The organism is Nocardia macrotermitis, assembly GCF_009604405.1.
Classification (GTDB): domain Bacteria; phylum Actinomycetota; class Actinomycetes; order Mycobacteriales; family Mycobacteriaceae; genus Nocardia; species Nocardia macrotermitis.
This window is the reverse complement of sequence record NZ_WEGK01000001.1, coordinates 230,687-288,357: the sequence shown is the minus strand read 5'-3', so window position 1 is coordinate 288,357 and position 57,671 is coordinate 230,687. Positions and strand designations below refer to the sequence as shown.

37 protein-coding genes (1 of these 37 cut by a window edge) are annotated in these 57,671 nt (G+C 68.8%); 16 read left to right on the top strand and 21 right to left on the bottom strand.

The window, feature by feature from the left end; genetic code table 11:
- The 3 genes in view from NRB20_RS01235 to NRB20_RS37440 are tightly spaced (at most 48 nt apart) and all read right to left on the bottom strand, a layout consistent with a single transcriptional unit that may run on beyond the window.
- Positions 1-448, bottom strand: the 5' end (the start) of a protein-coding gene (locus NRB20_RS01235; RefSeq protein ID WP_153407310.1) for a hypothetical protein. The gene continues 1,751 nt to the left of window position 1, outside the view; the window shows 448 of its 2,199 coding nt (coding positions 1-448); it begins with the start codon at positions 446-448; the stop codon falls past the left edge of the window.
- The gene (locus tag NRB20_RS01230; protein ID WP_153407309.1) at positions 445-1,185 is read right to left on the bottom strand and encodes a hypothetical protein; all 741 of its coding nucleotides are present in this window, start codon (positions 1,183-1,185) and stop codon (positions 445-447) included. The genes NRB20_RS01235 and NRB20_RS01230 overlap by 4 nt, the downstream gene beginning before the upstream one ends.
- 48 nt (positions 1,186-1,233) lie before the next feature.
- Positions 1,234-1,926, bottom strand: a complete 693-nt coding sequence (locus NRB20_RS37440; protein WP_194289680.1) for a Crp/Fnr family transcriptional regulator — start codon at positions 1,924-1,926, stop codon at positions 1,234-1,236.
- Between the two features lie 336 nt (positions 1,927-2,262).
- On the opposite strand from NRB20_RS37440, the gene NRB20_RS37435 reads away from it, so the two are divergent.
- On the top strand, positions 2,263-2,682 hold the full coding sequence (locus NRB20_RS37435; protein WP_194289679.1) for a hypothetical protein: 420 nt from the start codon (positions 2,263-2,265) through the stop codon (positions 2,680-2,682).
- 73 nt (positions 2,683-2,755) lie between these two features.
- Here the strand turns inward: NRB20_RS37435 and NRB20_RS01220 are convergent, their stop codons facing one another.
- Together NRB20_RS01220 and NRB20_RS01215 are read right to left on the bottom strand one after the other, a co-directional pair.
- Positions 2,756-3,466, bottom strand: a complete 711-nt coding sequence (locus tag NRB20_RS01220) for a metal-dependent hydrolase (RefSeq protein ID WP_319944301.1) — start codon at positions 3,464-3,466, stop codon at positions 2,756-2,758.
- A gap of 102 nt (positions 3,467-3,568) precedes the next feature.
- Positions 3,569-5,854, bottom strand: a complete 2,286-nt coding sequence (locus NRB20_RS01215) for a serine/threonine-protein kinase (RefSeq protein ID WP_153407307.1) — start codon at positions 5,852-5,854, stop codon at positions 3,569-3,571.
- A 188-nt stretch (positions 5,855-6,042) separates the two neighbouring features.
- Here NRB20_RS01215 and NRB20_RS01210 point away from each other — a divergent pair, with 188 nt between their 5' ends.
- The gene (locus tag NRB20_RS01210) at positions 6,043-6,783 is read left to right on the top strand and encodes an SCO6745 family protein (RefSeq protein WP_319944300.1); all 741 of its coding nucleotides are present in this window, start codon (positions 6,043-6,045) and stop codon (positions 6,781-6,783) included.
- 104 nt (positions 6,784-6,887) lie between these two features.
- Here the strand turns inward: NRB20_RS01210 and NRB20_RS01205 are convergent, their stop codons facing one another.
- The 4 genes from NRB20_RS01205 to NRB20_RS01190 all read right to left on the bottom strand — a co-directional run bounded on the left by NRB20_RS01205 (position 6,888) and on the right by NRB20_RS01190 (position 11,693).
- Complete coding sequence (locus NRB20_RS01205; protein WP_319944299.1) at positions 6,888-7,862, bottom strand: LLM class F420-dependent oxidoreductase; 975 nt, start codon at positions 7,860-7,862, stop codon at positions 6,888-6,890.
- A gap of 147 nt (positions 7,863-8,009) precedes the next feature.
- The gene (locus NRB20_RS01200) at positions 8,010-8,873 is read right to left on the bottom strand and encodes an MHYT domain-containing protein (protein ID WP_319944298.1); all 864 of its coding nucleotides are present in this window, start codon (positions 8,871-8,873) and stop codon (positions 8,010-8,012) included.
- A gap of 74 nt (positions 8,874-8,947) precedes the next feature.
- Positions 8,948-10,633, bottom strand: coding sequence for a hydrogenase maturation protein (locus tag NRB20_RS01195; protein WP_319944297.1), 1,686 nt, complete (start codon positions 10,631-10,633; stop codon positions 8,948-8,950).
- A 451-nt stretch (positions 10,634-11,084) separates the two neighbouring features.
- Positions 11,085-11,693 carry a TetR/AcrR family transcriptional regulator gene (locus NRB20_RS01190; RefSeq protein WP_319944296.1) on the bottom strand — a complete coding sequence of 203 codons (609 nt, stop codon included), beginning with the start codon at positions 11,691-11,693 and terminating at the stop codon, positions 11,085-11,087.
- Positions 11,694-11,819: 126 nt separating this feature from the next.
- Here NRB20_RS01190 and NRB20_RS01185 point away from each other — a divergent pair, with 126 nt between their 5' ends.
- The 3 genes from NRB20_RS01185 (at position 11,820) to NRB20_RS01175 (ending at position 16,001) form a co-directional block, all read left to right on the top strand.
- Positions 11,820-12,599 (top strand): alpha/beta fold hydrolase, encoded by a 780-nt coding sequence (locus tag NRB20_RS01185; protein ID WP_153407304.1) that lies wholly within the window; start codon positions 11,820-11,822, stop codon positions 12,597-12,599.
- 9 nt (positions 12,600-12,608) lie between these two features.
- Positions 12,609-13,070 carry a cupin domain-containing protein gene (locus NRB20_RS01180; protein ID WP_319944295.1) on the top strand — a complete coding sequence of 154 codons (462 nt, stop codon included), beginning with the start codon at positions 12,609-12,611 and terminating at the stop codon, positions 13,068-13,070.
- Between the two features lie 672 nt (positions 13,071-13,742).
- Positions 13,743-16,001, top strand: coding sequence for a sensor histidine kinase (locus NRB20_RS01175; RefSeq protein ID WP_153407303.1), 2,259 nt, complete (start codon positions 13,743-13,745; stop codon positions 15,999-16,001).
- 189 nt (positions 16,002-16,190) lie between these two features.
- Here the strand turns inward: NRB20_RS01175 and NRB20_RS01170 are convergent, their stop codons facing one another.
- The 7 genes from NRB20_RS01170 to NRB20_RS01140 form a co-directional block, all read right to left on the bottom strand.
- Positions 16,191-16,697: a dihydrofolate reductase gene (locus NRB20_RS01170; RefSeq protein ID WP_319944294.1), complete on the bottom strand. Its 507-nt coding sequence runs from the start codon at positions 16,695-16,697 to the stop codon at positions 16,191-16,193.
- A 106-nt stretch (positions 16,698-16,803) separates the two neighbouring features.
- Positions 16,804-18,954 carry an acyltransferase family protein gene (locus NRB20_RS01165; protein ID WP_153407302.1) on the bottom strand — a complete coding sequence of 717 codons (2,151 nt, stop codon included), beginning with the start codon at positions 18,952-18,954 and terminating at the stop codon, positions 16,804-16,806.
- 196 nt (positions 18,955-19,150) lie between these two features.
- On the bottom strand, positions 19,151-20,209 hold the full coding sequence (locus tag NRB20_RS01160) for a L,D-transpeptidase (RefSeq protein WP_406603776.1): 1,059 nt from the start codon (positions 20,207-20,209) through the stop codon (positions 19,151-19,153).
- Between the two features lie 996 nt (positions 20,210-21,205).
- Entirely contained in the window at positions 21,206-21,433 is a 228-nt protein-coding gene (locus NRB20_RS01155; RefSeq protein ID WP_153407300.1) for a ferredoxin, read from the bottom strand.
- Between the two features lie 10 nt (positions 21,434-21,443).
- Positions 21,444-22,652: a cytochrome P450 gene (locus NRB20_RS01150; RefSeq protein WP_153407299.1), complete on the bottom strand. Its 1,209-nt coding sequence runs from the start codon at positions 22,650-22,652 to the stop codon at positions 21,444-21,446.
- Between the two features lie 106 nt (positions 22,653-22,758).
- Complete coding sequence (locus NRB20_RS01145) at positions 22,759-23,355, bottom strand: TetR/AcrR family transcriptional regulator (RefSeq protein ID WP_153407298.1); 597 nt, start codon at positions 23,353-23,355, stop codon at positions 22,759-22,761.
- Between the two features lie 196 nt (positions 23,356-23,551).
- The gene (locus NRB20_RS01140) at positions 23,552-25,747 is read right to left on the bottom strand and encodes an MMPL family transporter (protein ID WP_153407297.1); all 2,196 of its coding nucleotides are present in this window, start codon (positions 25,745-25,747) and stop codon (positions 23,552-23,554) included.
- Positions 25,748-26,170: 423 nt separating this feature from the next.
- Here NRB20_RS01140 and NRB20_RS01135 point away from each other — a divergent pair, with 423 nt between their 5' ends.
- The 3 genes from NRB20_RS01135 to NRB20_RS01125 all read left to right on the top strand — a co-directional run bounded on the left by NRB20_RS01135 (position 26,171) and on the right by NRB20_RS01125 (position 34,767).
- Entirely contained in the window at positions 26,171-32,563 is a 6,393-nt protein-coding gene (locus tag NRB20_RS01135) for a type I polyketide synthase (protein ID WP_319944293.1), read from the top strand.
- An 85-nt stretch (positions 32,564-32,648) separates the two neighbouring features.
- Entirely contained in the window at positions 32,649-34,046 is a 1,398-nt protein-coding gene (locus NRB20_RS01130) for a condensation domain-containing protein (protein ID WP_319944292.1), read from the top strand.
- A 13-nt stretch (positions 34,047-34,059) separates the two neighbouring features.
- Positions 34,060-34,767 carry a hypothetical protein gene (locus tag NRB20_RS01125; protein WP_319944291.1) on the top strand — a complete coding sequence of 236 codons (708 nt, stop codon included), beginning with the start codon at positions 34,060-34,062 and terminating at the stop codon, positions 34,765-34,767.
- On the opposite strand, the gene NRB20_RS01120 is transcribed toward NRB20_RS01125, so the two are convergent.
- Complete coding sequence (locus NRB20_RS01120; protein WP_319944290.1) at positions 34,706-36,124, bottom strand: lipase family protein; 1,419 nt, start codon at positions 36,122-36,124, stop codon at positions 34,706-34,708. The two genes, NRB20_RS01125 and NRB20_RS01120, sit on opposite strands and share 62 nt — an antisense overlap.
- Before the next feature lie 225 nt (positions 36,125-36,349).
- On the opposite strand from NRB20_RS01120, the gene NRB20_RS01115 reads away from it, so the two are divergent.
- Positions 36,350-37,798 (top strand): MFS transporter, encoded by a 1,449-nt coding sequence (locus tag NRB20_RS01115; RefSeq protein ID WP_227833098.1) that lies wholly within the window; start codon positions 36,350-36,352, stop codon positions 37,796-37,798.
- Here the strand turns inward: NRB20_RS01115 and NRB20_RS01110 are convergent.
- Entirely contained in the window at positions 37,776-38,831 is a 1,056-nt protein-coding gene (locus NRB20_RS01110; RefSeq protein ID WP_319944289.1) for an alpha/beta hydrolase, read from the bottom strand. The genes NRB20_RS01115 and NRB20_RS01110 overlap by 23 nt on opposite strands.
- Before the next feature lie 287 nt (positions 38,832-39,118).
- Here NRB20_RS01110 and NRB20_RS01105 point away from each other — a divergent pair, with 287 nt between their 5' ends.
- Positions 39,119-41,245 carry an AMP-binding protein gene (locus NRB20_RS01105; RefSeq protein ID WP_153407295.1) on the top strand — a complete coding sequence of 709 codons (2,127 nt, stop codon included), beginning with the start codon at positions 39,119-39,121 and terminating at the stop codon, positions 41,243-41,245.
- Between the two features lie 274 nt (positions 41,246-41,519).
- On the opposite strand, the gene NRB20_RS01100 is transcribed toward NRB20_RS01105, so the two are convergent.
- Positions 41,520-42,521, bottom strand: a complete 1,002-nt coding sequence (locus tag NRB20_RS01100; protein WP_153407294.1) for a GlxA family transcriptional regulator — start codon at positions 42,519-42,521, stop codon at positions 41,520-41,522.
- Between the two features lie 70 nt (positions 42,522-42,591).
- Between NRB20_RS01100 and NRB20_RS01095 the strand changes: the two genes are divergently transcribed.
- Positions 42,592-43,554 carry an NADP-dependent oxidoreductase gene (locus NRB20_RS01095; protein WP_153407293.1) on the top strand — a complete coding sequence of 321 codons (963 nt, stop codon included), beginning with the start codon at positions 42,592-42,594 and terminating at the stop codon, positions 43,552-43,554.
- 5 nt (positions 43,555-43,559) lie between these two features.
- Here NRB20_RS01095 and NRB20_RS01090 read toward each other — a convergent pair whose 3' ends face one another.
- Positions 43,560-44,597 carry a medium chain dehydrogenase/reductase family protein gene (locus NRB20_RS01090; protein ID WP_153407292.1) on the bottom strand — a complete coding sequence of 346 codons (1,038 nt, stop codon included), beginning with the start codon at positions 44,595-44,597 and terminating at the stop codon, positions 43,560-43,562.
- A gap of 111 nt (positions 44,598-44,708) precedes the next feature.
- The gene (locus NRB20_RS01085) at positions 44,709-45,314 is read right to left on the bottom strand and encodes a TetR/AcrR family transcriptional regulator (RefSeq protein WP_319944288.1); all 606 of its coding nucleotides are present in this window, start codon (positions 45,312-45,314) and stop codon (positions 44,709-44,711) included.
- 401 nt (positions 45,315-45,715) lie between these two features.
- On the opposite strand from NRB20_RS01085, the gene NRB20_RS01080 reads away from it, so the two are divergent.
- The 5 genes from NRB20_RS01080 to NRB20_RS01060 all read left to right on the top strand — a co-directional run bounded on the left by NRB20_RS01080 (position 45,716) and on the right by NRB20_RS01060 (position 57,086).
- Positions 45,716-46,648, top strand: a complete 933-nt coding sequence (locus NRB20_RS01080) for a LysR family transcriptional regulator (RefSeq protein WP_319944287.1) — start codon at positions 45,716-45,718, stop codon at positions 46,646-46,648.
- 87 nt (positions 46,649-46,735) lie between these two features.
- A complete protein-coding gene (locus NRB20_RS01075) occupies positions 46,736-48,406 on the top strand; it encodes an AMP-dependent synthetase/ligase (RefSeq protein WP_319944286.1) in 1,671 nt (556 codons plus the stop codon).
- A gap of 143 nt (positions 48,407-48,549) precedes the next feature.
- Entirely contained in the window at positions 48,550-49,803 is a 1,254-nt protein-coding gene (locus tag NRB20_RS01070; protein ID WP_153407291.1) for an NAD(P)/FAD-dependent oxidoreductase, read from the top strand.
- Positions 49,800-50,402, top strand: coding sequence for an SGNH/GDSL hydrolase family protein (locus NRB20_RS01065; protein ID WP_319944285.1), 603 nt, complete (start codon positions 49,800-49,802; stop codon positions 50,400-50,402). Before NRB20_RS01070 ends, NRB20_RS01065 begins: the two co-directional genes overlap by 4 nt.
- 30 nt (positions 50,403-50,432) lie before the next feature.
- Positions 50,433-57,086 (top strand): SDR family NAD(P)-dependent oxidoreductase, encoded by a 6,654-nt coding sequence (locus tag NRB20_RS01060; protein WP_319944284.1) that lies wholly within the window; start codon positions 50,433-50,435, stop codon positions 57,084-57,086.
- Positions 57,087-57,671 lie beyond the last annotated feature (585 nt).

The following is a 57,671-nucleotide window of genomic DNA, read 5'->3' as shown; positions in this document are numbered from 1 at the left end:
TGACTTGAAAGGCCTTCGGTTCCACGAAGATTCGGCGGATGCGCTCGAGCCGTTCGGCTGTGACCTCGCCGCGCGCTACGGTGCGATGGGGCGTGGAGCCCCCGTGGTTGTCGCGGCCGACCTGGGTGCCGATGGTCGCATCGCCACCGATGAAATTGGTGGCGTGGACGGTGACATGTCGCGTTCCGGTTGGGAATCCGCGCATTGCGCCGATCGCCTCGTACATACTCGCGGCCGTAGCGCGAGTCTCGTCGAGGAAGTCGTCGTCGGTGGTTTCCTCGGATTGTTGTGCCGGATCGTGCTCTTTGTTCTTCTCGTCCTTCTCAGCGGCGGATGCGCTCAGGTCGGCGTCGGTGCTTGGCTTCGGGGGAACGGCGGCGGGTGGCTCGGTGCCCTTGCGGTCGGCCCGATCATTTCCGGGCGGTGTTTCGGGATCGGCGTCGTTCATGGTTGTCCGTTGATGTTGTCGCCACCCACCTGGGTGCCGATAACCGCGTTGCCGCCGATGAAGTTCCTGGTGTAGATGGTGGCGTTGTCCGGCCTCGGGGCCGGTGTGTCGTGGCTGCCGGCGGACCTCTGTGTGGATCCTGCTGGGGTGGAATCGGATTGCGGCAGTGGAGGCTGGCGATAACCCGGTACGCGAACCCAGATTCGCTGCTTGTTGGTCTTCGAATGCATTGTGACGCTGGCATATTCGTCCGGTGTCACGGTGGCGCGGTAACTGTGCCGGACCAGGCCGCTGAAAACCGGGTCCGAAACGACCACGACCGCGTCCGCACGGGATGCGTGTTCGAGAGCGTATTTCACCCCGTCCGCCGAGTTCATCCGGAACGTCGTGGTCAACGCGTCACTGGACCAGCCCTTGTCGTCTCTTCCGACATATCCCTCGTGGACCGCGATGCGCAGCCGCAGCCAGTTCATCGGGCCTGCCGCGCTGTTGTGGTCGTGCACGCCGGTCAGCATCGCTCCGACGACCCGATCCAGGACGTCCAGGACCGGAACGTCGAGGATCAGCAGCGCGCCGTCGCCGCGATCTTCCCGAGCGACAAGGGATTCGGTGTATGAGAGGGCGTCCTCGATGATGCGGTAGAGCGTTGCGCGCATCGCCTCGCCCTGCACATTGGTCAGGGATTCGGAATTTTCGACGTCGACGACGAGAAACGATCGGAGGGTGGGTTCGGGCATTACTTCTCCTGGTTCGTACGGGGCTCGCGGATGCGGTGCTCCCCAGGTTTATCGGCGGGGATGGCGTGTGTCTGCGTCCGAATACACATTCGGCGAACCTTCGGCGATTTCGACGAGCAGTTCGGGGCGCAGCAGTTCCACGCGACGGCGGGCCGTTCTGATCGCGCCGATATCGCGTAAATGCTTGAATGCCTTGGCAACTGCTTCGCGGGAGGCGTTGGCCGCGTCGGCCAGTTCGGTCTGTGTCAGGGACAGGGCGATGATCACCCGGTCGTCCTCGGTGTGGCCGTAGCGCTGGGCGTATTCGAGGAGGCGGCGGGCCAGGCGTTCGGTGACGTTGTACGCGCCGTAGTCGAGGCGGTGCTTGTCCGCCTCGCGCAGTCGGATGACGACGGTGCGCAACAGATCGAACGTCAACGCGCCGTCGCTGATCAACAGTGCGCGAAAAGCGTTGCCCGGCACCACGGTTGCGGTGACCGGTGAGATCGCGGTGACGGTCGCCGAGCGGATCTCCGCATCGATGGCGGCGAGTTCGCCGAGCAGATCACCGGGCCCACGGATACCCAGGACGACCTGTTTACCGCTCGGCGCCGACGAACTCACCTTCACCCGCCCGGACTCGATCACCAGCACGTGATCGGATTCGTCCCCTTCGTGCAGCAGCACCGCGCCACTCGACCATCGTTGCCGCACACCGGATTCCAGCAGTGCGGTGCTGTCGAATCGCGGCAGAATATCCAAAGACAGTGTTGTTCCCCCTTGTGAGCCACCGTGTTCCACGGTTGTGCTTCGCGACAGCGTAATCGATCCGTGCGTGCCTGTCGCCGGGAGTCGTTGGCCCCGAGCAGATTGCGCGTGATCACGGTGGCGGCGGTGATGTCCGGATCGGTGGCCGGGAAGGTGGAGGACGGTGTGGCGCGGGGTGATCCGCTGCCGGAGGAAGGCTGCCGAATGTCGTTTATTCGCAGGATATGAGGGGTTAGGTGCCGTACCTACGCTTGTTTTCGGAAGGTAGAGCCGAGTTCGCGGTGAGCCTGCGGGTGGCTGTCGGACAGGGGTGAGTCGTAGGAGGCTTGGATGCGAACCATTGTCGATCATGCGAATGGGAAACCGGGTAATCGGTTGCCGACGGTAGTGAAGATTCTCGGTGTCGCTGTGGCACTGAGCGCGGCCCTGATCAGTTCCTCGGGAACTGCTTCCGCGGATTGGCGGCTGGCTCCGGTGAAGGTGGGCGGAGCGACCGTGCGCGACTGCTACCACCCGGTGCAGTCGCCCTCGACCAACTGCAAACCGGTCGGATACCTCCCCGAAGGTTCGACTGTCCATATCGTCTGCCAGCGGGTCGGGCAAGCGGTGTACGGCCGATCCGGCATGACCGAAATCTGGGACTACGTCGTGGCGGACAATGCCAACAACCATCCCAAGATGGAGGGCCTGGTCTCCGACTCGAACATCTACACCGGGGCCAACGGAATCGTCTCCGAAATCTGCCGCTGAATACCGATCCCGCCGCGTATTCGTCGTCGCGGCGGGATCTGCTTCGGCGGGGCCGGTTGTTCGGTATCAGGTGTCAGGGGTGGTGGATGATGGTGTACCAGAGGAGGGCGCAGGTGCCGAGGACGAAAAGTGGTGAGAGGATCCAGGTTTCGAGTTTGTTGCCGGTGCGGTCGACCAGGGGGATGCGGGTGCGGAGTTTGAAGGGCCAGAAGAGGCGGCAGCCGCGGTCGGTGAGGCAGTCGCCCGCGAGGTGGGCCAGGGAGCCGAGGCCGACGGCGAAGGGGAGCCAGGACGGCTTGTCGGAGATCCACTGGTCCATGGCGAACGTTCCCGCGCCGGCCAGGATGACGATGGTGCCGTAGGAGCGGATGCCGTCGCCGGGAGGGCACAGGTTCAGGGCACGGACCGCGAGGGCGAGCAGGAAGAAGACCAGCGCGAGGGTGAACCAGCGGTGCAGCCAGTGCTCACCGGCCCAGGTTCCGGCGGTGACGGCGATGACGAAGGCGAACGAGTGCGTCGCGTGCCGGTGTCCACCGGACACCTCGGAGATCACTTTGCAGGCCGCGTGCGAGACCGGGCCGAGCACATGGGAAATGGTGCCGCTGGGATGATCGGCGTCGGGCAGCAGTGCCGCGCCCGCGGTGAGGAAGGTACCCATCACCAGATCGACGGTGCCGATATGTCCGGCCTGCGCGACCGGGAAGGTCAGAATCGAAAGCGGCAGCGCGGCAGCGGCTCCGGCCCACGCGAGCGCGCCGCTGGTCGCATGTGAATGTCCTAGCACCGCCTCGAGAGTAGCCGATCTTGGTCATGGGGTGTCGAACGGCCGTGCGAGAGGGCGGCTTCCGGGGCGGCTGCCACCGAATCCGCACCGGCCCAGGGCAGGTCAGCCGCGCTGATGGGGATGCGGGTCCATGATCCGGTTCAACGCGCTGAGATCCGCGTCCAGCGCGTAGAAGGTGCGCAGGGCGATGGCGAACGCGAAAAGCCCACCGACGCACAGCCCTACGATCGGCCCGATCACCGACTGCTGCTGTTCGGGCGTCAGGAACACCAGCCCGGCGGGCACCCCGATCAACGGCACCGACGCCGCGATCCCCAGATAGACGCGGCTGCGCCGGATCAGCCGATGCAACCGCCCGGCCTCGACGGGATTGGTGTGCCCGGCGGCCACGAGACCCGGGTAGTACCAGCGCAATACGAAGAAGGTGACCGGAAAGTACGTGTACACCACCGCAACTGCCGCCGCCACCACGTGCGAGGCGATCAGATCGGTGAGCAGGCCCGCCGACACCGGCCCGTACCGGTGCAGCCGGATCAACAGCACCGCCCCGACCACCAGCCAGCCGATAACGGCCACCACCGCGATCCGGTCACCGCAGGCGAGCGTGTCGGCGCGCGCCTGCGCGAGAGTGGTCTCGTCGTACCGGCGGCCGCGGCGCAACCCGTCGGGCACCAGGAACACCTGCCGACACCAGTACAGCAGCCCCGCGATCCCCAGCGGATAGGCGATCAGCGCGGCGGCCAGCCCCAGCCGCGTCACCGCCTCGGCGGCGGCGCTGCCGAACTGCCCCTCGACCAGCCGCACGTTGTGCGCGCCCATGTACAGCCCGGCCAGCAGTTGACCGAAGATGCTGGACAGCGTGACCACCGGCATCGGCCGCATCCGCAGCCGCGCGCGCAGGCTGTTCGTCGGCGGGTCGACCAGGTCGCGGGCGGTGCGGTCCTGGCTGAGTTCGAGCTGCTGGGCCAGTTCGGCGCCGGTGGCGTAGCGGTCGGCCGGATCGGACGCCAGACAGGTCAGCAGCGCGTGCCGCAGCACCGCGGGAGTGTCGGGCGGCAGCTGATCCTGGTAGCGCCGGGCGATCGGGACACCGCGCCGGTCGATCATCGCCTGCAACGAGTGCTCGGTTTCCCCGCATCCGGGTTCGTCGTCGAAAGGGATTGCGCCGGTGAGCAATTCCCACAGCACGACCCCCAGGGCGTACAGATCGCTGCGGGTGTCCAGCTCCGCGGCCGAGGCGGTCAGGCCGGGATGGATCGCGGAGAGTTGTTCGGGGGACATGTAGGGCAGCGAGCCGCCGAAGTACGCGACCGGGCTCGCGCCGGGCAGATGGCGGCTGAAACTGATGTTGAAATCGGCGAGTTTGGGCTGGCCGTCGGCGGTGAGCAGCACGTTGGCGGGTTTGATGTCGCGATGCAGCACCCCGCGCCGGTTCGCGTAGTCCAGCGCGGCGGCCAGACGCGAGCCGAGCCACGCGACGGTCTCGGGCCAGCTGAGCTGTTCGAGTTCGGCGCGGGCGGGGGAGCGTTGCGGTTCGAGGATGCCGCCGGTGGTGGTCGCGGCGTCGACGGCCTCCAGCAGCAGGGTGCCGTTGCGTTCGGCGGGCGGGGTGCGGCGCATCATGCGCAACACCCCGAGCAGGGTGCCGCCGGGTACGTACTGCATGTACATCAGCTTGAGCCGCTGGTCGGTGATCTGGCGCTGGTCGAACACCCGCACGATGTGGTCGTGGTCGAGCTGGGCCAGCGTCTGCGGTTCGGCGCCGCGGTCGTGCGAGATCTTCACCGCGACCATCCGGCTCATCGAACGCTGGCGAGCCAGGAACACGCGCGCGAACGCGCCCTGCCCGAGCGGCAGCAACAGATCGAAATCGCCGACGGTGGCACCGGGATTGATGGTGTCCAGCGCGTCCAGGGCGGTGGGGTCGGCCAGCACCGTACTGCGCGGGTTGTCCCGATCGGGCGCGTCGCGGGCCAGCGTGCTGGGCCCGGAATCGGCTGTGATGCGGGCCATCTGGGTCGGGTAGTCGTGTTCGTACTCGGTCAGATCGACCTCGTGGTGGCGGCTGCGCGCGGTGATCTCCTCGTAGATCAGGTCCGGGGGCAGCGGCGTGTCGGCGAGTTCGGGGAATTGGGCGCGGTAGTCGGCCAGGCGCAGCGCGTCGTCGGTGCGGCGCCAGCGTTCGTGCAGGTCGACCTTGATCAGTTCGATCAGGGCCGAGCGGCGCAGGCTCGGATCCGCGGGGAGGTGGGCGGACAGGTCGGGCGGGGAGTCCGCGCCGCGCCATTCGGCCGAAAAATGCGCGACGAGGGTCGTCAACGCGGTCTGCGTTGCCGTTGCGCGGTCGGCACCGGGGTCGGGTGCGGTCGCGCCGAGGTGATGTTCCAACGTCGCTCACTTCGCATGGAGTGTTTCCCGGGCCCGGCCCCGAGGATATTCGATCCCTCGGGTCGCTTATCGGTGGTTGGTTGACACCGTTACTTTCAATTGGTATTTCCGGCCAGCGCTCTGGCATTAGCGGACAATAGTGAGATACGCTCCGGGGCAGGATGTTCGACGAGGGAAGGGGACGCGCTGTGTCCACAGCCGCCGCGGTCAAGATGCAGATTCAGACGATCGGTGCGGGGTTCATGTTCTCCCGCGAGGCCAAGGCGTTCGGCGCCGCGGTCGGGGCCACGGAATTTCTCGGGCCGTACGTCCGCGGGCGTGGCGGTGTGCTCGGTGAGGTCGATGCCGACGTGGTGACCTCGGCATTCGGCTTCTTCCCGGGCGAGGTCGTGCGCCGGGCCTGGGAGTCGCTCGAGCTGCCCGCGGAGAAGGCGGCGGCAGGTTATCTGGGCGTGTGCCAGGATTTCGGGCGTCGCAAACTGGGCGGATTCGACGGCGCCGGGCGGCTGGCCGAATTGCTGGCTCCCGTCGCGGCGGCCGCGGATCCGGCCGGGGTGGCGCTGTTCGCGGGCTGGCGGGCGCTGCCGCAGGCCGCCGACGATCCGGCGCGGGCGATGCAGTTGATCCAGGTGCTGCGCGAGTTGCGCGGCGGGCTGCATCTGATCGCGGTGCGGGCCAGCGGGCTGACGCCGCAGCAGGCGGTGCTGATCGGGGGCTCACCGAAGAACAGCGGCCCCGATCAGGCGCGGTCGTTCGGATGGCCCGAGCCGTATCAGGAGATCACCCCCGAGTTGCGGCAGCGCTGGGACGCGGCCGAGGCGCTGACCGATGAGCTGATCGCCCCGGCGTTCGCGGACCTGGATCAGGCGCAGGGCGCGGAACTGGCCGAATTGCTCACGACCGCAAACGGTTTGGTCTACAACCGCTGAATCCACTTGCGGGCGCGAGTCTTCGACGGCTCGCGCACCGTGAACAGAGATGACACTGCCGGAGGGTGACGTATCACCCTCCGGCACAGCAGATTCCGGACGCGTCAGCGCAGCGCCGGAATGACCTCGCGTTCGAACAGCTCGATCCCCGAGGTGTCGTACGCGGCCTCGGGGAAGTTCAGGATCGCGTAACCCATACCCAGATCGCGCAGCGCACCCAGCTTCTCGACGAGCTGATCGGGCGTGCCGGGGGTGATGGCCTTGTCGATCCAGGTGGTCGCCGCATCCTGACCCAGCACCGGCACCAGGCGAGTCCGCAAGGCGGTCAGGCGATCCTGGATCTCGGCCTCGTTCGCACCCGTCACCACGGTGGTGTTGGCGCTGCGCACGATGGCGTCGAAATCGGTGCCCACCTCGGCGCAATGTCCGCGCAGCAGTTCGGATTTGCGGGCGAAGTCCTCACCGCTGAAGTTGGTGTACTGCGCGTACTTCGCGGCGATCCGCAACGTCACCTTCTCGCCGCCGCCGGCGATCCAGAGCGGAATTCCGCCGTCCTGCAACGGAAGCGGACGCACGATCGCGCCGTCGACCTGATAGTGCTTACCGTCCAGGGTGGCCTCGCCGGTGGTCCACGCCTGCCGGAAGATCTGCACGCCCTCGTCCAGGCGGGCCAGGCGCTCACCGGCGCCGGGGAAGCCGTAACCGTATGCGCGCCACTCGTGTTCGTACCAGCCCGCGCCGATACCCATCTCGACGCGGCCGCCGGAGATGATGTCCACGGTGGCCGCGACCTTGGCCAGATAGGCCGGATTGCGGTAGCTCATCGCGGTACACATCTGGCCGAGCCGGATCCGCTCGGTGCTGGCCGCGAACGCCGACATCAGCGTCCACGCCTCGTGGGTCGCCTGGGTCGTCGGCGCGGGCACGGTGTGGAAGTGGTCGAACACCCACAGCGACTCCCAGTCGTCGTTGGCGTCGGCCCGGCGGGCCAGATCGCGCATCACCGTCCACTGCGCGGCGGGCTCGATACCGACCAGATCGAGCCGCCAGCCCTGGGGGATGAAGATGCCGAAGCGCACGGTCTACTCCTTCGCGTCCGTTGAGGTCCGGGATGGGCCCCGGCCGCGGCGGATGAGAACCGCGGCACCGCATTCCACCTTCGTGGGTCGCCGCCCGGTCGGCAACTTCTCGGCGTAATACCTCGGACTTCCCGGTGTGATGTGCGGTCAGTCGTCGCTGGGTGCGGTGCGCGGCCAGGACCGTCCACTGCTGGGCAACGCGGCCGGATCGGTGCTCAGCGCGCGGGACGTGGTCACCGACGGCATCGCGGCGACCGCGGCTTCGGCCTCGGCGGTGCCGCGCTCGTCCAGTTCCGCGACGCCGACCAGCACGATCAGCATCATGGTGACCAGGGTGACGGTCATGATCAGCGGCGTGAGCAGCTGCACCGGATCCACGCCGCCGCTGCTCATCACCATGCCGCCGTGGCCGGTGGGCCGCTCCGCGGACATCGAGGCCATGCCGGTGTAGTGCATGCCGCACACCGCCAGACCCATGATCATGGCCGCGCCGAACGTCGCCCCCAGTCCCTTGACGTGCAGCATGAACCACAGCGCCGCGGTCGCCGCGACGACGGCGATGAGCACCGACAGCAGCACCACCGAGACGCTGTAGTGCATGTCGACATCCGACTGCATCGCGAACATGCCCAGGTAGTGCATGCCCGCCACGCCCAGTCCCGTGATGGCCCCGCCGATCGGCAGCGCGAGCGCCTCCCGCCGCCAGCGCACCACCAGTGACAACCCGATCCACACCACCACGATCGCGACCACCGCGCTGAGCAGCGTCAACGGCAGGTCGTAGCGGATGGCCGCGCCGTGGATGGAGAAGCCGAGCATCGCGGTGAAATGCATGACCCAGATGCCCGCGCCGCCGAGCGAGATCGCCGCGGCCACCAGCCAGCCGCCGGGATGTTCGGAATCGCGGGCGTGGAAGGTGCACCGCAGTCCGAGCACCGAGCCGATGAAGGACATGACGTACGCCAGGGCCGGGGTCACCCAGCCGTAGCTGAAGTAGTCGAGTTCCAACACGTGACACTTCCAAATTTCCTGAACCCGGACCCTGCGGATCCGGTTCAACTAGTCGAGTGGGTGGAACCGAGCGTTCACCCGAGCAGGTACGCCGGTGTGACCATCGGGCTGACGTTGTAGACGAAGTTCTGCCGCAGCTGGTGATAGCTCTCGTTCGGGGAGAAGAAGTTGCGGTGCATCTCGGTCAGCTCCTCTTCCCGGTATGCGGCAAGGGGTTTCGCGGCTTCGTCGGACGCGCGGCGGTGCTTCTTGGCCAGCAGCCGCTCGGCCAGTTCGGGCGCGGCGGCCAAGGCGGCGGCCTCCTGCCGGGCCCAGGTCCAGAAGTCGTCGGCGGTGCCGGGAACCGCGTAGTCGGCCAGCCCGAGGGTCACCGCTTCGCGCGCGCCGACCGGCAGGGGAGTACTCGCGAGCCGGGCGGCTTCGGCCGCGCCGACGCGCCGGGGGAGCGAGTAGGTCCAGTACTCCGAGCCGTACAGGCCCATCAGGCGGTAGTGCGGGTTCAGCACCACCGATTCGCGGCACCACACCTCGTCGGCGGCCAGCGCGAGCATCACGCCACCGGCGGCGGCGTTACCGGTCAGGGCGGAGATGACGAGTTTGTCGGTGGTGGTCAGGATGGCCTCGACCAGATCGTCCATCGCGGTGATGTTGCGCCAGGACTCCTGCGCCGGATCGGCCGCGGCCTCGATGACATTCAGGTGGATGCCGTTGGAGAAGAAGTCCCGGGCCGGGCCCAGCACCAGCACGTCCACCGGGCGGCGCGCGGCCTGACGATAGGCGTCCAGCAGGCGGCGGCACTGCCGGGTGTCCATCGCGCCGCCGGCGAAGGCGAATTCGAGGTAGCCGACCCCGGCCTCCTCGCGATACCGCAGTTCGGACCAGGTGTCGCGATCGGCGGCCTCGGCCGGGGTGATCGGGGCCTCGGGGACGTCGCCGAGTTCGGCGGCCAGCACGTCGGCGGCGGGGCGTTTGAAAGTGGCCGGGCCGCCGGGGACGCGACGCGGGCGCAGTTGCGGAATCCAGATCGCGCCGTCGACGGTGGCGCGGCAGACCGCGCCGTCGCGGGTGGCGATGATCGCGCCGGGCACCCCGCGCAACTTGTCCTCGTGGTGGCCGCCGTGGATGAAGTACTCGCGGCCGAACAGCACGTCGACGATGCCGGGCTGGGAGTCCGCGGCGCGCAGTTTGCGCAGGATGGCCGCGGTGCTCTCGGTGGACCAGTCGATCCGGCGGTACTGCTGGGAGTGGTACGGGCGCAGCTGTCCGCGCACGTCGGGGCGGGTGTAGTCGAGGGGCTCGGGCTCGTAGTCGCCGGCGAAACGCTCAACCGCGAGCAGCACCGCGCGCACCGCGGCGTCGGCGGCCTCGTTGCGGTACAGCTCGCTCTTACCGCAGTCGGCGACCTCGAACGGGACGCTGGCCCAGATCGGTCCCGCGTCCATCTCGGCGACGGCCTGCAGGACGGTCACACCCCATTCGGTCGCGCCCCCGGAGATGGCCCAGTCCAGGGAGGACGGGCCGCGGTCGCCCATCGGGCCGGGGTGCACGATCAGCACCGGGTACCGGGTCCAGACGTCCTCGGGGATCGCGGTGGTGAGCATCGGGGCCAGGATCAGATCGGGTCGGAAGGAATCCACGCGCGCCCGCAGCAGATCGTCGCCGAGGGCCAGTTCGACCCCGATGTGATGTCGGTCCCGCAGCTCGGTGTGAACGCGCTGGGTGAGACTGTTGAATGCGCTGGCGACCAGCAGGATGCGCACGGTGCTCCTTCATCGGGATATTTCGGGAACCGGACCACGACCGCGTGGGGTTCAGTCCGAAACTAGCCAAGTGAGGGCCCGGATGCATCTTTGCGAACGCCGCTCGGCATCCGATTCGACCGGAAGCTGTCTCGATGAGTTGTGTTGGCCGACAAGGTATCCGAATGCGTGGTGACACGCATTTCGGGCAGTGGCTACTGGCAGGCAATCGGCGATGACGGGTCGGGGCGCTTCGAATCCGCACAGTGGGGCGGTGGAACGGTGTGCGGTCTCCAGGGCTGCTCGAGGGATTGGCATCCTGCCAGCAAGCGCATTTCGCCGGTGTGGCAAGCGAATTCGCATCCGGTGTCCAGAGGTATGGACACGGGCGGGTGCGCGTGGCGCCGCGCGGTGATCGTACGCCTGGGTAACCGCTGTGAACAGGGACTTTGGTCCCCGAATCGGTTGCGCGTCAAGGTAATCGGGCCGCCGTGACGATGCGGGCTGTAGATACTACGCTGGCGATCGCGTCTTCGGAAGACATTCCGTACAAATCGGTGAGTGTGAAGAATGCCTCTGCGCTCATCACCACGGCGAGGTCCTGACGCATTTGCGTCAGCGTCTCAGCGGGGAGGTTCGCCACGGGGGCGAGCGCGGCCTCGATGAGTCCGAGACGGTAACCGGGACGCAGGATTTCGGCGGGGCGCACGATCGCCGCGGCCATGGTCGCGCGCACCGCCGCGGCGTGGGTGTGCACGTGTCGCAGCAGGTATTCGGTGGCGTGCGCGACCCGGTCGGCGCGATCGGTGAGGTGTGCGACCGGGGCCATGATCTGCTCCGCGCCGGGCCACGATTCGTGCATCGCCTCGCGCAGCAGGGTGGGTAGATCCGGGAAGTAGCGGTAGGCGGTGGCCTCGGAGACGCGCGCGTTGCGGGCGACCTCGGGCATGGTCACCTCGCCGCCCGCGTCGATGAGGGTGCGCGCCGCGTCCAGGATCGCGCGCCGGGTGCGTTCCTTCTGGTTCGCGCGTCCGCCGCTGGTCGGTGTGGATGTCGCTGGGGATTCGGCCGGTCGGGTCACCGCGCTCACCTCCGTGGTCGTTCTGGTCTGTACCGAGAGCATACTCTCTTCGTGAGAGTGGACTTGCATAAAGCCGGGGGTGGGTCTACTTTGATGAGAGTCCACTCTCACGAACAAGGAGTCATCATGGCTGCGTATGACATTCAGGTTCCGGGCATCGGTTCGGTGCCCGTCACGGTGACCGAAACCGGTTCGGGCCCGGTGCATCTGCTGCTGCACGGCGGCGCGGGCCCGCAGTCGGTGCAGGAATTCGCCGAGCGCTACGCACGGGAGCAGTCGGTGCGGGTGCTGACCCCGGTGCACCCCGGCTTCGGCGGAACGCCCCGGCCCGAGGCGGTCGCGACGATGGGCGATCTGGCCGAGGTCTACATCGCCCTGCTCGACCAGCTCGGGCTGGACGAGGTGACCGTGATCGGCAATTCGATCGGCGGCTGGATCACCGCCGAGATCGCCTCGCGGGGTAGCGATCGGCTCGCCGCCGCGGTGCTGGTCTGCGCCGTCGGGCTGGAGGTGCCCGGGGTGACGCCGGTGGACTTCTTCGGGCTGCGACTCGACGAGATCGCCGACTACAGCTACCACCGGCCCGACGCCTTCCGGATCGATCCGTCCACCTTCACCCCGCAGCAGGTCGAGGCGATGGCCGGGAATCGGATCAGCTTGCAGGTGTACGGCGGTGAGCGGATGACCGATCCGACGCTGACCGAGCGGCTGGCCGCGGTGACGGTGCCGGTGCTGGTGATCAGCGGCGTCAGCGACCGGATCGCGCTGCCGGAGGTCGGCCGGGCCTTCGCCGCGGCGATCCCCGGCGCGCGCTACGAGCTGCTGCCCGAGACCGGGCATCTGCCGCAGTTGGAAACCCCCGAACAGTTGGTGAAGGTCCTGGCGGCCTTCGGAACCGGAAAGTAGGAAACGACTGTGACCGAAGTACTGATCACCGGACAGGACAACGCCGAGGTCGCACTGACCGGCCCGGTCGTGCTGCGGATCCTGGAGGACGGCAGCGCCACCGACCACCGGCTCGGCGTCGCCGAGATCGAGGTCGCCCCGCACACCCAGGGCCCGCCGCAGCATCGGCACGCCCGCCACGACGAGGGCTTCTACGTCGTCTCGGGCAAGGTCCGCTTCACCGTCGGCGCCACCGACCACGACGTCCCGGCCCGCACCCTGGTCATGGTCCCGCCCGGCGCGCCCCACACCTTCGCCAACCCCTTCGACGAACCCGCCGTCATGCTCAACACCTTCACCCCCGATCTCTACGTGCAGTACTTCCGCGACCTGCGCGCCATGATCGAAGCGGGCGAACCCATGACCCCGGAGAACGTCGTCGAGGTGATGGCCCGGTACGCCACCACCCCCGCCGAAGACCACCAGCACTGAGCTGTCGAACGAGGCCGGGTATTCGGTTGCGCCGCACATGAACTCGCCGGTGGTCGTGACCGTGAGGTGGCCGCGGGCGCATGATCCGTTGCACACCAGTCCATTCCGCTCCTGTCACGCGTAATCGGCGTACGCACGAGGATGATTCACCTACGCGGGTGGTCGACATCGTGCCCATCGGCTCACAACCCAGCGGCACACGGAACAGGGCAGCCGGGGAGTAGCTGGGCACGGGTGTGCGCGGACGGAGCAGGGTGCTCCGTCCGGGGCGGGCCACGGTGCCCGCGCGGGGGCGGTGATGGCGGCTTGATCGGTATTCGCCCGGCGGCCGGTGACACGGCCGGAGGATCGGTGCCGGGTGGATCTGCTTGCCGCCGAGGCGCTTCCGGTGTCCTTGTGTCGAGCCCTGAAAGTGGTGCGTAACAACGCATCTCGATGCGTCCGGGCACGGCGTGTCTGTACCGGCTGTTCACGCGGTTCCGAATTGGCAATCGACACGGTGACTTTCGCGGCCGCCGTCGGCAGGGCGAGGATGTCGACCGAATGGGTGGCTCGGGTGTGAGCGGTCGCGACGATGGGTGGGTGCGTCATCGGATGTGGCGTAGCTGTCGCGGGTGAGGACGCACCGTCGGGGGATGGGGCTGACGGGTTGTCGGTGCGGGGGCGGGGGTCATGGGTGATGATGGGGGCGTGGGCTGGAATCCGAGGCGGTGGGGTGCTGCTCGGGCGCTTCCGGTTCCGGGCGGGGTGGGGCGTGGGGGCAGGGCGCAGGAGCGGGCGCGGCGGGCGTTGGGGTTCGCGGCCGGGGTGGGGGCGGTGCTGTGGGTGTCGAGTCATCTGTCGGTGATTGTCGGGCAGGTGCGGATGGTGCAGATCTGGTGGACGCCCGCGGCGGTGACGGAGTTGGTGGTGACGGGGGTGGGGCTGGTCGTGGCGTCGTTGACGGTGGGGGGTCGGGCGGTCGGGGTGCTGGCGGGGTGGTTGGCGGCGGTGATGTTGGCGGCGCTGACCGCCTTGCCGATCGCCGGGGGGTACGGCTGTTTCGGACCGTCCGGGACCTGGTTGCCGCCGCTGGTCGCGGCGACCGCGGTGGCCGGGGTGCTGGCCTGGCCCCGCTGGTGGCCGGTGAATCTGCTGGTCTCGGGTGTGGTGGCCGCCGTGGTGGACGCGTACGTCTCCGGTGGCACCGGATGGCACACCGTCCTGGAGAACCTGCTGCGGACCTGGGTCGTGCAGGGATTTCTGGGGTGGACCGCGGCGCGGGTGCTGGCCGCGGCGATCGAACTGGACGCGGCGACCGCGATCGTGGTGCGGCAGGCGACCGTGGCGGCGGGCGCGGAGGCCACCGACCGCGAACGCACCCGGTTCGCCGGGTTGATCCACGACAACGTGCTGGCCACCCTGCTCGACGCCGCGCGCGGCGGCACCGTCGAGCGGCTGCGTCGCTCGGCCCGGCGCACCCTGCGCCAACTCGACACCAGCCCGCACGAATACCGTCTCGAGGACACCGGCGAGGTACTCGAGGCGATCGAGGTGCTGCGCGGCGAGGCGGACGAACACGGACTGCCGGTGCTGGTCGATCTCGCCGATCGGGCCGGTGAGCTGCGCATACCGCGTGAGGTGACGACCGCGCTCGCCGGGGCCCTGGGCGAGGCGGCGCGCAACAGCCTGCGGCATGCCGCGCCCGATGGACGCGTGGTCACCCGGTTGGTGCGGATCGTGGCGGACGAGGGCGGTGTGGTGGTGTGGATCGTCGACGACGGGGCCGGATTCGAGGTCGACCGGGTGAGTGTGGAGCGATTGGGAGTGCGGCAGAGCATCCTGTGGCGGATGCGATGCCTGCGCGGCGGTGACGCGCAGGTCGATTCGGCCCCGGGCCGGGGCACGACGGTGACGTTGCGCTGGACCCACACCGATCCGCAGCCGCCGCGCCCGCCCGCGCTGATCGGCGTGCGCGGGCTGTCGGGGATCGTGATGATGGCGCTGCTGTGGTCGGCGGTGGGCATGCTGCTGGTGGGGTACCTGCCCAGCGGTGATTTCCTGGTGGCGTGCACCGGATTCGGGCTGGTCGCCGTCGCGGGCGCGGTGGTGCTGATCCCGCGCGACGATCCGCTGCCCCGGCCCGCGACCTGGTCGGTCGTCGCGATGGGTTCGCTCGCCGCGATCATCGTCAACCTGGGTCCGTCCGAGGCGCACCACGCGGTCTGGGTGCTGGTGGCGTACTCGTATGTGCTTGCGCTGCTTGCGATTCGGGTCCGGGTGGCGGCGACGTGCGTGGCGCTGGTGGCGGCCGGCGCCGGGTACTACGTCTCGGGCGGCTCGCCGCATGCCGCGGTGAACGGCACCGCCGTGGCCGGGGCGACGGTGCTGGCCGCAGTCGCGTTCACCCTCTACATGCGCCCGATGCTGCGCTCGTATCACGGCGCGCGCGCCGATATCGCCCGGCACGCGGGAGCCGAGGCGCGGGCGGCGGCGCAGAGCCACGAACGTCGCAGTCAGATGGCCTACCTGTCGACCACCGCGCGTCCGATGCTGGAATTCCTCGCCGCGGGCCGCCCGCTGAGTCCGCAGCAGGTGAGCGAATGCCGGTTGCTCGAGGCCGAACTGCGCGACCGGTTACGCGCCCCCGGCCTTGCCGATCCCGAGCTGGTGCGTGCGGCGCGCGCGGCCCGGGTCCGGGGCGTGCGCCTGACCCTGCTCGACGACGCCGGACCGGACGCGGAGAACGACGCGCTGCGCGCCACGATCGTGGAAACCGCTGTGGCATACCTGGATTCGGTGACCCACGGCCGGGTCACGGTCCGCGTGCTGCCACCCGGCCGCGGGTGCGCCGCCACCATCGTCATCGTCGAACCCGACGCGTACCGCCGCGTGGAGATCGATGCCCGGGGAGTGTCCTCGGCGACCACCGAACCGGCTGCGGCGGGTTGAGACCGGCTCGCGCGCCGACCTGCCGGTTTCGTGTGATCGGCAGCTGGTTTGCACGCCTGGCTGGTCGGGGCGCGCGGCGTGAGGTACCGAGCCGACTCGGCGATTCCCGGTTACCGGTTCACGCAGTCGAATGGCTGATTCGCGCACCCGATCCGCCGGTCGGCGCGGCTGGCGACCGTGCGGACAGTCTTACTTCCGCGCGTAACTGCGGAACTGGAAACTGTCCTTGCCGTTGGACGAGCGGCTGATCCCGGTGGTGAACGCCAGCACGAATTGCGGCGGGATCTCGGGTGCGTAGGCATCCCCGGACACCTCGGTGTCGACCTCGGTGACCACGATGACGGTCGCGAATTCGACTGCCGCGGCGAAGATTTCGGCGCCGCCGAGCACCCAGACCTCGTCCGGATCGGTGAGCGCCAGCGCCTCCTCCACCGAACTCGCCCGCTCGGCACCGGGCGCGAACCATTCGGGATTGCGGGTGATGACGACCGTGCGGCGGTCGGGCGCCACGCGGGCCTGTTCGGGCAGTGCGTCCCAGGTGCGGCGGCCCATGATGATGGTGCGACCGCTCGTGACGTCCTGGAAGTGCTGGACGTCCTCGGGGATCTGCCACGGAATTCCGCCGTTCGCGCCGATGACGCGGTCGGGGGTCTGGGACCAGATCAACCCGATCGTGCGTTTGCCGTTCTCGGTCACGTGCGGTCACCACCTTCACTCGTCGAATAGTTTACCTTTGCTAACTATCTCGTCGACGTTTCGGCCGGTCACCCGAGGCCGCGTGCTCGCGCCGGTGGTGCGGTGCTCACCACCAATGCAGGATCGGTCGCATCGCCCGGCCCAGTGCGGGAGCCAGGGAACGCGAGTAGTTGGCGGTCAGGTGATGTTCGTCGTGATAAATGAGGATATTGCCTGCGGAGACCGGGCAGACGTCCGCCGCGCAGACCGCGTCGGTCATATCGAGCGGAAAGACGTTCGGGAATCGCGAGGCGGGTTCGGCCTCCGGATTCACCGGGTTGAGCGCGTAGTCGCGCGGTAGGCCGCAACTCGTGCTGTCCCCGCCGTCGGCCAGGCAGTCCGACGCGCGGTAGCGCACACCGTCGTGTCGCAGCCACGGCGTGTCGCGGATGGCGACGACGTTCAGGCCACGATCGGCGAGCTGGGACCAGACGTCCAGGTAGTCCTGCGGCGTCTCGTCGCCGGGTCCGTCCAGGGGCCGGGTGCCGGTGGTGAACACCCAGTCCGGGCGTTCCTCGCCGAGCCGGTCGATCACCTTGCGGGACCAGTCGTGACAGTCCGGAATGGTCTCGCCCTTGTAGGAGATGTCGTCCGACACGGTCAGCGGGCAACCCATCTTCAACATCACCCGCACCCGGAACCCGTGCTGCTGCCCCAGGATCTGCAATGCCGGAATCCAGTGCTCGGCGTGCGAGCTGCCGACCACCGCGAGCGTGCGCTCGGCAGTGCGGTCACCGTAATCGCAGGTGACCAGGTCGGTCGTGGACCAGTCCGCGATGCAGCCGTCGGTGGTCGGATAGGGCAGATCCGCGGGGGCTTCCAGAATGGTGGGTCGCATCCGGGCGTGCGGGACCGGTGCGCCCGCGGCCAGTGCCTCCGCGCCGGGATAGTCGACCGGATCCAGCGAGGTCGGCGGTTGCGGCCCGTTCGCGCCCATCGCGATGTGCCAGGTCGCGCTGGCCCCGATGCCGACCAGGCCGATCACCGCGACCAGCGCGCCGATCGGCTTGCGGAGCCGCAGCAGGATCGGCGCGAGCGAGAACGTCCGGGATCGGTCGGTCGGCTCGCCCGCCTGTGCGGCCGCGAGCGCGCGGGCCGACCGCATCCGCAGCGGTTCCTCGACCAGATGCCGGGTCGCGTACGCGAGCACCAGCGACACCCCGATCACACCGAGACCGCCGATGGGCCCGGCCATCGGCCTGCCGCGCTCGGAGAGATAGAAGATCAGGAACGGCCAGTGCCACAGATACAGCGAATACGCCATCCCGCCGAGTTCCACGGCCGGACGGGTGGCCAGCCAGCGCAGCAGCAGCGGCCGGTGCTCGGGTTCCAGATTGTTTCCCGCGAGGATCAGCGCGACGGCCGCGCCGACCGGGATCAACGCCGCCGGACCGGGGAAGACGGCCGCGCCGAAGACCAGCTCACCGCAGATCGCGACGATGACCACCCCGGCGATCGCCAGCACCGTGCGCACGACGCGCGGCATGGTCAGCCAGGGCGCGGCGATCGCCAGCAGCCCACCGACCAGCAACTCCCACGCGCGCGCGAAGGAGTCGTAGTAGTTCCAGCTCTGATTGGCGTTCTCCCCGGCCATCGCGTAGACGAACGAGGCCACCGCGAGCGCGCCCAGCAGCACCAGCAGCGTCGGGCGCACCTGTGCGGGACGGCCCAGTTTGCGCAGCGTCCAGGCCACCGCCGCCAGCAGCACCGTGATCGCCAGATAGAACTGCCCCTGCACCGACATCGACCAGAGGTGTTGCAGCGGGCTCACCGACGGGTCGGCCGCCAGATAATCCGAGGACGCTAGCGCCAGATGCCAGTTCTGGTAGTAGAACGCCGAGGCCAGCGTCTGATTCGCGAGATCGGCCCACTGGGTGATCGGTCGCAGCGTCACCGCCGCGAGCACCACGGCCGACAGCACCACGAGCAGCGCCGGGAGCAGGCGGCGCAGCGTGCGTCGCACGGTGAACAGCACCCGCACCGCGCCGCCGGATTCGATCTGCCGCAGCAGCAGCCCGGTGAAGAAGAAACCGGACAGCACCAGGAACACGTCCACGCCGCCGGACACCCGCCCGAACCAGATGTGGAACAGCACCACCAGGACGATGGCCACACCGCGCAGACCGTCCAGATCCAGGCGGTACGCGCTCGCGGCCGAGGGCGCGGCGACCGGACCACGCTGCGTGCCGGTGCGCACCGACTGCGTCGTCTTCGCCATCACCGAACGCAACACCCTTGTGCCGGTGCGTGATTCGCATCGGCCGGCGGGCTGGGCGGCGAAACGGGCTGCGTCAACGAGGAATCCGGCACATGAATTCTCTTATCATGTCCGCGAATCGCGGTCCAATCAGGACAATCCGAACAACACCGCCGACGCGGCCGTGATATGGGCCGCGTCGGCGGGGGCGAACCGGTCAGCTGTTGGCGTTACCGGCCTGCCAGGTCTGCCACGGGACCTCCCAGTCGCCGTAGGTGTCCCACACCGGCAGGCTGGGGCCGCCGGAGTTGGTGATCTCCACGACGTCACCGATCCCGAAGTGGTCGTAGAACCACTGCGCGTTGGCGGGCGAGAGGTTCACGCAGCCGTGCGAGACGTTGCTGCTGCCCTGCTGCCCGACCGACCACGGCGCGGAGTGCACGAACTCGCCGTCGTTGGAGATGCGCTCGTCGAGCAGCACCGTCTCGCGGTAGTAGCCGGGCGAGCCGGCGCAGGTGCCGTAGCTGCACGAATCCATCACGATCGAGGGCTGCTTGGCCGAGATGACGTGCGGGCCCTCGTGCGAGGGGAAACCGGGCGAGCCCAGGCTCATCGGCATCTGGTTGACCTGTTTGCCGTTCTGGAAGATGGTCAGCTCGTCGGTGCTGCCGTCGGCCTTGGCGACCCAGGAGTCGTGCACGGTGTAGTCGGCGCTGTTGTTCTCCGCGCCCAGCACGCCGTTGCCCAGGTCCAGGCCCACCACGTCGGCCTCGATGTGGATTTTGGTGCCCGGCTGCCAGTAGGTCGCGGCGCGGTAGTGCACGTCCTTGTCGTCGACCCAGTACCACGCGCCCGGCTGGGCCGGGGTGACGGTGACGTGCAGATGCTTCTGCACCTCGGCCTTGTTGGCCACCGGCTTGGTGAACTGGAAGACCATCGGCTGGCCGACGCCGATACCGGTGTCGGAGACGACGTCGGGTGCGGGCACGACGTTCGCGTAGGCGGTGCTGACGTTGTCGGCTGACATCGTGTTGACCGTGAAGTTCTGCTTGGTGTGCGCACCGGCGGAGTTCACCGCGTCGGCGACGATGGTGTAGGCGCTGGAGAAGGCGAGCGAATCGGTGTTCGTCCAGGTCTTCCCGTCGGGGGACAGGGTGCCCGCGAGGGGTTTGCCGTCCGGGGTGGTGGCGGTGACGGCGGTCAGGTGGCCGCCGCTGGCCGTGACGGTGATCGGGACGCTCGGGTTGATCGGATTCGCCGTGTCGGGGACCGCGATCGCCGCGGCCGGGACCGCGGGGGTGGTGCTCTCGTGCGCGCTGCCACTGCCACCGCTGCCGGATCGGCCGAGGAAGACCGCGCCGACGGCGATCACGACGATCAGGATCGCCGCGCCGACCAGCAGCCAGGTCGTGCGGCCGGGGCCGGGGACCGAGGTGCCGGTGGTGGCCGCGGCGATCTTGGTGGGCGGTGCGACCGGGGTGGCCGGGACGAACGTCGTCGGTGCGTCGGCGGCGGGGGCGCTCGCCGACTCGGGTGCTCCCGAAGGGGTGCCGGGCGTGTTCGGCGATCCGGCGGGCACGTTCGAGGGCGTGCCGGGAGCGGCCGGTGAGCCGGTGGGGATCGCAGCGGTCGCGGCCTCGGCATTCGGGATCACGACGGTGGCCGCCTCGGATCCGCCGGGAATCGCGGTCGTGGCGTCGGCGGATTGCGGCTTGATGCCGGAACTGTCCGTATTGTCTTGTGTGGCAGCGGTTTCGGCTGCGGTACCGGCGGGTGCGTCCTTGGGAGCATCGCCCGCCGGTGGGGTTCCGGGGCGGCTCTCCTGGCCGGAGGGTGGGTTGGCGTCGGTCGGTTGGCCGGGGCTCGAATCGGTCACGGTGTTCTGTTCGTCCTCACCGATCCCCGTGTTAGCGGCGGCCGGTACGTCGGTGGTGGGTTCCTGGGCGGGGTGCGACCCGCCGGTGTGTTCCGGATCGTCGGTCTGGCTCATCGTGCCCCCGCTCGGGCCAGTATTCCACGTCCACCTCCGCGCCCCTGCGCCCGCACGCCCGCGGCCGACGGGGACGGGACACGATCGTTACGACATTCCTCCATGGGTCGATCCTGCATGAGTCGATCTTGCCGCAGGATCGCGAAAACGACGCTGCCTCACAGGAATTGCTCAGCGGAGCGAGATCTCCGCGTTAGTGTCCGCTTTGTGCTGTCCGGTAGCTGCGCGGCGGCGAGAACTCCGCGCCGCCGCCCCGATCGGGTGCGGCGACGCGGCGTCCCCTCATTGTTCGGGTGCGAGCACCTTTCCCGAATCGGCCGCTCGCACCAGAATCGCCTCCACCGGACAGGACTCGGCGGCATCGATGACGCTCTCGTCCGGATCGGTCAGTTCGGCGACGGGGCTCGAGTAGCCGTCCACGAGGGTGAAGTGCGCCGCGGCCGTGCCGGTGCACATCCCCGAGCCGATGCAGGTCTCGCGGTCGACGGTGATCCGCCACTGATCGCTCATCGGCGCGCCCCTACCAGGTCACCGGCAGCGCGACGGGTCCGCGCACCAGCAGACCGGTCTTCCACGGGACCTCCTCGGCGGGCACGGCCAGCCGCAGTCCCGGGAACCGGCGCAGCAGCGAGGACAGCGCGACCTGCAATTCGATCCGGGCCAGCTGCGCGCCGAGGCAGTGGTGCACGCCGTGCCCGAAGGCGATGTGCGGGTTGTGCTGGCGGGTCAGGTCCAGTTCGGCCGGGTCGTGGAAGACCGCTTCGTCGCGATTGGCGGACTGGGTGTTGACGAACACCGCGTCACCGGCGCGCACGGTGGTGCCGCCCACCTCGACGTCCTCGGTGGCCACCCGGGCGAACGCGCCGCCGGAACCGAGCTGCACATAGCGCAGCAGTTCCTCGACCGCGTCGGGCACCAGCTCCGGATCCGCGCGCAGCGCGTCCCAGTGGCCGGGGGTGGACAGCAGCAGATAGGTGAAGTTGGCGATCTGGTTGGCGGTGGTCTCGTGACCGGCGATGAGTAGCGTGATGCCGAGCTGGACCAGTTCGGCCTCGGTGAGCCGGTCGTCGTTGTCGCGCGCGGTGACCAGCGCGCCCAGCAGATCGTCGCCGCTGTCCGGGTTGCTACGGCGTTCGGCGACCACCTCGGCCAGATAGGTTTCCAGGCCGGTGCGCGCGGCGGTGATCTCCTCGGCGGTGTAGGCGGTGGTGGACAGGATCGCGTCGGAGAAGTCGCGGAACCGGTGCTGATCCTCGGGCGGCACCCCGAGCATCTCGCAGATCACCGTAACCGGAAGTGGCAGAGCCAGATTCGCGACCAGATCGGCGGGCGCGCCGAGTCGTTCGATCTCGTCCAGGCGTTCGTCGACGATCTGCTGGGCGCGCGGGCGCAGCAGATCGACCCGGCGGCTGGTGAACGCCTTGGCGACGAGTTTGCGCAGGCGGCTGTGTTCGGGCGGGTCCATGCTGAGCAGTGAATTGCCGCGGGTGGGCTGGGGGACCGCGCGCGGGACGTCCTCGCGGTCCACGGTCACCGCGCGGCTGAATCGCGGGTCGGCGAGCACGAATTTGACGTCGTCGTAGCGGGTGACCAGCCAGCCGTCGCCGCCGTAGGGCAGGTGCACGCGGCTGATCGGCTCCTCGTGGCGTAACCGTTCGAAGAGCGGATGGATCTCGAGCCGGACCGGATCTCCGAAGGGGTAGTCGCGTACCGGCGAGTCGACGCTCATGTGAACTCCCTTCCCCCACGCCGCTCACGGCGTGTAAGCGATGTAAGCAGTTGCTTACAAAAGTATCGTAGGGTGGTCCCCGGGGTGCGTCAACGGATGAATCTCGTTATCGCGGTGGGAAATTCACATCCATGCGCTCGAGCAGCACGCGGGCGGCGCGCAGCACATGTCCGGCAACCGCGTCCGGATCGGCCCCGGCCAGCGGATCACGCCGGTGCACCGAACGCATCAGGCCGATGCCCAGCAACCACGCCAGCAACAGATCCGCGCGCAGTTCCGCGTCGGGCTCGTCGGTGAGGGTGGACAGCGCGCGCACGTACTCCTGGCCGAGTTGCGCGCGGATCGCCTCGGCGCCCTCGTCGTGGCCGCTGGAGCGCAGCGCGGCTTGCAGCCAATAGTCCTGCGCGGCAGTGGTTTCCGGCTCCAGCATGCGATCGAGCATGCGGCCCAGCAGGGCGTCGTCGGGGCCCTCGGCCAGCACCCGGCGGCCGCGGTCGGTGATCGAGGCGCGGAACAGTTCGTCCTTCGTGCCGAAGTAGCGGAACAGCAACGCCTGATTCACGCCCGCGCGCGCGGCGATATCGCGCACGGTGGCGCGCTCGAATCCGCGTTCGCCGAACAGTTCCTGCGCGGCGGTCAGCAGCGCCGCGCGTGTGGCGGCCGAATCGCGCCGGCGTCCGGCCGGTGCGGTCTCCTCGGACATCCCATCCTCCCGGTGATCGTCCCAGCAGAGTACGGGCACACCAGTAGCGGTAGGTGAGGTCCACGCGAGTGGAGTGGCGGGCTGTGGGGTGTTCCGGAGGGTATTGCTGGGTAGCGCGGTGGGCGGGAGCATGATTCGCGAGACGACGAAATGGGTGCCGTCGGTGTGTGTGGTGTATCGATGTGGCGGTGTTCGATCAGAGTGCGGCCGAGTGCGCCACCTCGGGTGTGGTCGCGGTTTCGGGTTCGGCCGGTGCAGTGGCGGGTGGTCGGCGGCGTCGGCGCGGGGACCACCAGGACAGATCGCCGAACAGCCGCATGGTCGCCGGGACCAGCAGCATGCGCAGCACGGCCGCATCGATGAACAGCGCCGCGACCATGCCGAACGCGATGTACTGCATCATCACCAGCTCCGAGAGCGCGAACGCGCCGGTGACCACCAGCAGGATCAGGGCGGCGGCGGTGATGATCCGGCCGGTGTGCGCGATACCGGAGCGGACCGCCTCGACGGTGGACGCGCCCGCGCGCCGGGCCTCCACGATGCGGGCGAGCAGGAATATCTGGTAGTCGGTGGACAGGCCGTAGATCACCGAGACGATCAGCACCAGCACCAGCGCCATGATCGGCTGCGGGGTGAAATTCATGGCGCGCGAACCGTGTCCGTCGATGAAGACCCAGGTCAGGATGCCCAGGGTGGAGCCGAGGCCGAGCAGGTTGAGCGCGGCGGCCTGTAGCGGCAGCACGATCGAGCCGAAGGCCGTGAACATCAGCGCGGTGGTCAGCGCGAAGACCAGCGCGATCATCCAGGGCAGGCGGTGCAGCAGCGCGTCGACGCTGTCGCGTTGTTCGGCGGGGGTGCCGCCCACGAGAAGTGTTGTGCCCCTGGGTAACGGCATCGATCGCAGGTAGTCGATGGTGGGATCGGGGCGGTGCGGATCGAGCAGCACGGTGTCGGTGGTGAAGACGCCCAGGGTCGAGGACGCCTGCACGGGGTTCGGGAACGGTGCGGCCAAACCTGGTGCGCGATCGGCGTTTTCGAAGACATGTGGAACCGCGGCGCTGTCGTTGGTGATCAGGATCAGGGAGATCGGTCCGGTCTGGCGCAGCGGGAAGATCCGGTCGAAATGCTGCTGTGCCACCCGGGTCGGGTTGTCCGGCGGCAGGAAGCGTTCGGTGATCCCGCCGAAGGCGATGTCGCGGATCGGCGCGATCAGCAGCACGAGTATCGCGACGATCGGGATGCCCACGGCCAGTGGTCTTTTCATCACCCATCCGGCGAGCCGCCCCCAGCGGTTGTCCGGATCCTCGGACGTACCGCGGGTGCGCTGGAACCGGCGGAATCCGAACAGATCGATCCGGCGGCCCAGCACCGCGAGCAGAGCGGGCAGCAGGGTGACCGCGGTGAACGCGGCCAGTGCGACGGTGATCATCGCGCCGTAGGCGAACGAACGCAGAAACCCTTGCGGGAACAGCAGAATCGCCGCCGACGCCGCCACCACGATGGTCGCCGAGGACACCACCGTGCGTCCGGCGCTGCCCATGGTGCGGCGCACCGCCACCGGAACCTCGTGCCCGTCGGCGAGTTCTTCCCGGAACCGGCTCACGATGAACAGTCCGTAGTCGATCGCCAGCCCGAGCCCGATCATCGAAACCACCGGGGAGACGAAGGAATTCACGTCGGTGACCGTGGTGATGGCCCGGATCACGCCCCACGCGCCGACCACCGTGAGCCCGCCCGCGATGAGCGGCAGCGCCGCCGCGACGACGCCGCCGAAGACGAAGAACAACAGTATCGCGACCGCGGGGATGGCGAACAGTTCCATCCGCAGCTGATCGTGGGCCATGGTGTCGTTCAGTGCCCCGGCGACCGGCTGCCCGCCCGCGACCCGCATATCGATCCCGGGAATGGTGAACTCCCCGGCGACCTTTCGATAGTTGCGCATCACCGTGGTGTTGTCGTCGCCGCGAATCGCTATGGAGGCGAAGGCATATCGGCGATCCTTCGTACCGAAGACGTCCGGCAGCGAGACGCCGGTGTCGGTACGCCAGTAGGTGCCGTTGATCTTGGCGATCTGCTCCGGAAAACGTTGCGGCAGTGCGTTCAGGTCGCGCACGATGGTGCGGGCGAACGCCGGATCGTCGATCGTGCGCCCGGCCGGTGCGTGGTAGAGCACGAGCACATCGGCAATATGGTTGCGCCCGAACGCTTCCGACTTGATGCGCGCCTCGCGGATGGACTGCGATCCGGGATCGTCCCAGCCGTCGGCGCTGAGCCGGGAGTGCAGATCCATGCCGTACACACCCAGCGCCAACAGGGCCGCGAACAGGACCACGATCACCGTGAACCGCCGTCGGACAACCATATCCGCCCAGCGGGTGAAATCGGTGAACAATGGTCGCCTCCCGGCCGCGTCGAATTCGGGTGTACGCGTGGAGTTCCGATATGCACGCCGAACTCCGAGGGGAGCCTATCCGCGCATTCGCCGATTCGCCGGTGACAACCGGACGTATGCCGAAACCGCACAATGACAGGCGACCGATATTGTGAACGATTCGAACGCGGCATTGTGACGAACTCCGGTCGCGCGATACGCCTTTCGTCGGATCGCCATGCCGTTCACCTGCGTGTTCTGGGCGATGTCACAGTGGCGACCGGATCGGCTCCCAGGACCGCACAAAATGCGCGTACGGGACTGGCCGGCCCGCGATCGGCCGATACACTGAGCCCCGGGCTGGTCGATCATGTGGGGGACCCGAATTACCCGATCGCCGAATCGGACGGCGATGACATATCCCGAGCTCGGGAGGAAAACTGCGTGTCTGATATTGCAATTGTCGGTATCGGTTGCCGATTCGCGGGCGGCATCGATTCACCCGCCGCGTTCTGGGATTTCGTGGTCGACAAACGGGACGGTGTCGTGGAGATTCCGGCCGACCGCTGGGATTATCGGCGCTACTACGATCCCGAACCGCGCACGCCGGGCCGCGCCTACACCAAACACGGCGCGTTCATGACGATCGATCCGTGGGAATTCGATCCGGATTTCTTCGGCATCTCCCCGCGCGAGGCGACGGTGCTGGACCCGCAGCAGCGACTGCTGCTCGAGGTGACCTGGGAGGCCCTGGACGACGCGGGGGTGGCCGGGCGTGCGACGGGCGCGCCGGTCGGGGTGTACGTGGGCGGATTCGTGGTGGATCAGTCGGTGATCGGCGTGGTCGGCCCGGCCCTGTTCCACACCGATATGCACACCCCGGCCAGCGCCTCCTACACGATGCTGTCCAATCGAATCGCGTACGCGCTCAACCTGACCGGGCCCGCGCTGACGGTCGACACCGCGTGTTCCTCCTCGCTGGTGGCGTTCCACCTGGCCTGCCAGGCGCTGGAGCACGGCGACTGCGAGGTGGCGCTGGCGGGCGGGGTCAACGTCATGTTGCAGCCCGAGACGTTCGTGCTGATGTGCAAGGGCGGATTCCTGGCGACCGACGGCCGCTGCAAATCCTTCGACGCCTCCGCCGACGGCTACGGCCGCGGCGAGGGCGCGGGCATGGTGGTGCTCAAGCGGCTCGAGGACGCGGTCCGCGACGGCGACCGGATCTATTCGGTGGTCAAGGCGACCGGTGCGAATCAGGACGGGCGCACCACCGCGATCACCGTGCCCAGCGCCGAATCGCAGGAGTCGCTGGCCCGTCAGGTGTGCACGCGCGCGGGGTTGCGGCCGGACGAGATCACCTACGTCGAGGCGCACGGCACCGGCACGCTGGTCGGTGACCCGGTCGAATTGCGCGCGCTGGGAAGGGTTTTCGGTGCACCCGCCGGACGCGCCGGCACCCTCGGGGTGGGGTCGGTGAAGTCGACCATCGGGCATACCGAGGCCGCGGCGGGGGTGGCGAGCGTGATCAAGGCGGCGCTGGCGATCTCGCATCGCACGATTCCGCCGCAGGGGTGGCTGGACAAGCCCAATCCGGATATTCCGTTCGAGGAGTTGGGGTTGAGCGTCCAGCTCGAGCCCGAACCGCTCGCGCCCGGCGGTGCGCCGATGACGATCGCGGTCAACGGATTCGGCTACGGCGGCACCAACGCGCACGCGATTCTCCAGGAGTATCGCGAGCCGCTGGCGTCGATCACGCACGAGCGCAACCACTTCGGGATCCTGCCCATCTCCGCGCGCGGCACCGCCGCGGCCCGGGCGCAGGCGGGTCGGTTCGCGGATCTGCTTGCGGCAGGAGCGGATCCGGACCATCTGGCCGAGGCGGCGTGGACCCGGCTGGCGCATCACCCGTATCGCACCGGTGTGCTGGTCGACGGCGACGCCACCGAGTTGATCTCCCAGCTTCGTCTGTTCGCCGGGGGAGAGGGGCGCGACGCCGCCCGCACGATCCTGTCGCGGGTGGCCGAACCGGTATTCGTGTTCTCCGGGATGGGCCCGCAGCACTGGCGGATGGGGCGTGAACTTCTCGGTGCCGGTGGGGTTTTCGCTGAAACAGCCCGCCGCGTCGACGAGGAGTTCCGGGCGTTGTCGGGCTGGTCCATCATCGAGGAACTGCAACGGCCCGAGGAGGATTCGCGGGTCACCCGGACTGAGGTCGCGCAACCCGCGAACTTCCTGATCCAGGTGGCGCTGGTGCGCGAACTCGCCGAATACGGCGTCACGCCCGCGGCGGTGGTGGGCCACAGCGTCGGCGAGGTGTCCGCGGCGTATGTCACCGGGATGCTGACCCTGCCCGAGGCCGTGCGGGTCGCCTATCACCGGGCCCGGTTGCAGGCCACCACCGCGGGGACCGGCGGCATGCTCGCGGTCGGGCTGAATCCGGAGCAGGCCCGCGAACTGGTCGGCGAGGACGCGCGGGTCGACATCGCGGCGATCAACAGCGCGAGTTCGCTGACCCTGTCCGGTGCTGTGGAACGGCTCGACGAGATCGCCGAAAAGCTCACCGAGGAAGGTGTTTTCGCGCGTCGGCTGCGAGTGGAGGTGCCGTATCACAGTCAGCTGATGGATCCGATCCTGGACGAGTTGCGCACCGAACTGGCCGAGCTGAAACCGCAGCCGCCCACGGTGCCGCTGTACTCGACCGTCACCGGCGCGCGGGTCACCGAGGGGGATTGGGACGCGGAATACTGGTGCGCGAATGTGCGTCGGCCGGTGCTGTTCCGGGACGCGATCGCCGCGTTGATCGCCGCGGACAGCCGGGTTTTCCTCGAGGTCGGCCCGCATCCGGTGCTCTCGGGCAATATTCGCGAGACGCTGCTGGGCGCGGACGTCAACGGCACCACCGTGCCGACACTCGATCGCACACAAGGGGATTCGGAGAGTATCCGGCGCACGCTCATCGGCCTGTACGCCGCCGGGGTGCTCGCGGTGGACACGTTGTTCCCGCCGGATCGCGCGCCCACACCTCATCTGCCGCTGCCGCGCTATCCGTGGCAGCGCACCCGATTGCATTCCGCGCTACCGCTTTTCGAACAGGCCCGGCTCGGCACTCCCGACGGATACGCGATGCTCGGCGATCCGGATCTGGAAGGGCGCCCGGACTGGCTGCTCCAGGTCGGCGGCGAGTTGCTGCCGTGGCTGGCCGATCACGTCGTCAACGGTGTGAAGATCATGCCCGGCGCGGCCTACCTGGACGCCGCGCTCAGTGCGGCGGCCAGCAGGCTCGGTGTCAAACGCGTTGGCCTGGAACAGGTCCGGTTCGTCGCACCGCTGATCATGGGCGCACCGGACGTGCCGCTGGTGGCATTGAGCGTGGAGGAGGCCGGCGGGCGATTCCTGATCCGCTCGCGCGGCGCGACCGGGCAGGCGTGGACCGTGCACGCGCACGGCCGCCTGCTGACCGGCAGTCACGAGCAGACCTTCACCCGGGTGCCGAAGATCGAGGTCGGGGTCGACATCGATCCGGAGATGTTCTATTCCGGGCTGGATGCCGCGGGCCTGCAGTACGGCCCGTCGTTCCGGCGGGTGCTGGCGGTGCGGGTCGGACAGGACGTCGCGGTCGCCACCGTGGACGGCGGAATCGCCGCGGGCTCAGGACATCTGGCCCATCCGGCGGTGGTCGACGCGGCCATGCAGAGCGCGGCGCTGCTGTTCGCCGACGAGCGGATCAACGAGGGCACGATGGTGCCGGTCGGGGTGAACGCGGTGCGACTGCTGGCCCCGTTGCCCGAGCGGATCACCGTGGTGGCCCGCCGCGACCCGAAGGCGCGGTTGCGCGCCGACGTCGACCTGCTCGACACCGACCAGAATCTGGTGATGCGCCTGAGCGGCTTGCGGATCGGCGCACTGCGTCCGGGGGACGACCCGCTGCACCGGATGGTCGATTTCTACTACACCGACACCATGGAACAGCGCGATCCCATAGATCCGGCCGCCCTGACCGAAGCCGGATCCGCCACCACCCTGATCGTCGCCATCGGAACGAGTGCTCGTGCAACCGAACTCGCCGCGGCCGTACCGGGATCCTGGCTGTACCAGGTGGATTCGCCGGGACCGGAACTCGAACCGGAACTGACCGAACTACTCCAGGCCGGACGCGATGCGGGCACCCGGCGGCTGCACGTGGTCCTGGTCGCCGCGCCCGATCGGCGGGACGACCTCGCCGACCTGTGGACCCTCAAGCGAATTGCCGTGGCCGTCAACGAATTCGCGAATCCGGAAGCCGCGGACGGCACCCCGCAGTCGGTTTTCGGCGACGGCGTCTGCCACGTCACCCTGGTGACCGAACACGCCTTCACCCTGCCGGACAGCCCGACCGCACCCGAGTCCGCGCACGCCGCTCTCGCCGGTGCGCGCCGCGTACTGCTCAACGAACAGACCGCGCTGCGCTGGCGGCTCGTCGACACCGAACCCGGCACCCCGATCGCCGATCTGATCGCGGAACTCGCTGTGCCCGGGGCGTTCTCGCTCGACAACTCCGACGAGGTACTGCTGCGCGCGGGCGGGCGCTGGGTGCCGGTGGTGACCAAACCGCTGCCCGACCGGCTCGAGGATCTGGACACCGCCCGACCGCTGACCGATCCGGAGGCCAACTTCACGCTGGAACTGCCTCGCACCCGCGTGCTGTCCGCGCTGGCCTGGCGCGAATGTCCGCGTCCGGCACCGGGTCCCGATCAGGTCGAGGTCCGGATGCAGGTCATCGGACTGAACTACAAGGATCCGCTGAAGGTCATCGGGCTGCTCGGGGAACGCGAACTCGCGCCGACCTACTTCGGCACCGTGCCGGGGATGGAGGGCGTCGGGGTGATCACCCGGCTGGGTGAGAACGTCACCGATCTGTCCGTCGGTGATCTGGTCGCGATCGCGGCCAAGGGCATGATGCGCCGCTTCGCCCTCTCGGATCGCGCGCTGACCATCCCGCTGCCGGCCGACACCGATCCCGGATACTGCACCAGCACAATCGCTTTCGGCACCGCCGAATACGCACTGCACGATCTGGCCCGGCTCGAACCGGGCGAGACGGTGCTGATCCACGGCGCGGCCGGCGGCGTGGGCACCGCGGCCATCCAGGTCGCCAAGGCGCGCGGGGCCCGCATCATCGGCACCGCGAGCACCGATGAGCGGCGCGCCCACATCCTGAGCCTGGGCGCGGATTACGCGGTGAACTCCCGATCGCTGAACTTCGTCGACGACGTGCTCACCATCACCGAGGGCGCCGGTGCGGATGTGGTGCTCAGTAGCGCGCCGGGGGAGATCCTGCGCCAGAACTTCACCGCCGTAGCCGAATTCGGGCGGATCGTGGAGGTCGGCAAGGCCGACATCTACACCGGCGGTCTGCTCGAGATGAGCAACTTCGACAAGAACGTGGCCTACTTCTCGATGGATCTGGACCGGCTGGTCGCGGTGCGTCCCGAACGTCTGATCGCGCTGCTGCAACGCGTCTACCAGCGGGTGCTGGAGGGGGTGTACCAGCCGTTGGAGTACACCATGTTCGATACGCGCGAGGTGGCCAGGGCGTTCGAGGAGACCATCCGCTCGACCCGCACCACCCGCATCGCGCTGCGCATCGACGATCCGGAACCACCCGTCCGGCCGCATCTACCCGAGATCGAGATCGACTGTGCCGCAACCTATCTGGTGACGGGCGGTTTCGGCGGTTTCGGTATGGCGATCGGCCGCTGGCTGGTCATGCGGGGTGCGCGGCGGCTGGTCCTGGCCGGACGCGGCGGCGCGACGACCGAGCCGGCCCGGCGGCAACTAGACGCGTGGCGCACGGTCGGAGTGGAGGTGCTCGAGGAGAAACTCGACGTCACCGACGCCGAGGCCGTGGCCGCCATGGTGACCCGCGCCCACACCGCCGAACATCCGCTGCGCGGTGTGTTCCACGCGGCGGGCGCGGTCGCCGACAACCGGATCGCGCTGATGGATCACGATCAGCTCGACCGGGTGTACCGGCCCAAGGTGCACGGCGCGCGCGTACTGCACCGGGCGATCGCGGACGCCGATATCACGCTGGACATGTTCGTGCTGTGCTCCTCGGGCGGTTCGATGTACGGCATCTACGGGCAGTACAACTACTGCGCGGCCAATGTCGCGGTGGAATCGCTGGCCGAACAGTGGTCCCGCGCGGGTGAGCGGGCGCTGTGCGTCGGCTGGGGGCATCTGTCCGGTGCGACCGGCGGTATGGCCGCCGACGAGACCGCGGTGAAATACCTCGACCTGGTCGGATTCGGCGCGATCGACATGGCCGATGCCACCGCGTATCTGGAACAGACCCTGCGCCTGGGCGCGACGCGGGCGGCCGTCATCCCGACCGATTGGGCCAAACTCACCGGCACCTTCCCGCAGCTGGCCCGGACCGGACGCACCATCGCGCTGGCCCAGGCATCGGCCAAGGACACCTCGGAGCTGGCCCAGTTGCGGGACGAACTCGCCGAACTCGAGGAGGTCAAACGCGGCCCCTTCATCGCCCGCAAGATGGCCGAGGAACTCGCGGTGGTGATGGGCGTTCCGGTCGAATCGATCGATATGACCGTCCCGGTGCCGGAGCTGGGCCTGGATTCGCTGATGGCGGTGGAACTCGGTGCGCGCGTGACCAAAACGCTCGGTATCGATCTGATGTCCCTCCAGATGGGCCGCTCGTTCAGTCTGGAACAGGCCGGGCCGAAGGTGGCCGAGCTGATCCTCGCCTCGGCGACCGCGGTATCGGAATCCGAAGCGCCACAGCCGGTTCCATCCGGCGCGGCCGAACTGGTGTCGGTCGCCGTCGGCTCGCGGTGACGAACCCGTCGAGACAACGCGCCGCGCACGGCCCGATCGCGAGACGGGCCGTGCGTCGGCGCGCACAGGGAAGTGAGGACATGTCGTGGTCGGTTTCGGTCTGATCGACGAGTGGGAACCCGCGCCCGGCCGCCTCGTGAGCTGGGTGGCCTCGCCGCGGGCGCTGGAGCGGGCCGCGCGGGCCCCGGAGCATCCGGTGCCGCCGTCCCATCAGCAGGAGGAGTATCTGCGCCTGGCCGACCGGCACAGCGGGGCCGATTTCCGGTACTCGGGGCTGTGCGTGGTCACCGCCGAGATCCCCGCCGGTGATCTGGACCGGGCGGCGATGACGACGGTGGTGAACGCATTTCTCCAGCGGCACGACAGTTTTCGCAGCTGGTTCGCCCTCGAACCCGGCGGTGTGGTGCGGCGGCATCTGGTACCCGCCGAGGCGGTGGAATTCGTCCCGGTCGACCACGGCGAGATCTACGACGCGGAAACCATCCGCGAACATGTGGAGAAGACCACGCCGGGACCGTTCACCTGGGACTGCTTCACCTTCGGCGCGATCGAACGCGCCGAATCCACCACCGTCTACCTGGCCGCGGACCATCTGCACACCGACGGATTCGGCCAGTACATCGCCGGATTCGAGTTGGCCGCACTGTATCTCGCACAGGTGTGGCAGGACACCGGCATGCTCACCGAACCGGCGAGCTACCTGGACTACTGCGCTCGCGAGCGCGCCTACACCGAACAACTGACCCTCAATTCACCCGGCGTGCGCCGCTGGGCACAGCTGTTGCGCGCCAACGACGGCCGATTACCGTGCTTCCCAATGGATCTGGGCAAACGCCTGGACGGCTACAACCGCAGCGCGCACCGCACCATGACGCTGCTGGACGGTGCGGCAGCGGATCGGTTCGAGCGCGTGTGCGCGGATCAGGGTGCCGAATTCGCCGGTGGCATCTTCGCCGCCGCGGCGCTGGCCGAACGCGAGACGACCGGCGGCGACTACTACTTCGGCATGACGCCGATCAGCACCCGCGTCTCGGCGGCCGAGCGGGCCTCGGTGGGCTGGTACGTGAACCTGGTGCCGGTCGCGTTCCCGGTCGGCGCCAGGACCCCGTTCACGCGGCTGCTGCCGCTGGCGCAGCGCGCCTACGACGACGGACTCCTGTTGGCTCCCACCGCATTACATCGTGTGCTGGAACTGCTGCGATCGGATCCGGAGATCAAGGCCGGACCCGGTTCGGGACATCCGATGATCTCGTACGTGGACACCCGCGAGCTGTCCGGGAGCGAATACTTCGACATGGCCGAATGCGGTGTGTACGCGAACCGGGCGGCCTCGGAGGAGGTGCTGATGTGGATCAATCGCTTTTCCGAGCGGACCACGTTGAGTGTCATCTATCCTGATACGCCGGTGGCGCACGAGTCGGTGGATCGCTACCTCACCGCGCTGGCCGTGGTATTCACCGACGTCGCCGGTGTTGCGGGCTGAGCGGACGCGCTCGGTGATCACTCGACAGGAGTTCAAGGTGCACAGCGTCTTTCGCGACCCGGGCATTCCGGACGGGGAGCGGACCGACTACACCGTCCTGGTCGAGGGACGGCCCGGACGGCTCGATCTGAGCGGGGTGACCACCCGCGAGCGGGACGGCTATTTCTCGGTCATCGAGGCCCGCGCCGTCGGCGGCGATTTCGAGATGACGGTGTGTCAGCGTTTCCGCCGGATCGAGGCGGTGCTGCACGCCGAAAGCTATTGTGCCGAATCACGTTCCGGCGGCATCGTGGTCTCCCGCGAGGAGGGCCGGTTCCTCGGCGTGGAGCATCTGCAATTCGGCGGACTGATCACACCGTTCCCGGCCAATGTGATGCCGCTGCTGGGCGGGCTGATCCTGTTGCGCGGCCTGGATTTCACCGAGGGCGTGGAGGAGTCGGTGAATCTGTGGCTGGCCTATTCGGTCCACGTGCCGCTGTCGGCGCGGATCGAACAGTGCGCGACCATCGAGGTTCCGGCCGGGCGCGTCCGATGCCGGCAGGTGCGGTTACGCCCGCGCCTGCCGCAGCTGAATACGATGGCGGACAAGGTGATCGGCGGCTTCCTGCCCCCGGCGGTCGCGCACTTCGAGGTCGCCGAACCGCACCGGCTGGTGCGGTTCAGCTTCCCGGTCGGGCCGATGCCGTGGGATCCCCGGGCCGTGCTGGAGTTGTCGAAGTAGCCTGTCGCGCCGGGCATTCGCTCGGCGCCGGATGTCCGCGCAGTCGTTCGTCCAGCCACTGGGTGGCCCCGATGAATCCGGCGAACATGCCGATCGCGTGTTCACCGGGCACGGTGCGCGATACCGCCCGCACCCCGCGCGCGCACTGGCTGGTGAACAGATTCCGTGAATCCTGCTCCGGAATCCAGATGTCCCAGGCCGCGTGGTAGATGTACAGCGGCGCACCGGAGGTCCGCCCGCGCAGATCGAATCGCGCGAAGAGTTGTTGTGCCAGTGGACTGTTCAGTGGGTCGGCGACCGTCGAGGCGATCTGCACGGGCACACCGGTCACCCCGAGCGGCCCGTTGCTGTCCCCGCAGGTGTCCTTCACCGGCGACGTCGCGGCCCACTGGCCCAGATGATTGAGATACGCCAGCAATTCGGGATGTTCGCGCGCGATCGCCAGGGCCACGACCAGCAGGATGCCCGAGGCCATATTGCCGTTGAACTTGTGCGCGATGGTCCGGTAGTCGGTGACCAGGCCGCCGGTGGTCACGCCGACCAGAATCCCGTTCAGCTCCGGCGCGTACTCGGATTGCAGCATCGCCGCCGCGTAGGAGGCGATCGCCCCGCCGGAATAGCCGCCGATCGCGAATCGGCTGCGGGAGAAGCGATTCGGATCCTGCGCGCGCACGGCGCGAATCGCGTCCAGCACGATATGCCCGGCGACGTTCGGATCCGCGTACGCCATCAGCGGTCCCTCGTGATCGGGAATCAGCACCGCGTATCCGCGCGACAGGCCCCACCATGTCGTCGGCGGAATCAGATCTCCCACACTGAATTTGGAGTGCGGACCGTGTGCCATCGCGTAGCCCGGGGTGCAGCGCAGGCCCAGGGAGTTGATCGGGATCGCGTTCACCACCACCGGCCGATCACCCGGACCGGTCCAGGCCGCGGCCGGAATCACCAGCGTCGCGGTGCCGAAGGAGGGCTTGCCGTTGCCGTCGGTGGTGCGGAACTTCAGCAGCAGCGCCTGCCGGATGGGCACCACCGCGAGCAGCGCCGAGGTCGCGGTCACATCGCGCGCGGCGATGATGTCGCCCGGATGTAACCCGTCGAGGTTCCCGGGCCGGGAATCGAAGATCGGATCACCGGCCGGGGTGGACTGCACGGCCCGCCACAGCGCCGAGAGCCGCGGTGTGAGCGAGGCGTTCGGCAGCGGGGCCGCAGCCGGGAATCGCGGTGCGGGAATGGTGTTGTCGATCCACTGCTGCGGGCCGCTGGGCCCCTGGTCGGTGGGTGCGGCCGCGGCCGGAAGCGGCGTCGTCAGCAGACATCCGGCCACCACGGTGAGCACGATCGTGCGCAGAGATTTCACTGTTCTCGTCATTCATCCGGAAAGGGAATCGCCCGACCGGCAATACGGTAGACAATTCCGCACGTCAGGGTGGGTGAGTTCGGGAATTCGATGCGGTGTCACAGTGGCCGCGCCGCGGAATTGTGGGGTGCCCAGGTCTGCGCGTGTGCGGGGCTGCCGATCGGGAGTGCGCCGATACGCTCCAGCCGGATTTCGCAGGGGTGTCGACGTGATCGAGGTGTTGTCTTGGCGGGTACCGGTATTCGCAATCCCATGGTGGTCGCGCGCGGTGAGCTGACGGCGTGGCTGACCTTCGCGGCCTGTCTGATCTCGGTGTTCATGCAGACGATCGATGTGACCATCGTGAACACCGCGCTGCCGGACATCACCCGGGATCTGGCCGCCTCGGCCTCGGCGCAGCTGCTGGTCATCTCGGGATACTCGCTCGCGTTCGCGTGCACCTTGCTGACCGCCGCGCGGCTGGGGGCGCTGTGGGGACGCCGCAGGGTGTTCCTGGTGGCCGTGGTGGCGTTCACCGCGGCCTCGGTCTGGTGTGGAATATCCACCGGAGCAGCGGAATTGGTGGTCGCGCGGATTGCCCAGGGGGTTGCCGGAGGGGCGATGGCGGCGCAGACCCTGGCGATTCTGGTGGCCGTGTTCCCGCGCGCGCGTCATCCGCAGGTGTTCGCGCTCTACGGCCTTGCCGCTGGTGGTGCGGGGATGGTCGGGCCGATTCTGGGCGGGATTCTGCTGACGCTGAATCTGTGGGGTCTGGGCTGGCACTGGGTGTTCCTGATCAACGTGCCGATGGGTATCGCGGCGTTCGCGCTCGCGGGGCGTTTCCTGCGTGTCGAGGCCGAATCCGACGGTGCGCGTTTGGATCTGGGTGGTGTGTTGCTCTCGGGGGCGAGTCTGCTGGCGCTGCTGTACGCGCTGGCCGATGTGCAGCGGCGCGGGTGGCGCGCGCAGCCGGTGGGTATCGTGCTCGCGGCCGTTGCCCTGGGGGCGGGATTCCTTGTGTACCAACGTATTCTGATCCGCCGAGGGCGGGTGCCGCTGATGCGACCGGATCTGTTCGCCGATCGCGGATTCGCCGTCGGATCGGTCCTGGTGACCGGATTCTTCGGCATGTTCACCGCATTCGTCTTCGCCGCCTCCATCACCTTCCAGGACGAACTGCACTTCTCCCCGCTGCGCACAGGTATCGCGATGACGATATTCGCGCTGGGGGCCGGGATGGGTGCGCTCGCGGCACCGTTTCTGGTGCGGCGCTGGGGAATTCGCGCACTGGCCGCCGGTATCGCCCTGTATGCCGGGTGTATGGCGGCGGCCGCGGTCTATCTGGTGCTGACCGACGGGGTGATCAGCGTGGCGCTCACGGTGGTTCCGGTGTTCGTGTCGGGGCTGGGCGTGGGGGTCTTCGGGTTGCAGGTGCAGCCGGTGATGCTCGCGGGTCTGGACGCGGGACAGCTGGGGGAGACCTCGGGGCTGCTGCCGACTATGGAGCAGATCGGCAATGCGGTCGGTTTGGCGGTGCTGAGCACGGTGTTCTTCCGCGCGCACACCCTCGGCGGGAGTATCGCGATGTTCGCCGCCATCGCGGTGGTGGCCGCCGGGCTCGCCGCGATCACGCTGCTGCTGCCCGAACCGCCCCGGCACGATGCGGCCGGTCTCACCGATCCAGCGCCGCGCTGAGTGTCGGCCACGCGTTGTGCAGGTCCTGCTGCCAGTATCCCCACGAGTGGGTGCCGTCCGTCCGTAGCGCGACGGTCGCGGGAATCTGCAACTGCCGCAACCGATCTCGTAGCTCTTGGGTACATTGTCCGGCGAGCGCGTCCAGGATGCCGCCGATCAGGAGTTGATCGGCCAGTTTCATCGGACTGTGGCCGATACCCGGTCCGTTCAGCGTGTCCAGCGGTCCGGGCAGCCCGTTCCCCGACGCGATGTACAGCGCCAGCCCCCGCAACCGCTCGGCATGCAGATACGGATCGTTCGCCCGCCACGCCGGATCGCTCGGCGGGCCCCACATGTTCAGACTGTCGCCACCGGTCGCGGTGACGATCGTATCGACCATCAGTTGCCCGAGCGGATCGCTGGTGCGCACGCACCCGCTGAACGACCCCACGCCCCGATACAGCCCCGGCGCGGCCAGAGCCAGCTGGAACACCGACACACCCGCCATCGACAGCCCCGCGATCGCGTTCGCCCCCGACCCGCCGAACGCCGAATCGATGATCGGCGGCAGTTCGCGCGTGAGAAAGGTGGTCCAGCGCTGACGGCCGTGCACCGGATCATCCGCGCGCCAATCGGCGAAGAAACTGCCCGCCCCACCCACCGGCATGACCACGGTGACCTGCTTGTCCGCGAAGAACCGCGCGGTATCGGTGCGGGTGAGCCAGTTGCCGCCGCCGCTCCAGCCGGTCGGACTGCCGCCGCCGTCGATGCCGTTGAGCAGATACAGCACCGGCGCGTGACGTGAGATATTCGGTGGCGCAAGCACTTCCACCGAGATCGCGCGACGCATGGCGGCGGAGTACACGGTCAAATCCAACATCCGCCCGAGTCCGGGGACGGCGGTCAGCAGATGCGAACCGTCGGGCGCGGGCCGGGCACGCGTGGGGGACGCCCCGGCGGGAGTCGCCGCCTGCCCGCACACCAGCGTCAGCGCCGCGCACACCGCAACGAGGCGGAATCGGTGCGAGCGGCGAGGCCCGGTCGGACGGTGCACGCGACGCCTCCCTTGCCGGACACGATGACTGCGACGCTAGGAGCTCGTCCGCGGCGGGACAAGGTTTCGGCGCCCGCCTTGGGTTTTCCGCCAATCCGATGCCGGAGGCATTGGCAGTGACCACAATCGGCGATTTCCGGTGGTGATGTGCGCGATCGCGCCACTGTGAACGACTCGGATGTGTTCCCCCGGGTGCTGTGAATTCTCCGGAGGCGCGGGGGATCCCTCGATGCAGAGGTGAATTTTCGGCAACATGAATCCACACGCCAGGAACGAGGAGTACGACCTTGGTCACCGATATCGTGGAGGTGACCGCGGATATCCCGGTCGCCCGGGACACAGTGTGGCAGTTGCTCACCGACCCCGCCACCTATGCGCGACTGTTCGCCGGAATCGGCGCCTGCGATCCCGTGGAGGCGATCGGTGGTCTGCCGCAGTGGCGGGTGCGGGTGGGCGGCCCGCACACCGAGATCCGCACCCTGACCATCGGATTGCTCGACGGTGGGCACGGGCGGCGGTTCGAATTGCGTTGCGCGGCAGTGGGCAGCTTCGTCGCGGTGCGGTTGCGGCAGCGCGAGGAACAGATCCGGGTGACGGTGACCTACTTCGCCCCCGGACGCATCCATCCCGCGGTCGCCGCGCTGGACAACGAGCGGCTCGAGGCATGGACCCACGAGGGGCTGGGCAGGCTGGTGCAGCTGGCACACGGTTCGGCCACCTCGACGGTGGTCAACGGCCAGGATTCGGCGTTGTCGTTCAGTGCCGCGGTGCTGCGGCAGATGGTCGCCTCGGGTGTGGTGCGCACCTACCGGCCCGATCACGGTGCGCGGCAGATCGGTTCGCTGGCCACCTGGGGTTTCACGCTCGGCGGCGGGTATGCGGCGGCCGCGGTCCGGGAACCGGACGGCGCGGCGGTCGTGGACCGGGACAGCGTGCGCAGCTTCACTCAGATCCACGAGCGAACCCAGGCGCTGGCGGGCGCGATGGCCGCGGAACTGGGCCTGAACTCGCGCGACGCGATCGGCCTGCTGGCCCGCAATCACGTCGGCGCGGTCGAAACCATGGTCGCCGCAGGCAAACTCGGCGTCGACGTGGTGCTGCTCAACGCGGGCCTCTCACCCCGGCAGCTGGAGGAGACCGTGCAGCGGCATCGGCTCACCACCCTGTTCGTGGACGACGATCTGGACCCGCTGATCCGCTACCTGAACTCCGATGTGCACCGCTATCGCACCGATTGCGGTGTGGCCGAACCGAATCGGCTGCCCGGCGATCCGGAGCGACGCTCGATCGACGATCTGATCGCCCTGGGTCACAACGAGTTCCGTCGCCCCCAGAGTCCGGGCCGGTTGATCGTGCTGACCTCCGGGACCAGTGGCGCGCCCAAGGGTGCCCGGCGGCCGCATCCGAAGGGGTTCGGCACCGTGGCCGCGCTGCTGTCCCGGATTCCGTGGCAGATGAACGAGACCATGGTGATTCCCGCGCCGCTGTTCCACACCTGGGGTCTGGCCGCGTTGCAGCTGAGTACCGCCCTGCGCGCGACGGTGGTGTTGCAGGACGAGTTCGACGCCCGCGAATGTCTGCGGCTGGTCGCCGAAAACAATGCCAGCACACTGATTCTCGTGCCGACCATGGTGCAGCGCATCCTGGATCTGCCGGTCGCCGAGCGGGCCCGTTACGACACGTCGAGCCTGCGCGTGGTCGCCAGTTGCGGTGCGCCGCTGACCGCGGCGACGGTGCTGCGCTTCGCCGAGGTGTTCGGCGAGATCCTCTACAACGTCTACGGATCCACCGAGGTCTCCTGGGCGACGATCGCCACGCCCGAGGATCTGCGCATCTCGCCGACCAGCGCGGGACGTCCGCCACTGGGCACGAGAATCGCTGTGCTGGACCATGATCGGCGTCCGGTGCCGATCGGCGCGACCGGCCGGATCTTCGTCGGCAACCGCATGCTGTTCGACGGCTACGTCAACTACGCGCCGCCCGAGGAGGCCGGCGGCCTGCTGGACACCGGCGATCTGGGCTACCTCGACGCCGCGGGCCGGTTGTTCATCGCCGGGCGCGGTGACGAGATGATCATCTCCGGCGGCGAGAACGTCTTCCCGCGCCCGGTGGAGGAGGCGCTGTCGTATCTGCCGCAGATCACCGATGTGGCCGTGGTCGGGGTGCCCGATCACGAATTCGGCCAGCGTCTGGCCGCCTACGTGGTCAAACGCGAGGACTCCGGGCTGGATTCGGACATGATCCGCACCTACATCCGCAATCGGCTGAGTAGATTCTCGGTGCCCCGGGACGTGACGTTCCTGGAATCCCTGCCGCGCGGTGAGACCGGCAAGATCATCAAACGCCTGCTCTCGGGGGACTACCTGCCCGGCCAACCCGTCTTCGCCAATGGCATGCCGCACGTCGATGCCTAACCGGCGCAACAGTTTCCGTCGATCGCGCGGCACTCGGCACGCGTTCCTGCCGACCGGAAGACCCACATGCGTGCCGACGGACCGACCGCGCCATTGCGACCGAACCGGCGACACTGGACATGACCCTAGATTCGCTTGCGGGATATCGCATCTCGAGGCGGCCGGATCGTCGTCACCTCCGGGAAGATGTAGCCGGTGATGTGATGTACCGTTCCGGTCTCGGGAACGCGATCGTCACCTGTCCGGAGAGGCGATCGGTCCGTGGATAGCGGGCTCAAGGCACCGCTGCGACCTGTGCCCGGGTGCGGAAGGTACGGCGGTAGGTCAGCGGCGCGACGCCGATCGCCTCGTGAAGATGTTGGCGCAGTGAGGTTCCCGTGGCGAAACCGACCTCTGCGGCGATCCGGTCGACGGGCAGATCCGTGCTCTCCAGCAACTCTCGCGCACGGAAGACGCGCTGCTGGATGAGCCAGCGGCCGGGACTGGTGCCGACCTCGTCGCGGAAGCGGCGGGCGAAGGTGCGCCCGCTCATCCGCGAGTGCCGCGCCAGATCCGACATGGTCAGTGGCAGATGCAGATTCGCCAACGCCCACTGCCGCGCCTCGGCCGTACCCGTCGAGGTCTGCGTGGGCACCGGCTGTTCGATGTACTGCGCCTGACCGCCCTCGCGCCACGGCGGCACCACGCAGCGGCGCGCGACCGTATTGGCGACCTCGCTGCCGTGATCCTTGCGAATCAGATGCAGGCACAGGTCGATTCCCGCGCTCGCGCCCGCCGAGGTCAGGATGTCGCCGTCGTCGACGTAGAGCACGTCGTGGTCCAGACGCACGCGCGGGAACGCGCGGCGGAAAATATCGGCGAGATTCCAGTGCGTCGCGGCGGGCCGGTCGTCGAGGCGTCCGTCGGCGGCCAGGACGAAGGCCGCCGTGCAGATGGACACGATCCGCGCGCTCGGCCGGATCAGCGCGAGCGCATCCGAAACACCGTGTGGCAGTGCGAGTATCGCGACGTCACCGGGATCGTCCGGGCAGGCGGCCACGCCGATGTGGCAGGGCGGGATGACCACGGTGTCGGCGGTGCGCAGGAGGTCGGCGTCGTGGGCCACGGCGATCGAGAAATCGCCCTCGGTGCGGACCGGCTGTCCGTCCACCGAACAGGTCAGTACCTCGTAGCGGCCGTCGGCGGAGCCGAACACCCGATTCGGGATGCCCAGTTCGAACGGATACACCCCGTCCAGCGCCAGCACGACGACGCGATGCGGTCCGGAACTCGTCATGGCACGATCATATCGAATATTGGCAATCCTGCCATTTTCTCTCGCGGTGAGCGACGGCAGGCTGAATGCCATGACGACAACGGAAATCCCCGCCACCATGCGAGCGATCGGCCAGGACACCCTGGGCGGACCCGAGGTGCTGCACGAGATCGAACGTCCGGTGCCGCAGCCGGGGCCGAGCGAGATTCTGGTGCGGGTGCACGCGACCGCCCTGAATCCGACCGACTGGAAACATCGCGCCCGCGCCGGGATGTTCCTGCCCGGCCCGCCGTTCGTGTTGGGCTGGGACGTCTCGGGCGTGGTGGTCGCGGTCGCGGGCGGCGTCACGCTGTTCGCGCCCGGTGACGAGGTGTTCGGCATGCTGCCCTATCCGCACGGCCACGGCGCCGCGGCCGAATACGTCACCGGCCCGGCCCGCGCCTTCGCGCCCAAGCCGCGCGCCCTGGACCACGTGCGGGCCGCCGCGGTGCCGCTCGCCGCGCTGACCGCCTGGCAGGCCCTGGTGGACACCGCGAATGTGCAAGCGGGACAGCGTGTTCTGGTGCATGCCGCCGCCGGTGGGGTGGGCCACTTCGCGGTGCAGATCGCCAAGGCGCGCGGGGCGTACGTCATCGGGACCGCGAGCGCGGCCAATCACGAATTCCTGCGCGGGGTCGGGGTGGACGAGACGATCGATTACCACGCGACCGACATCGCCGCGGCGGTGCGGGACATCGATGTGGCGATCGACCCGCTCGGCACCGACAACGCGCTCGCCTCGATCCACACCCTGCGGCCGGGCGGCATCGTGATCTCGCTGGTGGGCGCGGATCCCGAACGCATCGGCAAGGCGGCGGCCGAGGCCGGGGTGCGGGCGGTGAACATGCTGGTCGAAGCCGATCACGCCGGGATGTGCGCACTGGCCCGGATGGTGGAGGAAGGGACATTGCGGCCGACGATCGCGGGCGTCTTCCCGCTCGCCGAGGCCGCGACCGCGCACGCCCTCGGCGACACCGGCCGCACCGTCGGCAAACTCGTCCTCACCGTGCCGTGACGAGTTCACTCCTCGCCGACCAGCACGACTTTCCCTGTGACGGTACGGGATTCGGCGACGGTCAGGGCGCGGGCGGCCTCCCGTAGCGGGAACCGGGCGGCGATCTGGGCGGTGAGATCGCCGCGGGCGGCCAGCTCCAGGACCGCGCGCAGATCGGTGGCGAGCTGGGTGCGGAACCGGTCCGTGCGGCGCTGACCGGCCCAGATGTTGTAGAAGTGGGTGCGGCGGCGGTTGGGCAGGATCTTCCACCACATCATGCGGGCGAGCAGCAGGAAGATCGGGAGCCGGGAATCGCCCTCGTCGTCCTTGGTGGCCGCGGTCCCGTAGGCGACCAGGATGCCGCCGCGGGCGAGCAGGCGGAACGAATCCACGATTCCCGGCCCGCCGACGTGGTCGAACACCGCGTCGACGCCCTCGGGAGCCAGTGCCCGGACCTGCGCGGTGATATCGCCGCGGTAGTCGACCGGTGTCGCGCCGAGCGCGCGCACGGCCTCGGCATTGCGCGCCGAGGCGGTGCCGATGACCCGGATGTTCGCGAGCCGGGCCAACTGCACGAGCGTGGTGCCGACGCTGCCGTTGGCTCCGTGCACCAGGATGGTGCCGCCGCTGCCGACACCCGCGACGCGATGCAACATCTGCCAAGCCGTAATCCCGCTCACCACAAAGGTTTCCGCCTCCGCCGGGTCCAGTCCGTCCGGTACCGGGACCAGATCGGCGGCCTCGAGCAGGATCCGGCTGCTCCAGCCGCCGATCTTGGTCAGCGCGGCCACCCGCCTCCCGATCAGCCGCGAATCGACCTGCGGCCCAACGGCTTCGATGATCCCGATCAGGTCGTAACCCGGGACGAACGGGAAGGGCGGCTGGTCGAAGTACTTTCCGCGTCGCATCTGCTGTTCGGCGAACGACACCCCGCTCGCCTCGACGCGCACCAGCGCCTGACCTGGGCCGGGCGCGGCCAGGTCGCGCTGGACGATCTGCAATCCGTCGGGTTCGACGAGTCCGGGCAGGACGACCTCTACTGCGGTGATCGTGTTGGTGGACATGGTGATTCCTCTCGGCGAGCGTTATGAGTGACTGGTCACTCACTGCATGGGATGAAGAAAAGCCCCGGTCGGGGCCTGCTCGGAAAACGGTGGTTCAGGGGTGGCGCACGATCACTCCCGGGGTGAACGGGTCGGCGCGGCGGGATGCCGGATGGCGCGGGCGAGCAGCGACGCCCACTGATCGTCCTGGGAATCCAGGTCGAGCGTGGTGATCAGATGGCACAGTTGACCGAACGCGATGAATCGCTGCACGTCTTCGTCCGGCGCGTTGGAGCGCGACTTCGCGAACTCGGTGACCCGGCCCAGCCCGCGCCGCATGGCCGCCGCGATCTCCGGGACGTCGGCCGCGGACTGTGCGTGCACCTGAAGCATCAACAGTCGCCTGTCGGCGATGAGTTCGCCGTAGGCGCTGCCCATCTCGTCCAGGATCGTCTCCGGATCCTCGACGGCGGCGCGACGCGCTCCCGTGGCGAGCGACTGTTCGACGAGTTCGAAGCAGTGGTCCAGCGCCGCGACGAACAGATCGACCTTGCTCGGGAAGAGTTTGAACACGTACGCCGGGGAGATACCCGCGCGCGCGGCCACCGTACTGATCGGCGTCCCGTGATAGCCGGACGCGGCGAACTCCGCGATCGCCGCGTCGATGACCGCCTCACGACGAGCGTCGGACGTGGAGAGCGTTGCGCGGGCCATCATGGTGAGTGACTGTACACTCACTCTTCGAGGCGGGGCAACCCCGATCGGCAACCGCGGAGCCATCCGTCCGCGCTGTGTGGACCCCTACGGTGAACGGACACCGAATCGTGTCGCTGCACAGTGCGTCCGGGCGGCCGACGGATCCGAGCCGGTGCACCGGACGCGGGGGTTGACGCGCCCCGTGCGGGTCAGGGCCTCGGAATCGGCTGTACCGCAGGTAGATCGGTCGCCGTTCGGGTCGCGGCGGCGGTCGGGATGTGGTTGTATTGTAGGCTGTGCCGCCCGGGTCGACGCTGTTCCACGGGTGGGGTACTCGCGTTGGTTCACGGGTTGGCAACGCAGCGGCTGTCTTTCGTGACAGTGCCCTTCATTCCGAGTTACCTGTCCGGGCTACCGTGCTGGGTACACGGAAGGAGTCGGCTGTGGAGATCCGACATCTTGTTTCGTTCATCGCCATCGCCGAGGAGTTGCACTTCGGCCGCGCAGCGCAGCGCCTTCACCTCACCCAACCCAGTCTGAGTGCCCAGCTGCAGAAGCTGGAGAAGTCACTCGGTGTGCAACTGGTCGCACGCAACTCACACGACGTCCGATTGACCGCCGCCGGACTGGAATTCGAGGGTCAGGCCCGCCAGATCGTCGCCCAGCTCGAGCGGGCGGCACATTCGGCCCGCGCCACCGCGGCGGGCCGCGCGGGCACCATCAACATCGGCTACAACCTGCCCGCCAGCAGGCACGTGCTCCCGGAGGCACTGGCCCGCATGACCGAACACCACCCCGACATCGTGGTGTCGTTGTGGGAGAAGCGAACCGGGCCGCAGCTGGCCGGACTCTCGGACGGTTCACTGGATATCGCGCTGGTGTACGGGCATCCGGGCACCGCCGAGTTCCGCTATCGGCGGCTGCTGCACCGGGTGCCGCTGGTGGCCGTGGTGGGCCGGCGGCATCGCTGGGCGGATCGTCCCGTGGTGCGGTTCGCGGAGCTGGCGAGTCAGCAGTGTGTGCTGTTCGCGCGGGATCAGTGTCCGGCCATGTACGACTCGATCCTGCGGGCCGCGGCCGACAACGGGATCTCGCTGAACGTCGCGCACATGGCCGACGATCCGGGCGCGACCGCGCACATGGTCGCGGTGCGGCCGCTGGTCGGCTTCGCCTCGCTGCCGCGCGCCATCTCGATGGGGATGGCGTTGCCGGGCAGCACCTCGGCGGCGGTGAAACTGGTGGACCCCATACCTACTCTCGATCTGTACGCGGTGTGGAATGCGGAGGAGACGAATCCGGCCGTGTCGCTGTTTCTGGACTGCGTGGATTTCCCGGAGGAATCGGATATCGATACTGCCCCGGCCATTCCGGCCTGACCACTTCGATAGGCGGTGACATTCGCGCGGTAGGAATGCGCGCGCGACCTCGGCCGGATATCCGGGGGCCGAGAAGAATTCGAAGCCGTGAATACAGTCTCTGGCATCGAGATATCGGTCACCGAGAACGGAATCCAACCGGCGGATTCGGAGAGTTTGTACTCGATCGTCTCCGACGGGGCCCGGCGGGATCCGCACCGCGCGTTGCTGGGCTGTCCGGACGGGACGGTGCTGACCCGCGCGGAGGTCGACACCCGGGTCCGCGCGCTGGCGGCGGCACTGGCCGAACGTGGTGTGCGGCAAGGGGATCGGGTGGCGATCCTGGGCCGCACGAGTGTGACGTGGGCGCTGCTCGACTGCGCGGTGCTGGCGCTGGGCGCGATCGTGGTGCCGATCTACCCGACGTCCTCGCCCGCGCAGATCGAACACATCCTGACCGACAGCGCCAGTACGGCTTTCGCGGCCGAGACCGACGACGACGCGGTCCGGCTGCTGGCGGCCGGCGCCGATGCGGTGTGGACCTTCCCGCAACTCGGCGACTGGGCCGCGGTCACCGACGCCCCCGAACCGCCGGTCGCCGCCATGCTGGCCGACGACCTGGCGATGCTCGTCTACACCAGCGGCACCACCGGATTGTCCAAGGGCTGCATGATCACCCACCGCAACATGTACACCTCGGCGGCCAACACCGTGCGCCAGACCGGGGCGGTGTTCGGCGGCAGAACCGTGCTGGCCCTGCCGCTTTCGCACGTGTTCGGTCAGACCATGCTGTTCGCCTGCCTGTTCGGCGGCACGGAAACCTATCTGCTGCCGGGGATTCCGGATCTGGTTCCCGCGCTGGCGCGGCTGCGACCGACCTTCCTGCCGCTGATTCCGTACGGGCTGGAGAAGATTCGCAAACACTGCCGCGCGCTGCTCGCCGCGGGCGCGGAGCAGGAGACGGTGACGCGCGGGCTGGAACTGCTGCGACGGCGTGCGGCGGCCCCGCCGGTGGAACCGCTGGCGAGCGCGATGGGCGGGCGGCTGCGGTACGTGATCTCCGGCGGTGCGTCACTGGACGATTCGACGGCCGGGTTCTACGCCGGTGCCGGAGTGGTGATCCTGAACTGCTACGGCCTCACCGAGGCGGCCACCGCCGTCACCGTCAGCGCGCCGGAGACGAACCGGCTCGGCACCGTCGGGCGGCCGATCCCCGGCACCGAGGTCGGCATCGCGCCCGAGGACGGTGAGGTACTGGTCCGCGGTCCGCACGTGACGCCCGGGTACTGGGGCGCGGCGAGCGACCAGCGTCCGGTGGACGACGACGGCTGGCTGCACACCGGCGACATCGGCGAACTCGACGACGGATATCTGCGAATCACGGGGCGCAAGAAGGAGATTCTGGTCACCTCGGGCGGTAAGAACGTCGCCCCGACCCCCCTCGAGGACCGGGTGCGCCTGCATCCGCTGGTGAGCAACTGCATCGTGCTCGGGGACGGGCGCGCGTACGTCACCGCGCTGGTCACCCTCGACGCCGAGCGTGCCGAACGCTGGCGCGCCGAGCATCCGGACCAGGATCCGGCCGCCGCCGTGCGGACCGCCGTGGACGAGGCCAACGCCCTGGTGTCCCGGGCGGAATCGATTCGCGCATTCCGAATCGTGGCCGGGGACTTCACGATTGCGAACGGACTGCTGACCTCGTCGCTGAAACTGCGTCGGGCGGCCATCGCCGAGGCATATGCCGACGATATCCACCAGCTCTACGTTACGCGTGCGTGAACCTGCCGATAATCGTCGAGCAATTTCTCCGTCGCGATAGCCGGGGCCGATCGGCCGATGAATTGCAGTGGCCGCCGGTAGTTATCCGGCGGCATCGCGAACAAACTCGAAATCGGAATTCCTCTAGCGAAAGTGATGGGCACATGTACGACGTCATCGTGGTCGGAACCCGCGTCGCGGGAGCCCCACTGGCCATGCTGCTGGCGCGCAAGGGCTACCGCGTACTCGCCGTGGACCGCGCCACCTTCCCGAGCGACACCGTCTCCACCCACTACGTGCACCAGGCGGGCCTGAGCCTGCTGAAGTCGTGGAGGCTGCTGGACGACCTGGTGGCCACCGGCTGCCCGCCCGTGCGGAACCTGAACTTCACCTACACCGACATCGTGATCAACGGGATGGCCGACCCGTCGGCGGACGGCATCGACGCCGTGTACTGCCCGCGTCGCACCGTGCTGGACAAGCTGCTGGTGGACGCCGCGCGCGCCGCGGGTGCGGAGGTGATCGAGGGATTCACCGTCAGCGCACTGGAATTCGACGGTGACCGGGTCACCGGGCTGCGCGGCCGGGCCGGCGAGGGGCCGGAGCAGAAGTTCGAGGCCAAGCTCGTGATCGGCGCGGACGGGGCGAACTCGACGGTCGCCAAGCAGGTGGGCGCGCAGGTGTACGAGGGCTCGCCCGCCGCGTGCTTCGTGTTCTACTCCTACTACGAGGGCGTCGACTGGGGGATGCAGCACCGCACCGGATTCGGTGAGCAGCAGTTCGCCTCCTGGCCCACCCACGACGGGCTGGCGCTGGTCGCGGTCATGCGCAAGCGCGACCGGTTCCGCGAGTTCCGCGCCGACCCGGATGCCGGACTCCAGGAGATCGTGGACCAGGTGGATCCGGAATACGGTGCGCGCCTGCGGGATACGGGTAAGCGGGTGGAGCCGTTCCGGCCCATGCTGTACCCGGACAACTATCGCCGCCGGTCCTTCGGCCCGGGGTGGGCGCTGGTCGGTGACGCCGGATACCACAAGGATCCGTTCACCGGTTGGGGCATCACCGACGCGTTCAAGTACGCGCAGCTGCTGTCGGATCTGGTGGACGAGAGCCTGTCGGGGGTGCGGCCGTTCGAGCAGACCCTCGCGGAGTACCAGCGCGAGCGTGATGCCCAGAGTGCCAGCACTTACGAACTGACACAGAGCATTTCGGAGCTGTCGCTGACCCCGTACTACGACTCGGTGTTCCGCGCGACCAGCATGAGCCCGGACTACTCGAAGAAGTTCTTCGGGCTGATCGCGGGGCTGTATCCGCCGGACAAGTTCTTCGGTGAGGCCGAGTTGGCCGAGCTGTACGAGAAGGTCGGGTTCCCGGTGGATCGTCGTCACCTGACCCGCGACGCGGGGGTACCGGCGTGAGCGTGGCTTTGACCGCCATCGGCGACAGTTTCGTCGAGGGGCGCGGAGATGTGCGGCCGGACGGCGCTTTTCGCGGTTGGGTGCCGCGGCTGGGCAGTCAGCTCGGGCTGCGCGGCGGGGCCGTCCGCAATCTGGGCACGCACGGCGCGACCACCACGACGCTGGTGCGCGAGCAGCTGCCCGTCGCGGTCTCGGTGCGTTCGGCGGTGTACGGCGTGGTTGTCGGGGTGAACGATCTGGTCAGCGATTACGACCGGAATCGGTTCGCGGACAACCTCACCCGTATCTTCGGCACCCTGAACCAGGGCAGCGCAACAGTTTTCACCGCCACCTACCCGGATATCCCCGCGCGACTGCCGGTTCCGGACCGCTTCCGGGACCTGCTGCGCGAACGGTTCGCCTACGCCAACGCCGTGCTGGCCGAGGTGACCGCCCGCACCGGAACCCTACTGATCGATATCGCGGCCCGCCCGGAGTGGGCGCGACCGGAGATGTGGACCGAGGACGGCCTGCACCCCAGCTCGCTCGGACATCGCGTCTTCGCCGCCGCCGCGGCCGAAGCGATCTCGTCGACCACCGCCACCACCGTGGCCGCCTGACGCGGCCCACCAGGTTCGAGAGGAATCCCTGTGACGGACGACAGACGTCTGGCGCGCGACCCGATCGCGATCGTCGGCATGTCGGGGCTGTTGCCCAAAGCGCACAACCATGTTCAGTTCTGGCAGAACATCGTCGACGGTGTGGATTGCATCGAGGAGGTGCCGCCGTCGCGGTGGAAGCTCGACGACTACTACGACGCCGATCCGTCGACCCCGGACAAGACCTACTCCCGGCGCGGGGCGTTCCTGCCCGATGTGGACTTCGATCCGCTGGAGTTCGGTCTGCCGCCGAATCAGCTCGAGGTCACCAGCACCATGCAGACGCTCAGCCTGGGCGTCGCGCGGGATCTGCTGATCGACGCGGGCGCGGTCGGCTCGGACTGGTACGACGCCGCGAACACCGGCGTCGTGCTGGGTACCACCGGCCCGGTGCCGCTGATGCATCCGCTGGCCGCGCGCCTGTCGACGCCGGTGCTGCTGGAGGCGGCGCGCTCGGTGGGATTGAGCGAGCGGGACGCGGACGCGATCGCGCAGCGGTTCGTGTCGGCTTTCGCGCCGTGGGAGGAGAATTCGTTCCCCGGTCTGCTGGCCAATGTGGTCGCGGGCCGGGTCGCGAACCGGCTCGGCCTGGGCGGGATGAACTGCACGGTCGACGCGGCGTGCGCGGCCTCGCTGGCCGCGATCCGCACCGCGATCGCGGAATTGCAGGACCGTCGCGCGGACATGATGATCACCGGTGGCGTCGACACCGAGAACACCATCTTCATCTACATGTGCTTCAGCAAGGTCGGCGCGCTGTCGCCGACCGGGCGGATCAGCCCGTTCTCCACCGAGGCCAACGGCACGCTGCTCGGTGAGGGCATCACCATGCTCGCGCTGCGGCGGCTGGCGGACGCGCGGCGGGACGGGAACCGGATCTACGCGGTCATCCGCGGGCTCGGATCGTCCAGCGACGGGCGCTCCAAGAGCATCTACGCGCCGCGCGCCGAGGGGCAGCGGGTCGCGCTGGATCGGGCCTACCGGGACGCCGAATGTTCCCCTGCCGATGTGGAACTCATCGAGGCGCACGCCACCGGCACCGCGGTCGGTGACCGGACCGAGCTGACCGCGCTGAGCGGGTTGCTGGCCGAGGCGAGTACCGAATCCCGGTTCGCGGCGCTGGGCAGCGTCAAATCGCAGATCGGGCACACCAAGGGCGCGGCCGGTACTGCCAGCGTGATGAAACTCGCGCTGGCACTGCATCAGAAGGTGCTGCCGGGCACCATCAATGTGGGCGCGCCGAACACCGACTTCGAGTGGGGGACCGCGCCGTTCTACGTCAACACCCGGACGCGGCCGTGGATTCGTGATCCGCAGCGTCCGGTGCGGCGGGCGGCGGCGTCCGCGATGGGGTTCGGCGGCACCAACTTTCATCTCGTGCTCGAGGAGGCCGACGTCGAGCGGTCCGGGCTGGTGCTGCACCAGGTGCCGCGCGCCCAGCTGTGGCACGCCGCGGACGCGGTGAGCCTGGCCGAGGCGGTGCGGTCGGCCGCACCCGGTGACGGCGGCGATATTCCCGAGGGGCACGCCCGGATCGGGTTCGTGGTCATCGATGACGAGCAGGCCGAGCATCTGCGGGAGTTGGCGGCCGAGGAGCTGCTGCGCAATCCGGACGCCCAGGCTTGGGATCATCCGGAGGGCGTCTACTACCGTGCGGCGGCGTTGCCCGAGCGTAAGGTCGGCGCGCTGTTCGCGGGGCAGGGCAGCCAGTACGTCGACATGGGATCGACTGCGGCACTGAACAATCCGCCTGTCGGCGCGGCATTCGACACGGCCAACGCGGCGTTCGCCGAGGCGCCGCGGCGACTGGCGAGCGTGGTGTTCCCGGCGCCGGCGTTCGGCGAGGCCGAACAGGCCGAACAGGAAATCCTGTTGCGCCGCACCGATTTCGCGCAGCCCGCGATCGGCGCGCTGGCGGTCGGGCAGTTCCGGGTGCTGAACGAATTCGGCCTGCGGCCCGACGGCTTGCTGGGGCACAGCTTCGGTGAACTCACCGCGCTGTGGGCGTCCGGGGCGGTGTCCACCGACGACTACTTCACCCTGGCGCGGGCGCGTGGCGCGGCCATGGTCGTGCCCGAGGGGGAGGACGCGGGCGCCATGACCGCGGTCGGTGCGACCCGCGAGGCGGTGGGCGAGCTGATCGCCGGGGTCGAGGACGTGTGGATCTGCAACCACAACGCGCCCGATCAGGTGGTGGTCGGCGGCGGTGCGGCCGGAATCGCCGAGGTGACCGCGCGGGCCGGGGAACGCGGGATCGCGACCCGGGACCTGCCGGTGTCCGGCGCCTTCCACACCCCGTACGTGGCGCACGCGGTGGACCGGTTCGCCGCGGCGGTGGCCGAGGTGCCGATCGGCGCGCCCGCGGTCCCGGTGTACGCGAACTCCGCGGACGCCGAGTACGGCGAGGACATGTCCTCGAACCGGGCCGTACTCACCGGGCAGCTCAGCAAGCCGGTGGAATTCGCGGCCGCGCTGAATGCGATGCGGGCGGACGGATGCACCGTCTTCGTCGAGTTCGGGCCCAAGCAGATCCTGACCTCGCTGGTGCGGCGGACCCTCGGCGACGAGGTGATCGCGATCGCGACGGACTCCGGTCCGATCGGCGACGGGGATCTCACGTTGAAGCGGGCCGCCGTGCGACTCGCGGTGCTGGGCTTCGACATTCGCGGGATCAACCGGTATGCCGCGCCCGAACCCGTTGCGCCGTCGCGGCGGGGGATGACCGTGACCCTGTCCGCGCCGGAGTATGTGCCCGACACCCGCCGGGCCGCCCACGCCGCGGCCCTCGAGGACGGTTACGTGGTTTCCGCCCTCGCGTCCCAGCCTGTCGCCGCGCAGTCGATCGCCGGATCGGTGACGCCGGTCCCCGCAGCGGTCGCGCAGGTCTCGAACGGCGTTGTGCCGCATGACGATATCGCCCCTGTCGCCGAGCCGGCCCCGGTCCGCTCGGCCGAACCTCCGGAGAGTTTCGTGTCATCCCAACCGTCCCATCGCGATGCCGCCGCCGCGGATTACACCGCCCTGGACTCCGCGCTGGTGCAGCATCTGGACACGCACCGCCAGTACCTCGACGGCCAGTTGGACCTGGCACGCACCCTGGCCGGTGCGCTCGCCCAGGGTGGGCTGGACGAGGGCACGGTCCGGGCCATCGAGGCGGTGAAGGAACACGGAATCGCCATCAGCGACAGTCACTCTCACGCGAGTGCGGTGCTGGCCCAGTTGGCCGGTCTGGAAAGTGGGGTGGAAGTCACACCCTCGCATCGTGTTTCGGCGGTGACGCGGCCCGCGCCACGTGCTCTGGCCGCATCGCCGGTAGTGGAAAGTCCGGTGCGGCAGTCGGTTCCGGCGGTGGCCGCATACGCGCCGGAGCCGGTCCAGGTGGCGGTTGCCCCTGCTGTTCCGGCCACCAATGGCACCGCTTCGGTCGCCGGCGTGTCCGACAAGGCCGTGTCCAACGGTGTGAACGCTCCGGCCGCCGAGCCCGCTACGGATGTGGCGGCTTTGCGTCGAGCGTTGCAGGAAGTGGTTGCCGACAAGACCGGTTATCCGGTCGAGATGGTCGATCCCGCAATGGATCTCGAAGCAGACCTGGGCGTCGACTCGATCAAGCGGGTACAGGTGATCGGCGCTTTGCAGGAGCGTTTCCCGCATCTGCCGAGCCTTGGGCCTGAGCAACTGGGCACCCTGCGCACCCTGGAGCAGGTGGCGACGCTGCTGGCCGGTACCGAGACTCCAGCCGCTGCCTCCGCTCCCACGAGTGCGGCCTCTGCGAGCGGTGCGACGACCGACGAATTGCGTCGCGCTCTACAGGAGGTCGTCGCCGACAAGACCGGTTATCCGGTCGAGATGGTCGACCCCGCAATGGATCTGGAAGCGGATCTGGGTGTGGATTCGATCAAGCGGGTGCAGGTGATCGGTGCCCTGCAGGAGCGGTTTCCGCACCTGCCGAGCCTCGGCCCGGAGCAGTTGGGCACGCTGCGCACGCTGGATCAGGTCGCCGATGCGCTCGGTGGACCGGCCGCTCCTGGCGTGGCCCCTGCCGACGGACTTTCGGCGGACGAACTTCGCTCCGCGCTCACGGAACTGGTCGCCGAGAAGACCGGCTATCCGGTCGAGATGGTCGATCCCGCAATGGATCTGGAAGCGGATCTGGGCGTCGACTCGATCAAGCGGGTGCAGGTGATCGGTGCGCTCCAGGAGCGATATCCCGATCTGCCCAGTCTCGGGCCGGAGCAACTGGGGACGTTGCGCACGCTGGATCTCATCGCGGCCCGGCTGGCCGACCTCTCCGGTGGTGATGCGGACCCAAAAGCTGAGGCCGCGGCGGGTGCGCCGCGGCACGCCGTCGAACTGATCACCGTCGCGCCGGTGGACGCGCTGGTCGATCCCTATCCCGCCGCCGCTTTCGCGGTGGTGCTCGGGATCGGTGCCGACACCGAGTCCGATTGCGCCGCGCTCGTCGTCGCACTGCGGGAGCTGGGGTGGACCGTCCGGCGCACCACCGACCTCGACACGCTGGCCGCCGATCCGGTGGACGCGGTCGTCGTGGTCGCCGGAGCCGGTGCGGAATGGCAAGCGGCACAAGATGTTCTGACCGAGACCATCGTGGCCGCCGGTCGCGCGGTTCCGGTGCTGCGGCAGGCCACGCAACGCGCGGCCTTCGTCACGGTGACCCGGCTCGACGGGGAACTGGGCTATCGCGGGGACCGGGATCCGGTGTCCGTGCTGCTCGGTGGCATCGGCGGCGTCGTCAAGACGGTCGCGGCCGAGGAGCCCGCGCTGTTCTGCCGGGCGCTGGACATCGATCCGGCGGTGGACGCGGCGACCGCGGCCGCCCGGGTGGTGGCCGAATTGTTCGACGCCGCAACCGATACCGCCGAGATCGGCATCGACGCGGCGGGCGTGCGCCGCGCGCCGGTGCCCAGCAGACACGCATCCGCGTCAACGGTGACGTGGGTGGATCCGGACCGTGCTCCGGACCCGACAACGTTGTCGGCCGACGATGTCCTGCTGGTCACCGGCGGCGGGCGCGGTGTGACCGCGCTGTGTGTGCTCGCGCTTGCCGAGCGCAGTCCGGCCCGGTTCGTGCTGCTGGGGCGGACCGAACTCACCCCGGAGCCGGAATGGGCTGCGGGCGTGGCGGATTCGGAGTTGAAGACGGCCGCCGTGCGTGCCCTGGCGGGTACCGGCATCACGCCGCGCGAGATCGACCGGAACTGTGCCGAGGTGCGGGCGGTGCGTGAGATCCGTGCCACCCTGGCCGCACTCGGTGATCGCGCGGAGTACGCGGCGGCCGATGTGACCGACGCCGCGGCCGTCCGGGCGGCGGTCGAACCGTGGCGGGACACGCTCACCGGGATCGTGCACGGTGCGGGAGTGCTCGCCGATTCGATGATCGCGGACAAGACCGCGGCATCGGTGACCCGGGTGCTGCGCCCGAAGCTCGCGGGCCTCGCCGCCGCCCTCGCGGTGGTGGCGCGGCCGCGGCATCTGGTGCTGTTCACCTCGGTCGCCGGACTGTTCGGCAATGCCGGGCAGGCCGATTACGCGGCGGCGAACGAGGCGCTGTGCCGGTTCGCGACGAGCTGGCGCACCCGGCATCCGGACTGCCACTGCGTCGCGATCGACTGGGGCGCCTGGGACGGCGGTATGGTCACGCCCGAACTGCGCCATCACTTCCTGGATCGCGGAATCCCTTTGCTGGCACCGGAAACAGGGGCCACGGCCTTCGCCGAACAGTTCACGCCGGAGCGTCGCGCCGACACCGTGGTACTGGTGGGTGAGGCGGTGGCGCTGTCGAGCGCGGCACCCGCACCGGCACCGGCACGGGTGCGGCGTGTGCTCGCCGGGCTCACCGAGGAGCCGGTGATCGCGGCGCACCGCATCGGTGAGCACATCGTGCTGCCCGCGACCTTCGCCCTCGGTGCGCTGATCAATGTGACCGAACGCCGGTTGCCCGGGTTCACGGTCACCGCTGCGCACGATTTCGAGGTGGTCAAGGGCATCGTCTTCGATCATCCGGTGGACGAGGTCGACATCGTCGTCGAACCCGCTGATACGGCCGGTGATTCGAGCACGCTGGACGTGCGCATGGTGAGCGGCCGTACCACGCACTACCGGGCCACGCTGGTGTGCACTCGAGCGGCGGACGGTTCACCTCGGGTCGCGGTGCCGAGCGGCCCCGGGGCCGATGCGGCATGGATCTACCGGGACGGCGTGCAGTTCCACGGCCCGGCCCTGCAAGGCGTACGCCGGGTGCACAGCGCCTCGGATTCCGCGATGGTCTTCGAATGTGCCCTGCCCGCAACGCGAATCGCCGCGGGCTCGTACGGCGGGCGGCTACATGATCCGGTCTGCGCGGACCTGATCCTGCAATGCCCGCCGGTACTCGGTCACCGGTTGCTCGGCGCGGCCTGCCTGCCGCTGGGTATCGGTAAGGCCGAGTACTACCGGCGACTGCCGACGGGCGAGCCGTTCCTGGTCGTGGTCGACAATCCGCGCGGCGGATCGTTCGACATCACCATCGACGCGACCGCGACCGATCTGAACGGCACGGTGTTGCAACGGTTCTCGGGCGTCACCGTGGTGACCACCCCGGACCTGACGGAGAAGTTCCGAACCTCGGTGAGGCAGTGGCAGAAATGACAGTACTGGAGTTCGACGGTATCGCCTTCGACCCGACGAGCACGTCGAGTGCCGCGGTCGAGTCGGCAGACCGGTCCCCGGCGGCGGTCCCCGGCCCCACATCGGCCGTGCCCGTAGCACCGCCTGCGATCCGGAATCCCTCGCCCGCAACATATCCCGGCGCATCGAACGTATTGGCGGAGATTCGCGCCGGGGTGGTCGACGCCCACCGGGCCGCACTGGACGCGCAGCTCGCGGTGCAGCGTGCACTGTGGGAGCGCGCCCGCTCGGGCGGATCCTCCACTGCCGCAGCGTATCCGTACGCTGCGGCAGTGCGGGCTGTCCCTGCGGTACCGGGCGAGCGGATCGTGACGGGAGTATCTGCGCCGAATGAAGGGCTGGAATCGGCTGGAGCGGAGGCGATCCCAACACGTGGGATGCCGCTCGGGTCGACGGCAGCGACTCACTCGATCGGGACGGCGGCACCCACGGCAGCGGGGACAGCGCCGCTGGTGTCGGACGTGACGGCGGGGTCGGCATTGGGCGGGGCGGCGGCACCGATGCCGGCCGGGCCGCATGCGTCTACAGCCGGACTTACCGCAGGTA

Coding starts and splice junctions, on each gene's coding strand:
- NRB20_RS01230 (WP_153407309.1), bottom strand. CDS start 1,185: ATGCCCGAACCCACCCTCCGATCGTTTCTCGTCGTCGACGTCGAAAAT.
- NRB20_RS37435 (WP_194289679.1), top strand. CDS start 2,263: ATGCGAACCATTGTCGATCATGCGAATGGGAAACCGGGTAATCGGTTG.
- NRB20_RS01185 (WP_153407304.1), top strand. CDS start 11,820: ATGGCTGCGTATGACATTCAGGTTCCGGGCATCGGTTCGGTGCCCGTC.
- NRB20_RS01175 (WP_153407303.1), top strand. CDS start 13,743: ATGGGTGATGATGGGGGCGTGGGCTGGAATCCGAGGCGGTGGGGTGCT.
- NRB20_RS01165 (WP_153407302.1), bottom strand. CDS start 18,954: ATGGCGAAGACGACGCAGTCGGTGCGCACCGGCACGCAGCGTGGTCCG.
- NRB20_RS01155 (WP_153407300.1), bottom strand. CDS start 21,433: ATGAGCGATCAGTGGCGGATCACCGTCGACCGCGAGACCTGCATCGGC.
- NRB20_RS01150 (WP_153407299.1), bottom strand. CDS start 22,652: ATGAGCGTCGACTCGCCGGTACGCGACTACCCCTTCGGAGATCCGGTC.
- NRB20_RS01145 (WP_153407298.1), bottom strand. CDS start 23,355: ATGTCCGAGGAGACCGCACCGGCCGGACGCCGGCGCGATTCGGCCGCC.
- NRB20_RS01100 (WP_153407294.1), bottom strand. CDS start 42,521: ATGACGAGTTCCGGACCGCATCGCGTCGTCGTGCTGGCGCTGGACGGG.
- NRB20_RS01095 (WP_153407293.1), top strand. CDS start 42,592: ATGACGACAACGGAAATCCCCGCCACCATGCGAGCGATCGGCCAGGAC.
- NRB20_RS01090 (WP_153407292.1), bottom strand. CDS start 44,597: ATGTCCACCAACACGATCACCGCAGTAGAGGTCGTCCTGCCCGGACTC.
- NRB20_RS01070 (WP_153407291.1), top strand. CDS start 48,550: ATGTACGACGTCATCGTGGTCGGAACCCGCGTCGCGGGAGCCCCACTG.